The sequence below is a fragment of the Paenibacillus sp. Marseille-P2973 genome, from assembly GCF_018101095.1.
In the GTDB taxonomy this organism is placed as follows: domain Bacteria; phylum Bacillota; class Bacilli; order Paenibacillales; family Paenibacillaceae; genus Fontibacillus; species Fontibacillus vini.
Window position 1 is genome coordinate 115,343 of record NZ_JAGQEH010000007.1, and the last position, 57,671, is coordinate 173,013.

A 57,671-nucleotide genomic window follows, 5' to 3' on the forward strand; every position below is an offset into this window, starting at 1 on the left:
ATTTTGTAGCCTCGGTGTTATACCATTCGTTGACCTCGTCGATAATTTGATTACCGCCGAGCGCCTTCCAGCTGTCTACGAACTTATCGAATTCATCCAGAGAACCACCCATGATGATCTTGGTGAAGGACTCCTGCATCAACTTATCCAACTGGCCGCCTTTTTCAACGATAGTTGGGGTAGGCAGACCGTAGAACTCGTTATATACGAATTGATCACTTTCCTTGATTTGTTTAGTCAAGCCCCAGCCGCCGTCTTTAGCAGTCCGGCTATAATACAGTCCCCAGTTGATTCCTTTGGTTGCATTTGTTGTGTCGCCTGCCATGTAGTCTTTGGTCGCTTTGAACGTATCGGCAACGGTCTTATAGTTAGCATCGTTGATCGTGATCTCTTCCTGATTTGCTTCGAGCGCCTTGTTCACTTCCGTGTAAATCGTATCGATATCGGCCGGATTGGCAATTCTCGGGTTGAACCAATTGTATACATAGCCATCTGCCGCTTTGTTCTTATCCTTGTATTCCTTCTTGCCGACTTCGATGTAGAAATTCAGCATTTTGATCGCCGCTTCCGGGTTCTTCGCTTTCTTGTTTACGACGAAGATTTTGTTGCTGCGGATTTTCGGAACGAGCGATTTCGCCGGTCCATCCACCCCTGGAAGCTGGAGCGCGATCCAATCGGCTTTCGGGTCCTTGTCGACGCTGGAGTTCAGCGGCCAGTTCGGATACCACCATTCACCATAAGAAATCCCTACTTTGCCTGCGATCAGATCCTCGACCGCTTTATTCTCGTCTTTCAGCGCAAACTCTTTGTCGAGAATTCCGTCTTTATACCATTGCTGAAGCTTCCCGAGCGCCGTCTTCACTTCCGGCTGAATGAGCCCTGGGATCAGTTTGTCGTCGCTGCCTTTAATCCAGGCGGATTGGTTGTCACCTACAGAAGGGTAGGCGCCGAATCCGTTGAAGAAGCCTCTAAGATCAAAACCCCAGAAGAACAGGTTCTTTTGCAGGGCGATTCCGTAAGTATCATTCTTGCCGTTTTGATCCGGGTCGTTGTGCGTAAAGGCTTGAGCGACTTTCTCAAGCTCATCCATGGTCTTCGGTGCATCCAATCCCAGATTCTTCAGCCAATCCTGACGAACCCACAAAATCTGAGTGGAAAGGAACGGATCTTCGAAGGCAGGAATGCCTAACTGCTTGCCGTCAAATCGCCGTCAAACACGACAAGGTCCGGCTGTTCCAGCGAAATAATCCGCTCCATCGTCTCCTTAGTCACAGCATCGAGCAGCGGCGTCTCCGGGTCCTGATCCTCTTCGTCGATAAATTCCATATCCGAAAACTGCACAATGACAAACGTTCCATCCTCACGAAATTTCAGCTTTTTCTCCATGATGCATTCGCCTCTTTACCACAGATTTCTTCCAAATCCCCGCCGGGTCACAGGTCCACGATCAGGCTGTCATAAGCTACCTTAATACCGTGTGGCTCGAAAACGCTTTCGAAATCCTCATGCAGAAAACCGGAATTATGCGTAATATGAGTTACATAAACAAGGGAGTTGCTCTGAAGTATACTTTGTTCCCGCAATACGCGCTGAACCTCCAGGACGGTCTCGATCCCCATATGGTTTGGATTCCGGTCATTCTTCGTGTAGCTGTGCGTACAATCCAGGATCGCCATATCGATGTCCTTGCCTTCAAGCCATTTCCAGGTATCGTCAGGCAGCCACCCGGTATCATGACCGTAAAACAGCGTCTTGCCCCCTTTTTCAATAAAGAACAGCAGACAAGTTTCCATAGGGTCATGGTTTGCAAGCAAAGGAGTAACCCGCATATCGCCCAATGTGATGCTCTCGAACGGGCGCAAAAGGTGAAAAGCCAATCTGTCTCCTGCGGCCGGCCCCAGCGTAATCAAGCTCTGGTTAATGGCCGCATCATTGCCGTAAATATGTAAAGGATGATCAATGCCGAGCGCATATCCCTCAGTCCGGTTGTAAAGTTCCCAAGGCTGAAAATGATCATAATGCGTATGCGTGAACAAAAGATGCTCGATTGCCGCCATATCGATCTGGTCGCGAAGCGCCTGCATGTGGGAATCCGCGGAATAATCCACCTTGGTCACGCCGTCGATTAGTATGGAGCTTCTCGTTCGAATATTTTTCCCTCCGGCCGATCTCGCCTTGCGGCAGGTTTCACAACGGCAGAAAGGGTTGGGGAATCCTTCCGCGGCCGCCGTTCCAAGAAAATGGATCTTCATTGGTTCTTCCTCCTCTTGGGACTTTTCCCCGTTAAGACTTCCACGTCCAGGCGCTGCAGCGTATCCAGCCATTCCTGCGGACAAGACGCGTCCGTAATGATCATCGAAATGTCCTCGATGGAACATATTTTCGCAAATGTGGTAACGCCAAACTTGGAATGGTCTGCGACTAAAATAGCTTCTTCCGCTCGCTGCATCATTTTTCTGGATACCCCGGCTTCCTCCGGATGAAAATCAGTGATCCCGTCGGACATCGATATCCCTCCCGCCGAAATAAAGGCCTTGTTCACTTTGAACTGATCCAGCAACTCATATACCATTGGCCCCGTGGCTGCCTGAAACTTTGCATTGACTTCTCCACCGGTAAAGATAATCTTGCCCTTAAATTCTTTTAACGCCAAATTGAGAATCGGGACGGAATTCGTGATCACCGTAACATCGGAACGATCCTTCAACTGTTTCATGATTTCAATCGTGGTTGTCCCGTTATCCAGAAGAATCGTCTCCCCGTCATGAATCAGCGACGCCGCGAGCTTGCCGATCATCTGTTTTTCCCCGGAGTGCATACGAGAACGCTTTATAAAAGCGGGCTCGGTTTGTTCGGAACGGGCCAGCACGGCGCCTCCGTATACTTTGCGCAGCTTCCCTTCCTTTTCGAGCCTATCCAGGTCCCTGCGAATCGTCTCTGTAGATACATTGAACGACACGGCCAACGCGTGTACTTGAACCTTTCCTTCCGTGCCCAGTTGGGCAAGGATCGTCTCCCTGCGTTCTTCATGAGATAAAGACATTTCAAACCCTCCGAGCCCTAAAAAGAAATGTGTTATTCGTGTGTTTTTATGTGGTTTTATATATTTAAGGCCAGTGTATATTTTGGAAGTTCTCTTGTCAACCAAATTAATTTTACCGGCGCTGCTTGTCCTCAACACCTCTATTGACGGAATGAAGAGCCAGAGATACAATCACTTAAAACAACACAAAACAACACGAAAACACAACTCAACATGATCTTGAAAGGGGATACGAAGATGAGCCGAAGCTTGGCATTTCGGGAGGATGGGACCTTTACCATCGTTCAGTTTACGGACCTGCACTGGAAAGACGGGCAAGAAGAGGATCAGCGCACCAGGGCACTGATGGAACAAGTACTGGATACGGAGCGGCCGGATCTTGCCGTGTTTACAGGAGATGTCATTTATACCGGAGAGGTCGCCCCCGGAGAGCCGGAGTGTGAGTCTCCGGAGCAAGCCTTCCGCGAAGCCGTCGCGAGTGTAGAAGAACGCGGAATCCCCTGGGCTTTCGTCTTCGGCAATCACGACACGGAACAGCGGATTACGCGCGAAGAATTGATGCAGGTTGTTCTGCAGCATCGGCATACGGTGAGCGAGTCGGGTCCCAACCATCTGCAGGGAAGCAACTATGCCCTTCAGGTCGCCGACCGGGAAGGAAATTCGGCCGTCAATCTTTATTTTCTCGATTCCGGCAGCTACTCGACCAACCCTAATGTTGGAGGGTATGACTGGATAAGACGTGAACAAATACACTGGCTCGCCGCCGAATCGGACCGCCTCAATGACGGTAAAGACGGGAGCAAGCTGCCTGCGCTTGCCTTTTTCCATATTCCGCTTCCCGAATACAAGGAAGTTTGGGATACCCGAATCTGCTATGGACATAAACAGGAGCAGGTGTGCAGTCCTGTCCTCAATTCCGGCATGTTTGCGGCATTGCTGGAAATGGGTGATGTCATCGGAACGTTTTGCGGACACGACCATATCAACGACTATATGGGGAATCTGTACGGTATCTCGCTCTGTTACGGACGGGCTAGCGGCCATAATACCTACGGCAAGGAAGGCTTTCCCCGCGGCGCCCGCTTGATCAGGCTCACGGAAGGCCGGCCCGGCTTCGAAACCTGGCTTCGCCTCGAGGACGGAACGCCTATTATGGAACAACCTGCCCATCACCCGGAGAACGGTCAATAAACAATCCTTCACGAATGGAATGAAAACATAATGCTAATTCCCATAATGCTTGTCCTCGCTTCCGGCATGGCCCATGCCGTCTGGAATCTGTTCACCAAAAAAAGCCGGAACAAAAGCGTCTTCCTTTGGTCAATCATGATGCTCCCCACCCTATTGCTCCTGCCTTCTTTGATTCAGGAACTGGGGCTTCAATCCTTGTCACCCGAAGCTTACGCCCTATTGGCTCTATCCGCGGTCCTGCAAGCTCTATACTCTTGGATGCTGTCCAAGACTTATGAGCTTGGCGACCTTTCGCAAATCTATCCGATCATGCGCGGTACCAGCACTTTGCTGGTGCCGCTGGTCGGAGTCATTTTCCTGAAAGAATCGCTGTCCGGAGCCGGCTGGCTCGGAATCGGTCTTATGCTTGCCGGATTCTTTGTCCTGACAGGGATGGGAACCCGGAAATCGAAGGTATCGGTCCGGATGCAAGAGATGAAGCCGCTGCTGATGGCTCTCGGAATCGGCGCTTGCATCACCTGCTATGTATTCGTCGACAAGTTGAATTTGCAGCAGATCTCGCCTTTGGCCCTCCTCGAGATCACCAATATCGGCTTCGTAGCGGGTCTTACTCCGCAGGTCCTGCTCTCCGGCGAGCTTCGCGCGGAGTGGAAGGTCAACTGGCGGACGATGCTCCTCGGTGCCGTGCTCAACCCCGGCTCTTATTTACTATTTCTATTCGCCATGCAGCAAGCGCCCATGGCCCATATCGGCCCTTTACGGGAAACCGGGACCATCTTCGCCACATTGTTAGGGGTGCTCTTGCTTAAAGAAAAGCAGGGAACGCAGCGAATTCTAGGCTCCGTGGTCATTGCCTCCGGAATATTACTGGTGGGAATGTGGGGCTGAAATTCCCTCTTTAAACTGGAGTTACTCCATGGTTTACAATGAATACGGAGGCTGATCGACAGCCCTCTTGTGTTCATTTGCAAGCGGTTCCAATACTGCTGAATCAGAAGGAGGAAGGCCAGTGCGATTCGTGAAAAAAGCAGCTCGCTCCGTTCGAAATGCTTTTCGGTTTACCACTTCCGGTCTGACCTTGGGAGAGAAATGGCGTCTCGCGCTGCCGGGGCCGATCCTGTCGGTCGGGGGAGTTCTCATTCATAACGTGTTCATCAAGTATTACACGGATATGATTGGCCTTAGCCCAAAATATGTTGCCTGGGTGTACGTGATCTATAACATCTGGAATGCGATCAACGATCCGATGATCGGCGTCTGGATCGACAAGCTGAGGCATCGTCCGAATCGCGGCAAATACGTCTATATCATGAGGGTAACCGTGCCTTTCATGATTATATCCTCCTTCCTCATGATGCTGTCCAGTCCCTCTTGGGACCAGTGGCTGATTTTCCTTCTTTATACGGCGGAGTTGTTTATTTATGATACCGCCGCAACCGCCTACGGTATCGCCTATCAATCTTATATGTTGATCGCCGCCCCCACCAAGGAAGAACGCATCGATGTCGGGATTGTTCAGAACTACATCTCCCAAGCGATGTCCTTTCTCATCACCTTGATCCCGACCTTGCTTCTCGTCGGAGACGGGAAGCGCGAGGTGATTATCCCCGTCTTCTCTGCAGTCATTCTGGTGGAGACGGTGTTCTTCACCCTGGCGCTCCGGGGACTGAAGGACGATGCGAAGATGTACGAGTCGCTGGAAGGTCAGCAATTCGCGATGAATGAGCTATGGAGCCAGTCTTGGGAGATCATCAAATCCCGCCAGTTCATTACGTTTGTTCTGTATTCCATCATCACCGCCGGCCCGATCGGGTTTTATTTCACCCCCTACCTGTACTATATGGACGGTGTAGTCAATGCGGGCGGAGCCGTTACGACGACGATCGACGTCGGCACGCATGTCATTGCACTCATGTTCTTGCCGGTGATGGGATACATCATAAAGAAATACGGCACAAAAACAAGCGTCTACTGGGGAACCGTTCCCGCTATACTCGGCTACGGAGGGATTTTCTTCGCGAGCAACATATGGGCGGTCGCCGCTTCCTACGTTTTGGTCGTTATTACCGTTAATTACATTCGCACCGCGGTCTCGCCGGTGGGAGCGCTGATCATCGACGAGAACGAGCGCACGAGCGGAGTACGCAAGACCGGTTTGTTCAACGGTCTGTTCGCGATCTTCACTGTCGCCTTCTCCAGCCTCCAAACCGTCATCTTCATGAGCGTCATCGGAGCATTCGGTTACGACGGGCTTGCAACATCCCAGTCCGAAACAGCTGTACTCGGCATTCGCATCGCCACAAGCCTGATCCCGCTAGCTTCTATACTGCTCGGTCTTATCCCCATGGCATTCTATCCTTTCGACAAGAAAAAAGAAGAAGAAATATCGGCATTCAGTAACCAGGCCAGAAGAGGAGGCTTGACTTAATGTGAATGAACCCCCACTGAAACTGAAATTTACAATCGGCGAAGCCTCCAAGATTCTTGATATCCCGGTCGACACTCTGCGCTATTACGACAAGATCGGACTGCTGCTTCCACGCAATCGGGATACCAACAAGTATCGCTATTATGATCTTGAGCAGTTCGACCTGCTCATCACGATCCGCATGCTGAGAGCGATGGACATATCAATCGAGCAGATTACGACCCTCCTGGCGGCCGATAGTCTGATCAACATTCGCGAGCTCATTTCCGGCAAACAAAAGGAGATCGACCGGCAGATCGACTATCTGAAGCATCTATCCAACAAGCTGAGGGTGCTGGGGCAACAGTTCGATCAGTTTAAGAACGAGGAAACGATTGAGCTTGTACAAACGCCCTCTTACTGGGTGCTGCTTACCGATTCGATCATGGAAAGCGGCGACCCCAAACTCGGAAGCAAGGTGCAGCAGCAAATGCGCAACGTCAACTGCCATCAGGAATGGCTGCCGTTCTGCCATATCATCTCCATCGTGTCGGCGGATAACTTGATCGCTGGTAATTATCACACTTACTTGAACAACGGGATCCTGTCAACCTTCCCGATGGAAGGTGATTCAGGCATATTCCGGAAGTTAGAGCCTCAATATTGCGCCAGAAAATATTTGGTCATCCACCGCGACGGATACGACGAGATGGATGACCATTACGAGAAAATGAAGGCGTTCATTTCCAAGCGAGGGCTGAAAATCGCCGGGAATTCCCTTGAAATCAATCTTTTTAACCAGTACGACAAGCACTATATCGAGATCAACATTCCAGTGGAAGAACAAGATTAGAAAGGAAGCTGATGACGATGAAAAAACTTACGACGGACGGCATGCGCTTGATTAACGAAGACGGGGCACATGTCATACTAAGCGGCATCAATCTCGTTTGCAAGGAGAAGAAGAAAGGGTACGTCGAGCCTTGCGAAGAGGACCTGTTCGCCTGGTTCCGGGAACAGGGGATGAACGTTATTCGCCTGGGGCTCATCTGGGATGGCGTGGAGCCGCAGCCGGGTGTCTATGATGACGTCTATCTTGGCCGGATCAAGCAGCAAGCCAAATGGGCGGAGAGTCACGGTCTTTATGTTTTTCTGGATATGCACCAGGATTTATACAGCTCTCTCTATGGTGACGGCGCGCCTGATTGGGCAACGCTCGCCGACGATCTCCCCCACGTTACCGGCCAAATGTGGAGTGATGCTTATCTGGAAAGCCCCGCGGTCAACCGCGCCTTGGATCATTTTTGGCGTAATACACCGGCTGCAGGCGGCATCGGATTGCAGGATCATTACGCAGCCATGTGGAAGCATGTTGCGGCTTACTTCGCCGATTGCCCGAATCTGATCGGATACGACATGATGAATGAGCCATATCCCGGAACGAGCGGCCAGGAAGTATTCGGCGCAATCATTGCCGCCTATGCCCATCAAGTATTGGGGATGACAGACTTCAACATGGAAGAGCTTTCCGCGCTTTGGTTCGACGATGAGAAGAAGCAGGAAGTACTTGCCGGCATGGCAAATATGGAGACGTACCGTGTGCTGGTCGAGCATGCCAAAGAAGCCTCGCAAAGTTTTGAGAAGGAAGTACTGGCCCCTTTCTTTAACAAAACAGCGGCTGCGATCCGTTCGATCGACCCCGAAAGGTTCCTGATGCTGGAAACCTCTTATTTTTCAAACATGGCTGTGGAGTCGGGGTTACAGCTTATCCGAAATGATACCGGAGAGACCGATTCCTCACAGGTATTCGTACCTCATGGCTACGATTTGGTGGTGGATACGGAGCATTACGAGATTTACAATCAGGAACGTGTAGATTTGATCTTTGCCACCCACCGCAGGGTACAGGAGAGACTTCAAATCCCCGTCCTGATCGGGGAATGGGGAGCTTTTACGCATCACCCTGCGACACTCGATCTTACCAAGGAGCTTGTTGCGATCTTCGAGCGTTATTTATGGAGCAATACGTATTGGTGTTATGTCGACAATATGAAAGAGACGCCATATGCTAAAGCATTGAACCGTGCCTATCCGCAAACGACGAGTGGCGTGCTGAAAGGATACCGCTTCGATTACGAGCGCGGTGTTATCAGCGTCAAATACATTCCATCCGGCGGCGAGACGCTGATCTATCACCCTCATGCTGCGCGCCTGTCTGCAGATGATATCGCGATTCACGGCACAAGCGATTATAAAGTTGAGATTCGCGAGTATCCCGGATCGGAGGCCGGCGTTATAGCGGTTGTTGTACCGCAAAGCAGCAAGACGATTACGATTACGGCGGGATAGTCCGCCTTATAAAACCATCTACGGCAATTGGTTGATCATCTTGTAAATTATTGGTTATATAATGAATATGAAGTATATAACAATAATTCCAGGATAAGTCGAGGTGTGTGCATGAGTAATAAGAAATGGAGAGCCGTTAAACTGATCGTTTTGGCAACCGTATTGACCCTTGCGCTGGGAGCTTGCTCCAGCAAGGATTCCGCTAATTCGGCACCGGATAACCGAAACGCCGTAACCGCCGGGGCTGAAGGAACAGACAGCTCAGGTCAGAGACCGGAGCATTTGCCGAAGGATTTTCCGCTGCCCGAGGATGCTATAATTACCACTTCCCATTCTGAACAGAACGACGGCAAAAAGTCGGCTCTTCTGATTTTTACGTCCCAAGAAAAGCTCGATAAGCTGGCCGACATGTATAAAGATTACTTCCGGGAACAAGGAATCGAGGATGCGGCTGAAACGATCGACGAGAAAAATTTGATTATTCAGGGCGATACCACTGACGAGAGCTGGTCGCTCATCGGCGGCGCTTTGTCCGCACAGGAAGGCACGAACGAGCTGACGCTAACTTGGTCCGAACTATAAATACAGCAAAACAGGCCGAAGGCATGATTGATTCATGCACTTCGGCCTGTTTATTTATCCGCTTGGACATCAAAATACGATTGCGTACAGTGTTTCATCAAAAACTGTCTTTCAGTTCTCTTGCAGAAGCAAGCGAACCTCCGCCACCTCTATAGGATATTTCTTGCTGAGGCGCGCTTTACTGAGATTGGCACTCAATATGCGATCCATTTGCTTGTCATTCATGGCGGCTACCCTTCGCATGACAGCGAATCCTTCCTCTGGCTCTTTCTCAACCAGCACACTCAGGCTGTATTCCAGTCCCTTGTTCAGTACCCTCGCTTCTTCTTTTTCGGAAATCGGCAACCCCATGGCCCAATCCTGTAAAATCCGTTCAGCCAAACGCAGCCCAAACCGTGCATGTTCTCGGATTCCGAGCAGCGGGGGATGTGCCAGCGCTGCCACAAAGGCACGACGCTCAAGGGCATTCGCTTGTTCCAACCAATCCCCCAACCATTGTTCCAATAGGCCAAAATCCTGCTCCCCGATCCGTTGTAAGGCGATGGCTACCGCTTCGCGCACTCTCCAGCGGGGATCGCTCATCGCTTCTTTCAGCACGGGGAGTGCTTCCTTCTTCCGTTCTGCCGTGAGGGCAGGATAGCAGGCCCCAATCGCTTGAATGGCACAGAAGGGCAGAAATTCTCCAGGGTCATTGGCCGGAGCTTCCACCTCCGACCGACGGCTCCATTCCAGCAAGAGCTTCCAGGCCGGTTCATCCGGCAGCCGCTCCATGACTTCCTCTGCAAATTGTTCCGCCAGCTTCAGATTTGCCCTTGGGCCCGGGAGCCCGGAGTTATTTTTCAGGAATGCTTCTAAAGCTTCAAAGCCAGCATGACCATCACTCCATTTATGCCATGTTTCCACTTGCGAATTCACCTCTTTCGCAAAATACAGAACAAGTTCAATAATTCCTCATCGGAAATAACTAGACGGTCAAACTCTGTTACACGATGCTTCATAATAATCCATGGTCGAGGTTTCCTGAAAGCCGCAGGATTTGTAAAGCTGGAGAGCCTTCGCATTTTCGGCGGCTACCTGGAGGAATATTTCCTTCATATCAGCTTCCTGCAGCTTCTCGATGGCCTGCTGCAAAATAGCTCGTCCAAAGCCTTGTCCGCGATGCTCCGGCAGTACGCCCAACCCGAAGATCCCCCCTGCCTCCGCAGTCATTTGCAAATGAAACTTTCCGATACTTTGCCCGTTTAGTTCCGCAAGGTAGATGCGCATCCCTCGCTGCTCTTCCGTTTCCGGCAGGGACAAGCCGTCATTGTCATTGTCTACACTCTCATGCTCCGAAGTTATCTCCGAGTCCGCGTCCTTTGAAGCATCCTCCGCATCATAAGTCTCATCGTCAAAATAAATGGCGTTCTGTCTCGCGATCTCGCGTCCATCTGCATTGGTCGCCTTGCGAAAGGAGAGTCCGCCGCTCAGCAATTCATTTTGCGGCTTCTGATGATTCTGACGCAGATACATTTCATATTCCGAATGTCTGTAAACCGCATCGATTTTCGCTATGTATTTCTGCCCGGACACCGAGGCTCTGTCACATAACAGAAGCATGCCTCCGGAATTTCTTCGCTTCCATTCAGCTACTGCCATTTCATACAGCCGGGTAAAAATCCCCTGCCGCCGGTATGCGGGATGCACCATTCCCGTAACCTCGAGCGGTGAGCGCGTCCCTCCGAAATGGCTTATTCCCAAGTATCCGACCAATTGTTGCTCGTCGAAATACATGAATTCATTGATATGCTGAAGGCCTGCACCATCACCGGTTTCCTGAGACGCCTCCAGTTTATAATCGAGCTCGAGCTTTAGCGTAATTCGATCCTCACGGACGCATTGCTCCTGCAGACGGTTAATCAGGGTGTAATCCTCCCGGTCAATGCCTGCCTTGAGTTTAAGCCAGGGAGCGCTTATTTTCCCCATACAACTACCTCTCTTCTGTTTCATGCCTTGATCACATTATAACTCCGATCATCTCTTCTTCCTTAAGAAAACTTAACTATAGTTGAAATCTGCTTCCTGGTTCACAAAAAACCAGCCTGACCGGATAAATCCGGATCAGACTGGTCCAAAAATTCTTACTTCGAATTTCTTGCTTCAATCTTCTTACTTGGCAGGGCCCATATTTTTCAAACTGACATTGGAAATGGTGATCTTGTTGAAGCCGTCGTCCGTGCCTCCAAAGTTCCCCATATTAAAGGAGATGCGGGAGTTCGAATAGCCGGGCTTCGTAATCTCAAAATCAAAGGAGAAGTCAGCATCCGTGGTAGTCAGCGCTACCGAATTTCCATAGTAGTCTGTAAAAGCGTAGTCCGGAGCGCCGCCAAGCCAACCTGCGCCAATCCCCAGATTTCGTGCCTTTTCAGCCTTTGCTGTGAAGCTCAATGTATATTTATAGCCCTGCTGGATGGCGAATCCTTCGTAAATGAGCTGGCGGCTCCAATCCTGATCCCCCGCCGTGCCGATGGTTGCTTCCAGCACTCCGTTCTTGATATCTAACGTAAGCTCACCGGCCTCAGGAGCATAGCTGAACCACTTGCTCTCGTTAGAAATCAGGTTTACATTCTGCGGCTGACCGCCTTGCTCTGCCGCCGGATTCACCTCATAAAGTCTCACATTTCCGATCGTAACGGCATGCGCCATATCCCCTTCTACAGGAATACCAAGTCCGAACGCCAATTGCGAATCGAAATCCGATTCCTCCGACATTTCGAACGTATAGGAGTAGTGCTGCATGACCGTCGTCAATTCGGCAGGCTGTTCCATATACTTTGTATAGGGATTAACATTGAGTCCTACTGCCGCTTGCAATGTTTTAGGGTCCGTGGAGGAAGCATCAAACTCCAGCCGGTAATGCTTACCCTTTTCCAGTGAAATGCCGTTTTGCTGCAGTTGGGAATCCCACCAATTCTGCGTACCGCCATCCACTTGTAGGGTCAGTTCCCCGTTCGAGTACGTAGTATCCGTCACAGACACCGTCTGCCAGCTGCTCAGGTCCGGCGTAAACTTGTTGTTCTTGATCTTGTTTTCCGAAATATCCACCCAAAGCGTATTGTACTCGCGGCCTTCAAAATCGAGATAATAGCTTTGCGATGAATTTAACTGAACCGGCTCAAAATAAACCGTCTTGTACGTCTGCCATCCTCCGGTTTCGCCAAGGTTATACGTTGATTGAATGACGGTCCTTCCGTCCTCGTCCTTGACGCTGAGTCGGATCTGCGAGTTCGGATCGCCGCTCGCTACCCTGGCGGACAGCACATATTCCGCGCTATGGGCAACGTTCGCCTTAAATTGCAGCAGATCTCCTTCGCCCATGTAGGCCACATGCTTGCCGCCTTCTTCCGAATCCTCCAACTGTAATCCGTTCATGACCCAGGCATCGCTCGCCTGAATATGGGCATATCCGTTTACGGTGACCGGATTGCCGCGCTTCACCAGACGGACATTGTCCACATACGCCGTTCCCGTATCGCCTCCGAACAGCAATTGCAGTTCGGACTCGGCTACCGCAATGCCATCGTCAATCACGATCTCATAAGCATAGTTCTTCATTTCGCCGGTAAGCTGTGCCATCTTGCCAAGCGGGAACTGAACCGCATGTCCGTCCTTGCTGGTAAGGCCAATCTCCATGGCTCTAGGCACATCCGCTTTGGCCTCAAAATACAGGCCATACGTTGCATTCGCCTCCAGCTTCATCCCCGGCTGCGCAACGACCACCTCTTCGGCTGCGCCGGCGCTCGCCACATTCACGACAAGCTGGCGTTCCATGATATGCGACTTGCGGAAATTATTCACGGACACGTCAGCATTTGCTCCGGACGCTACATGAGCTTCCCAGAACGCTAACCGGTTCGTGCCCTGATCAAACGTGCCGTTATAAATCAGGTTCAGGTCCGGCAGCGGCTTCCGCTCCACAACTTCCGGCAGTGGGGCTGCATTTCCGATTTCTTTGACCTGAACATTGGCAAAGTAAACTGTTGCATCATTCAAGCCTGCATTAAATTCAAATCTCGCATTATTGTCGGTTTCGGAACGCATATCAAATTCATATTCAAAGGACTTCCACGCTGTCGTCAGGTCAAAGTTTACTTCACCCGAATAAGCCTTCCAACTGCCTCCGAATTGGGTAACCTTGGACATGATCGTACGGTTTGCGGATGCCTTGGCATCGAACGTAACCTTGTACTTCTTGTCTTTTTCCACAAAGAGCGGCATTTGCGTAAGCTGCAGGGAATAATTCTTTGTTCCGGCATTGTCGATCTTAATTTCCGCCGCCTTGCCCTTTTCGGCATCTTCGACCACCGATATGCTGCCTGCTCCGCCTTCGTTCTTAATGAACTCCCACATTTCCGGCACACCCTGCTCGTTTACGGCACCCGCATATTTCTCGTTATACAGAAGGTTCCCGTCCTGCTGCGGATTGCGCTGCGGCTCAATCGCCGGCGGGTTACCCGTCACATCCGGCCAGTTGGCCAGATCCTTGTAATTATAAACGCGTACGAAGTCGACTTTCATCGTATCGGACACAAAATCGTTGTCCGGCGCTCCCGGCCAATCTCCCCCGATCGCCGTATTCAGGATCAGGTAGAAGTCGCGGTCAAACGGAGCGGGATAAGTATAGTATTCCGGTTGTCCCGGCGCCTTGGTTCTCCAGCGCTCCACTTCCTGTACCAGGTGTCCGTCCACATAGAAACGGAGCACGCCCGGCAGCCATTCTAACTGAAAATCATGATAGTCATCGGCAAATTTCGCTCCGCCAGGAAGCGTGTAGGTTCCCTGATCATGTCCATGGGATCCGTCCGGCTGTACACTGTCGTAGTGGATCGTGCTGTAGGACAGACTTGTATTTCCTGTGCCTTTGCTTCCTCCGAGCATCTCCATAATGTCGATTTCTCCGGAAGCCGGCCAGCCGCCGTAATGGGCTTCATCGGTCGGCATCATCCAGATCGCCGGCCACATGCCTTGCTGCTCAGGCAGCTTGGCGCGAACGACTACCTTGCCGTAGGTCCAATCCTGCTTGTTTTTGGTGGTCAGCTTGCCCGAGCTGTACTCTTTGGTACCGTAACCGCCTTTTTTCGCTTCAATTTGCAGGACGCTGCGGTCTCCTTCTTTAACAATGCTTACATTGTTCGGGCTATAGTATTGCAGCTCGTTATTGTATACCAAGCCGGTATTCTCTACGTTCCAATTGGACGCATTGATCTCTGTCCCGTTGAAATCGTCTTGCCAGGCCAGCTCCCATTTGCTGTCCGGTATGGTAGTAGGCGCTACCGGTTTCTCCTGGTTTGGCTGCGTCACCGGAGGCGTTGTTGTCGATCCGCCCGATGAGCCACCCGACGATCCGCCCGAAGCCGGCGGTGTCGTTGTTCCTGAACCGGACGACGGCTTGTCGGCTGGTCTCGACCCGCTGAACCCGGGCTCCACCTTCTCGCCATTGAGTGTGACGCCGCCAGCAGCTACCGTCATTTGACCGACTGCTCCCTGCAGCATAAGGCTGGTTCCTTGCGCCTTCGCATCAACCTTCAACGTGCCGAGCGTACTGTCCGAAGACTGCTCGATGTCAGCCTTTTTCAACACAAGAAGTTCCTGAACCTTGCTGCCCTCCAGAAATTTTAAACCTGCCGTCTCTCCAGCTTTATCGACAACAACCCGGCCTAGTTCTGAATGTGAAATCTGGATGGAGCCACCGCCTTTGATGATAACACTTCCGGTCACCTTGACCCCGTCCAGATTGATATCCCCCTCACCGATACCTTCAGCCAGAATCAGATTTCCATCAATGACGATGTCCTTCAAGGTTACACCGGCGGAGCGAATAACCAGATTGCCGTTCACCTTTGAAGCATCATATACGCCGGGAGTCTGAACTACATCGGCTACCATTCCGGATAACAGTGACGCGAATTCCGCCCTCGTCATACGCGCTTTTGGATCAAGCTTGCCTTGATAGCCCTTCATCACGCCTGCTTCCGTCATATAGGATAGCGCTTTCATCGCATAACCGGAAATATCCTGCGCATCCCGGAACTGCTGCAGGGCACTCCCGAGCTCCATACCTGTCGATAATTGAAGCGCCCGGTCGATGATGACGGCGGCTTCCTCTCTCGTTATTATCGCGGTCGGAGACAGATGATTCGCATCGATACCGAGTATAATCCCCGACCCGTTAGCACGCATCATTGCCTCATAATACCAATCCCCTGGACGGACATCCTCAAACTGAGCGGAACTCTGACCCGTAAAACCGAGCATCCGGTGCAGCACCGTCACGAACTCTGCCCGGCTGATTCCTGCGCCCGGTCTGAAGCTCCCGCTCTCGTCCCCTTGCATCAATCCCAATTCACGCATATGTACTGCTGCGGACTGCGCCCAATGTCCCGATAAATCCTTAAATACGGGCGCGGCTTGATGGTTGCTTCCTTCCTGGCCGTATGCCGCAGGACTTGCGGATAGCGTCAGGCTGCAAGCCATGAATATAGCCAGCCATTTTTTCATCGTGTAATCCTCCCCATTGTGTTAAACTCCTTAGCAGCCTCGTTAAGCGGAACTCTTCCAAATCGGAAAATGGTCTTTCACAGGCCGTCCGGACCTTGTATAGTACGATTATAGCAACGTCGATTTGCGATCTATATCCTAATATTCCAACAACGATATTGATATTTTAACTAGATAAGCCGAACTATCGATGGAGCATTAACGAACGTCAACGAAACCATTCCTTAGTTCAGCTTGTATGGATAGGGGGCCTACTAACTTTGCTCGCACGCATGAATGTATTTACCAAAATGACCTTGCTGATCCTGCTCTTTCTCATTCCGGTTCTTATCCTCTACACTTATTCCAACCGGGAGAGCGTAGCCGTCATTGAGAACGAAATCCAGAGCGCGACGACGAACAGGCTGTCTACCTTCGCCTCCTCGATAGAGTCGAACATCTATCAGTTGTCGCTGTACGGCATATCGATCGGACAGGACTCCAGCATTCAGGAGTTTCAGCTGCCCGACAACCGGATCCCCTACGAACGTGTTCGGCTCAGCGGCGCCATTTTGGAGAAGATGAACTTGTACAATGCCGCCAGCAAATGGCATTCTACGATTACGCTGTATTTCCCGCGCATCCGGCAGGTAATCTCGACGGAGTATTATGACTCCCCTGCCTATGACGAAAAAGAGTTCAGCGAGCCCTTCCCGCAAACCTGGGTGTATAAAGACAACAGCTTCATCTGGCATACGACCGAGCCGACAACGGAAATGTCCGAGCCGGGCAAGGCCCGGCTGATTACCAAGATCAGCTTCCCGGCCAATCAACTGGCCGCCTTGCTGGATCAGAACAAGCAGAACAACCGCGGCGATCCGTTCCTGTTCCATGCGGGGCTGGGCGTAATCAGCAACAGTTCGGCGAATACAACCCTGATGACAACGCTGGCCGATCAGCTTAAGTCACTGCCGCTCCAGGAAGAGAGCGGCTTTCGAACCAAGCTGGATGATACGGAATACTACGTGTCCTATATTAGGTCCAAGAGTCTGGATTGGTATTATGTGGACTACGTGCCGATGCAGCAAATATTAAGCCCGGTCACTAGCAGCAGAAATCTGTTCTACATGTCGATCAGCGTTCTTCTGGTCATGAGCATTGTAGTGATATTCACCCTGTACCGGAGCGTCCAACTTCCGCTGCTCCAACTCGTCAAGGGCACCAGACGGTTGTCTGACGGAGATTTCTCCGTTCGGCTGGACAACCCGAAGCACAATGAATTCAGTCAGTTATTCATCCGGTTCAATATTATGGCCCAGCGGATTCAGGCGCTCATAGAGAACGTCTACGAGGAGAGACTGCGGCGGAGGGAGGCGACACTAAAGCAGCTTCAGTCCCAGATCAATCCGCACTTCCTTTATAACTGCCTTTTCTACATCAAGAATATGGCGCGAATGAAAGACGAGGAAGCGGTTGTGGCCATGGCGCTCAATCTTGGGGAATACTACCGGTACATAACCAGGTCCGAGAAAGATCTTGCCACGATTTCCGAAGAATTGAAAATGGCGACCAATTACTTGAAGATTCAAGCTCTGCGCTTGGAGCGGATGAGTTTTACAATCGATGTTCCCTGTGATATTTTAGACAAAACCGTCCCGAGACTGACGCTTCAGCCCATTATTGAAAACGCAATCATTCATGGTCTTGAGCCCAAGGGCGAGCATGGCGAAATCCGGATACGGGGCGTGTCCGAGAACGGGATCAACATCATTACGGTGGAAGACAGCGGAATGGGGATGACCGAAGAGCAATTTGTGAAAATGAGGCATGACTTAGTGAAGCCGCTGGATGAGCATATGGGGTGCGGGACATGGAATGTTCATCAGCGACTGACCTTTCAATTTGGTGATGAATCCGGCCTATTCTACCGTCGTTCTCCGCTAGGCGGCGTCCGGGTTGATATCACTTGGCGGGATAATATGGACAAGTAGGTGAATACAGCATGTTGCAACTATTATTGGTGGACGATGAACGCTCCGTTGTTGAAGCATTGGCCGAGACGATCCCTTGGGATAAGTGCGGAATCGGAACCGTCCATGAGGCGTTGTCAGGCGCTATGGCACTCGACATATTGGAGAACCATCCGATCGACATCGTCATTACGGACATCCGGATGCCCGGCATGTCCGGCATGGAGCTGATTTCGGCCATCCGCAGCCGTTGGCCGCTGGTGAACACGATCTTGCTGTCGGGTCATGCCGACTTTGAATATGCCCAGCAAGCCCTCGTTCAAGGAAGCTTCGACTATTTGCTTAAACCCGTCAGCGACGAAGATCTGATCCACTCCGTCACACGACTCGTAGAGCGCATCAAGACCAAGTGGGAACAAGCCGCATCTTATCAGAAGGCGCTCTATACATTTCGGGAGAATAAGCCCTTGCTTCGCTCTACGATGCTCAATGAGCTGCTGACCGGCCGGACCTATTCGGAGGAAGCTCTGGCGGATAAACTGAAGCTCCTCGAGCTTCCCTTTACAGCCGGCGATGAACTCGGGATGCTGGTGATCCGGATGGAGGAGCATCTGTCCGAAATGGCCCAGCGGGAACTCGCGCTCATGGAATATGCCATATGCAATATCGTAAACGAAGTGATGCAGAAACAATTCCATATCTGGCATACGAGAGATGCTCATGATTACATTGTTATTCTGGCCGTCAGCCGACAAAGCCCCCTATCCTCAGGCAGAGGCGATCAAAATAAAACGCTGCTGGAGCAATATGCCGCTCAAATTCAGTCCAATGTGCAGCTCTACCTGAAGGGTGCCATTTCGATCCTCGTTGGCAACCGGGGGTTATTTCCTTATCAAGTCCGTGAGATCTACGAGCATTCGGTCATGTCCATGCGGAAGCGGATGGGACAAGGCCAAGGCTTGTTCGCCAGTGCGTCGGATGAGCCCGATACGAAACCGATTCATTCGATCCGGTCACTGTATGAACCTCCTACCCTGCTCAGTTTGCTGGAAGCGGGACGATTCGAGGATGTGGAGCGGAAGATCCGGCAAATCTTCGAGGAATTGCTGGAGTCGGCGGGGGAGCAGGCTGTAGCCGAGCACCTTATCGAAGCCTATCACGTTTTGGCCGGGGCCTTCGCTTATATTATTCATAAGAACGGCAAGCAATTGTCCGCAGTGCTGCCGGAGGATTCTTATCGATATTTTGAGTCTCCCGGCTTTTCTACCGTCCAGCAATTGCTGGATTGGTCCATCCGTGTACTTCATTGCATCCGGGAAGACTCCGAACAGGATTTAAAAGACAATCACAGCACGATCGTCCGCAGCGTGAAGAGCTTTATCGACCGCAATCTGGCCGGGGATGTATCTTTACCGGCGATTGCAGATGAGGTGCACTTACATCCGGTATATCTGTCCAAGGTCTATAAAGCCGAGACAGGGGAAGCGCTGACAGCCTACGCCTACAGAATCAGAATGGAAAAAGCGGCTTTCTATTTGCGCACCTCGACGGCCAAGGTGTTCGAAATCGCCGAGCTTGTCGGATATAACAATACTGCCTACTTCATTAGGGTGTTCAAAAAATATTACGATGTCACACCTCAGGAGTACCGCGATCGTTTGCCTGTCTAGACCATATACCCAGACAAAAAACAGGCGTTGCAGATGATTTATGCAGCGCCTGTTTTCTTTGCAATGCGGCGAGCCCATGACCCTATGAACCTCATTGCCCCTCATTGACGGTCCGGTACCACTCGTTCACTTCCCGGGTAATTTGATCGCCTCCGGCGGCCTTCCATTTCTCGAGAAAGGTATCGAAGTAATCAATCGATATCTTGCCATAGATGATCTGGGAGAAGGTATCCTTTTCCATCCTGGAAAGAATATCATTGTTCATGTTCATCGTCTCCGTCGGAGGCCCGGTAAACATCTGATTCATGGCAATATTCCTCTGAACCATTACGATCTCCGCCGCTTCGAGCATTTCCCGGGAAGCGCCCGATTTCACCTTTTTCTCAAATGGGGTCACGGCTTTCCCTCCGTACGCAAGCTTTAGCAAGGTCGCCATATTCAGGCTTGGAATGCGGGCGCCGTCAAAAGTGACCGTATACTTCTCGGAATCATAGCCCTCGGTATGCACGGCATCGTTCGTTAGTTGATCTCCTTCGTCGGCTATGGCCTCCTCGTTTTCCCCCGCCAGTCCGTTCTCGAACTCACTGCCGACTTCCGGATTGGCGAAGTGATCGAACAAATAATTCTGATACGTAAAAAATGCCTCCGGATGCTCCATGTCCTTGTTGATCAGGATCACCCCGTTGGCAATAGACGTCCCGTGCCTGCCTGCTCGTCCATCCTCCCCGGAAGGAATGGGGTAGGCTCTAATCCTCGCCCCTTTAACTTTCTGCTTCACGTCCGCCAGCGGCCATGCAGGCATCCAATGAGGCCCGACCACAATTCCCGCTCTGCCTGCGGTGAATTCCTCTACCGCTTTGGCCTCGTCATACCATCCCGCCATTTCCGAAAGGTAACCTTTACCCATCCAGCTCTGCAGCTTCTCCAGTGCTTGCTTGGCTCCAGGCGATATGGAACCGTATTCCAGCTTGCCGTCCTGCGTCAAATTCCACTGATTCGGCATGGTACCGTAAGCACCGAACACCCAACCGGCATCGGACATCCAGGTATTGACCCAGTTCTTGAAGCCGAACGTCAGGCCGTAAGTATCCTTTTCCCCGTTTCCATCCGGATCCTGGTTCGTAAAAGCTTCCATGATGATCTCCAGGTCGCTTAACGTCTTCGGCGCTTGGAAGCCGAATTTCATCATCCAGTCCTCGCGAATCCACATGACCGGATCGCTGTTATAAGCGTAATCGAGAATCGGAATTCCGATTCTTTTGCCATCCTGCATGTACGGATACCAGACAGTAGGGTCCTCCTCCACGGCATCCTTCCAGGTATCGCTGGCATATTTGTCGAACAATTCGCCTGCATCGAGGAACTTGCCGGATTCTATCAGCTCCCTGACGAGGTTGAAGTCGCCGCGGTATGAAATAATGTCGGGCATTTCCGCATCGGATGCAAGAGACAGGCGGAGCTTGGTCTCGAAGGCGTTATTTGTGGAAGGAGATACCCATAGATTCTTCATCTGGATCCCCAGCTTGTCTTTGGCCCACCTCGTATGGCCATTGTTATCCTGATCTTCCCCCTCCTGGAACTTCACGTCCGGCCCCCATGGCCGAAGGTAGGTCAACGTTATCACCGGGTCGTATTTCCCGTCCTTCGGCAGTTGGCCGGCAGTGACTTCGTCCATCATCCCACCGGCCGGTCGGTGGCCGGAATCCCTGGAATCGACGCCGTCCCGACAGCCTCCCGCAACCACGGCGAGGATCAAAATGCCTATCATGAGCAAGCTGCTCCTGGATTTCTTACCGTTTCTGTTCAACCGCAGCCCCCCGCTTATCCTCAATTTCTATATTACTATCAGACTAACACAAAACAGCCGCTCCGGCGGCTGCTTTGCGTTGCATGCGATCTAATTGCTCGTATATTTTAACCAATCGTATTCCGCATACAGCGGATTGGCGCCGTTATACGAACCTAACCAGGCGTCAACGCCCGTTCCGTTCCAAATGTTCATCATGATTTTACCGGGCGTGCTTGGAATATTCGTCGTAGCCGTATGCTTCAGCACACCGTCAACATACCACTTGATGTACCCGGGCTGCCAATCAAAGGCATAGGTATGGAAGCCGGTCGACGCATCAAAACCAAGATTAACGACCTTCTCATGGCCGCCTACCCCGTTAGTAAAGTAGTTAAATTGCACCTTTGTCGTGTCTTTTCCCAAAAACTCGATATCAATCTCATCCCATTGCGTACCGTAAGAAGGGCCGGTGTAAGTGAAGAAGGAGGACACGATGCCCGTATTCTTGGCCGGCTTCATGCTAACCTCGTATAATCCGTATCCATACGTGTATTTGGACTGATATTCACCGCAGTCAAATCGATTGTAAGCTGAACTCGTTAATCCCAGCTTCAACTTTCCATCGTTGGTGAAGCCGGCATTATTGGCGCGCCACGTACAATTGAACATCCCTCCGTTGGAATAACCGTCCGCCTTATGCCAGGTCTCCGAATTGAAGTAGGTGAGCGGCTCCCAGAACACGTACCCCGCAAATGCGTTGACACTAAGAACCAGGGAGATTACTCCGGCAGCCGCTACAGTGATCCAAGACTTCTTTTTCACTTTCATCTGACACCTCCATCGGATATTTACCGGTTTCGAAGCGCTTCCATCTCCGGCGTTTCCATTGTATATCGGGGCGGTGTCGCTCTCTATAGTAAGATTGAAAGTGAGATAGCACTATTTCAAGATCCTCGGCTACATGAGTTCGATCTTAACTCTTCATAACGCGTTTTCCTGGTTCTTCTCCTCCCTTTCAAGCTTCCTTCGCATCCGTTGCCGGTACTCTGTAGGCTGCATGCCCATCACTTCCCGAAAGGTCCGTGTAAAGCTTTTGTAGCTTTCATAGCCCACCATGGCCGCCACCTCAATGACCTTATATTCGGTTTCCGCCAGCAGGCGCCGGGCTTTATCCAGCCGCACATCCCGCAGATATTCCGCAAAGCCCTTCCCGACATTTTTCTTGAACAGGTTGGAGAAATAGGCATAATTCAGGGACACGTGGTTTGATACCATCGCCAGATCCAGCGGCTTATGATAATTTTCGTGGATGTAACGGATCGCTTCGTTCAAATCCTGCGTGTTGCGGTAACTGCATTTGAATTCATAATAGAACTGGTTCAACCGGAGCAACTGCTGTTGCAACGCCTGGATATAATCACGAATGCCCGGATGATCAAAAATATTACGCAGGCACTCCATATCCAGCGTCTCTTCCCCCATGTACGGACGGATGACCCGCTCATATTCCTCCAGCATCTGCACCATGGCCCGGCATAGCTGCTCCGTATAGCGGATGTGATACCGCCGCAGCACATTTTTATGGAATAGTCTTGAAATTTCCTCGGTAATTTTGCCGCTATTTTTGGTGCCGATAAATTGGAACAGGTGATATAACTCATCATACGGTAGCTGCCATTGCTGTTCGAGACCGGCAATATCCGTTGGCAAAATACAGCGTTTCTCCGGAAAAAGGTAGCTGTGGCGGTATAGCTCCATCACTTGGGCGTAGCTGTCCGGCAAGTTCTTTAATCCTTGCTGCGGATTCGTCATGGCCGTGATGGCCCCCATCTGCTCCTCCTTGAGTGCGGCAGGCAGAGCTCCGGGGTCGACCGACGCATCAACCGCAAAAATCAAGTGCGGGCGGCGCTGAAGGCAAATACATCCCCTTTTGCCATAAACGCGGTAAGCAATGGATTCCATGCCATGGGATCTGCTGGCTCCCGGCTGGTTGATCCATACCTCTTCCCTCAGCAGGCACAGGCGGAAATTTTGCCAAAGCTCCGGATTTTGCTGCTGGGTCCGGTGAATCCACTCCTCGTCACTTACCGCTCCTTGCATGAACATGCGCAGCTCTTTTCGGTCCGTCTCCTTGGCGCGGCGGGAAACATGCTTCATATTGCGCGAGAGGGCCTGCCGGGTTCTTACCTCTTGCAATACGTGCTCGACCGAGGCTTGCAGATCCTCCCGCTTCACGGGCTTGAGCAGGTAGCCCTTCGCCCCGAGGCTTATCGCTTTCTGGGCATAGGCGAAATCGCTGTAGCCGCTGATGATCAGGTAATCTACCTTAATGTGCTCCTCCTTGGTATGGGCCATTAACGTCAATCCGTCCATATCCGGCATACGGATATCGGTAATCACCAGCTGGATGCTGTGCTGACGCAATATTTGCAAAGCCTCGATCCCGTTCGCAGCGCAGTAAATCTGGTCAAGCTGCAGTGGGAACTGGCCCAGCATGGCCTGCAGGCCGTCGCGGATGTGCTTTTGGTCGTCCACAATCAGTATATTCATCATCCCTTACCACCCTCCAAGATTCACATTTTCCCAAGGCAAGCGTATGGTTACGCAGGTATAGGATCCCTGCACGCTGTCGATCCAAAGACCGAAGCCTTTGCCATAGTGGAGCTGCAGGCGTTTATGTACGTTTTCAAGACCTAGCCCATTTTTTCCGGCAATAATAGGCGTGTCCGAGTCCCCTTGCAGCACGGCTTGCAGGTCGGCCAGCGTCTCCGGATCGACGCCCGTGCCGTCATCGAAGATTTCGATGATCAATGTGCTGTTATTGTCCACCCATACGGTAATTTGAATATGCAGCTTGCCGCCCGGAGGAGCCGCATGATGAACGGCATTTTCAACGATCGGCTGCATGCACATCTTAGGAATAGCATAGCTATGCACCTCCTGAGGGAGATCCGCCGTCAACCGGACGTTGCCGCCTTCCATGAAATTGATGAATTTAACATAGCTCCCGATGTTCGCAAGCTCTTCTCCGAGGGCCACGGTATCGCCGTTCCATTTCATGCTATACCGCAGCAGCGAGCCTAACGACACCAGCGCATCGGCGATAACGGGCTGCCGCTGTACCTCCGCCTGCATCCGGATCGCTTCCAGCGCGTTATACAAAAAATGCGAATTGATTTGCGAATGGAGCGAGTGCAGCTGCGCATTTTTGGCGATCAGCTGTTTATCCACCACTTGGGTCATCAATTGCTTGATCTCATCCAGCATTTTGTTGTAAGTGACGGCTACCTCATCGATTTCATCGCCGGTTTCGTCTTCGTCCAGCCCGGTATCGATCTTCTCGTCGAGCTGGCCTTTCCGTACCTTGCGCATGGAGGACAGTACGCTGTCCAATCGGCGGAACAAGCGTCTTGTCGTATGCGAAACCAGGAGCATCATCAACAGCATTACGCTCAAGGTAATCACAACGACCAACGCATACCAACTGCGAGGGCCTTTCATTAACGCCTGGTGGGAGGCGACATCCACGACATAGGCGTCGAGCGGGGCAATATATCGGTACACCGCATAATAGGTTTTATCGTCAATTTTGACCTTCACCGGACGGTCCTGCTCAAGCGCATTCAGTTGCCCGTGAATATGAATCAGGATTTCATCCAGCTTATCCCCCGCCGCTTGCGAAAAGGTATGCCGGGGATTGTAAATATAGCGGTAAGGCGCGCTTCCCTCCATCACGACAGAAAAGAAATCGCCCCCTGTCTCCTCCAGAAGATCGCCAAAAAACACGCTGTGTGAGGCGCGAATCTCCATAATGCTGGGGAGTTGCTGCTGTTGGCCTTGAAGGCGAACCAGCCGGTAGTAGGACAGCGTATCCTCCCCCTCCCGAAAAGCGAATATGCGGTATGCCGAACCGCCCTCTTCCCGAAGCGTCTTCCAGTAATCCTGCGGGGAAAACCTGTCGTAATGATAGATTTCGGGCCAGATCTCATACAAGTTCGGATTGTCGACATAAAAACTGAGCTCGCTGATCATCTCGTTGCTCTGGATAATGTTGTGCATCTGCTCAAATTGATTCTGCCTGAATTTCACCAGGCGCAGGCCGTCTCCGAGCATATTGGAATGAATGAAATCCACGAAGGACTTTTGCGTCAGCGCCGTGGAGGAAGCGTTTTCAATGATATCCATTTTGCTGCGCAGCTTCTCATTAATCCGCGAGACATGGCTACTTCCGGTCGCCATCGCATCCTTGTACAGCTGAGTTTCCTGAATCCGGATAAATAAAAAGGATACGACAATAGCAGGGATGGCAATCAGCAGGCTAAATGCCAGAAATAACTTTTGAGAGATACGGGAATTGCGGTAGATCTTTCTCATTTTCGTCAGTAGAATCTTCATTACAAATGCCCCTCCCTACCTCTGTAATATACTATATATTACAAACCGGCCGGCAGGTAACCCACTTTATCGCTCGCATAAGAGTCGACAACTGCAAAAGCAGGGATACCGGTCACCCTTTTGGGTGACCGGCAGCCATTTACTCCGCCATTTTGGACTTTCTAGCGTCCAGCTCGGCCTGACGGTATTCCATCACCTGGTCAAAACCATAGCTCGCGCGACGGGCAAGGAAGTTCTCGAAAATTTTATCAAAAGCGGCTTCATCCTTGGCGGTAATCAGCTCCGGCAGCACCTCTTCCCAGTTCTGGGAGATACGCGACCAGGTTACGGCTACTTCGGAATCGCCGAGAGGATCAAGGCCCTTATAGATGCCGCCGTCAATATCGGCCTGCGCGTTGGCGAAGTCCTCCATCTGCTTGATGACAGGCGCTTTCTCCGGTCTCCATTGATTGACAATAACCGGGTTGCGCATCATCCAGTAGGTATCCATGATGCCCACTTCTTTTTCAAGCTTCTCAATATCGGTTTCGAGCAATTGCACCATATCCGCTTTCAACTGCGGTTTGCCATCTACGTTCTCCCACGTTTCGCCTTCTTTGCCAAGGAACAAATCCCGTTGGCCTTCTTCGCTGGCCAAATAGGTTAAGAAGCGGATCGCACGCTCAGGGTTTTCGCAGGATTTGCTGATCATCGTCACCATCCAGCCGTCCATGTTGCCCGGGAACAGTTTCGCCGTGTCCCCTTTGCTGTTTTGCGGACCGTCTACGGCGATGTAGTAAGAATCCGGGTTCTCGCTCGCGGCCAGCATCGGGTTGACGGCCGTCATCCCGGTCCATTCGCGGACCATCATGAAGTAGCGGGCATTGTTCGTTTTTTCCTCTACCTGGGTATCGGAATCCACCAGGAAGTCCACGTTAATCAGGCCGCGCTCGTAGGCGGTGCGGAATGTTTTCAACCAAGTGACATAATCCGGGTCTGTCGTACGGTCGTACACTTTGCCGTCTTTTTCAAACGGAATCGCCAGCAGGTTCTGCAGGTACTCGCTCATCCCGTAAGGCACGTTCCCTTGGGCAAAGAAGGGACTGATCGGTTGTCCTTTGTATTTGGAATACTTATCCTTTACCGTTTGCAGGGCGTTCAGGAAGCCTTCCGGCGTGGTCAGATCCGGGCTGCCCATTTCCTCGTAGAGGTCCTTCCGTACCAGGAAGGTTTGGTTGGCGGCGGTCATACCGGTTTCATGCATCAGGTTCGGGCTATAGGAATCGTTCGGAATGCCGTAGGTATTGCCGTTCTCTTGTTTATACCACTTCAGCGTACCGTCGCCGGCCACTTTGAAGAAGTAGGGATCATATTGGTCCGCCAGTTCATTCAAGGCATACACATGATCTCCTTCCCACAGCTTTTTGACAGCGGTTTCCCAAGAGCCCATCGTAATCAAGTCCGGCAGCTTACCGGAAGTCATCATCAGGGTAATGTGCTCATTAGCTTCGCCGGATGGAACTTCAATTTTGACGTTCACGCCTGTCTTTTCGGAGATATACTTAGAGTTCAGACTCTCTCCCCAAGTACGGCCGTACCAAGAAGCGCCTACGAACCAGGATAAATCTACAGGGCTGGTATCCAGCTTCCAGGCAGGTTCCTCCGGATTAAGCTTGGCTTCGACCGCGGTATTCTCGGGTTTGGCATTGTTGTCCGCTGGCTCGGAATTAGACGTACTTGCGTTGTTCTTGGACCCCGAGCAAGCCGCCAAGCTCAGCATCAGGATTACAGCCAACATGACCGCCATGCTTTTCTTCATACGTTTGTGTTTCATTGCATGATCATCCTTTCTTTATTTCCAATGGATTTTGTATATGAATCATCCGCCCCTCCAAGCCTTGGCTTAGTCAGGCCGATGACGCTTACCCTTTAATTGCGCCGATCATAACGCCTTTGACCAGATAGCGCTGGATAAAGGGATAGAACGCCAGAATCGGCAGCGTGGCCACCATCATGGAGGCAAACTTGATCGAGTTGCCTGGCAGCTTGGCCCCGAACTGAGCCATGGCCTGCTGCTGCATGAACGACATGGAATTCTCAGCAATGATTTTGTACAGCATCGTTTGCAGCGGCAATATTTCCTGCGAGCGGATGTACAGTACGCCCTGATAGTAATCGTTCCAGTGATATACGGCTGCAAAAAGCGCTATGGTCGCAATTACCGCCATGCTATTGGGAAGTACAATTTTGAACAATACCCCATAATCCGACGCGCCGTCTACCTTGGCTGACTCCTCCAGGCTTTCCGGGATCGTGCGATAAAAGCTGATGAAAATGACCATATCGAAAAACGTGTACATCGCAGGAATAATGAAGACCAAAAAGTTATCGTACAAGCCCAGCTTGGTCATAAGGATAAACGTAGGAATCAAACCGCCCGAGAACAGCATCGTAATCAAGGCGATTTTCATATAAATCTTGCGGCCAATCAGGTTGGATTTGCTCATGCCGTAAGCCACAATGGCGGTAAACAGCACGTGTACCACGGTCCCGATCACGGTACGCAAAGTGGTGACCAGAAATCCGTTCATCATGTTTTCGTCATTGAATACAACGCGATAACTGTCCAGCGACACCGCTTTGGGAAACCAGTTGACCGTGCCCAACAAGGCCTGCTCCGGAGCGTTAAACGAATTAATAAGCACAAAATACATCGGGTACAGCGTTATAAAACAAACCGCCAGCATCAGCAAGGTATTGCATATCGTAAACACGCTGATGCGCCGGAATCTTCTCCGCATTTCCATGGATCATTCTCCCCCTTCTTAAAAAATGCCTTCGCCATTGAGTTTTTTGGAGGAAAAGTTGGCCAGGAACAACAGTCCTAATGCCACAATGGAGCGGGCAAACAGAACGGCCGTGGAGAAGGAGTGACGTCCGGATACCAAGCCCATGTTGTAGATATAGAGATCCAGGCTTTCCGCCATCTTCATGTTCATGTTGTTCTTCAACATAAAGATCTGATCGAAGTTGCTGCCGAGCAGCCCGCTTACCGCGAGAATGAACAAGATGGAAATGGTAGGACGGATGCTTTGAATGGTGATATGCCACATTCGCTGCCAACGGCCCGCGCCATCCAGTTCCGCCGCTTCGTACAAACCGGGATCAATGCCGGAGATGGCGGCGATATAGATGATAGCGCTCCAGCCCATTTCTTTGAGCGTATCGGAAAAAAAGGCAATCCACCAGAAGTACTTAGGCTCGCTGTTAAACAAAATTTCTCGATCTTGAACTCCTATCGCTATCAGCAATTGATTGATCACGCCGCCCTCACCCAGCCAGTTGAGCATGATCCCGCCAAAGATCGTCCAGGCGATGAAATGCGGTAAATACGAAATCGTCTGCACCGTACGCTTAAAGCGAAGACTCCGGATTTCATTCAGCAGCAGAGCGAACAAAATCGGGATCGGAAAGCCCAGGATCAGCTTAATGCTGCTCATTCCCAGGGTATTGCGGATCGAACGCCAGAAACGGTCATCCGTCACAAAGTCCTGGAAGTGCTTCCACCCTACGAAGGGCGAGTCCATCATGGGCTTTGCGATGTTGTAGTCCATAAATGCAATAATCAGCCAAAACATGGGGATGTAGCAGAAGATAAACATCCAGACAATCCCGGGGATAACCATGCTTTGCAGTTGCCACTGTCTTAAAAAGGTTTTTATCTGTCCAGTTTTATGTTGGAACATATGCCTTGCCTCCTTCCCTTTCATCGTATGAGAACGGACATAGGAAAAAAAGGCCAGGATTTTTGACCCTATCCCATTATTTTGGATTCGTTTGACCCGCCGTTAAATTTCAATATGCTAAGGGTAGATGAAAGGAGTGTTCAAAGGATGAACAAGCTGATTTGGCAACAGGATTTCTTACATAGCGGGGCTGATTTGAGCACATGGAACATTCGCCTTGGCAACGATTTGCTGGACGATGAAGGCCATATTCTGGCCCCCGGCTGGGGAAACGGAGAACAGCAGTTTTATACGGGAAATTCCGGCAACTTGTATATTGATGAAAATGGTTTGAACCTGTGTGCGCACCGCGAGACGACCGAAACGGGCGGACGGAGCTTCGCCTACACTTCCGCCCGTATAGACACCCGGGACCGCTTCTCCTTTTGTTATGGCAAGCTGGTCGTCCGGGCCAAACTGCCCGTCGGGCAAGGCCTCTGGCCGGCGATCTGGCTGCTCCCTCAAGATAAGATTCATGGCTTCTGGCCCGCCTCTGGCGAGATCGACATGCTTGAAGCCAAAGGCCGCCTGCCGCAGGAAGTATTCAGCACGCTTCATTACGGAAAGGATTGGGATCATAAGGTCACCGAGGAATTCTCCCATCGGTTTGAATCGGGATCCATTAACGAGTTTCACGATTATGCGCTGGAGTGGGATGCCAGCTCCATGCGCTGGCTGGTGGACGGTCACTGCTACGCCGAGCGCAGTCTACTGCCAGGCCTGATGCCGTTCGACGTCCCTTTCTACTTGGTACTTAATTTGGCTGTAGGCGGCTGGTATGACAATGTGCCGGTGGATGAAGAAGCGCTGCCGGCGAAAATGACGGTTGCGGGGATTTGGGTGTATGAGTAGGTTCCTATCCTTTTCGCGAACGGCCTAAAGTCCGGTGCTGCCTCCGGGTCCTTAGGCTAAGCAAGTCAGTTAAACAGGTAAGATAGAAAGATTAACTGTATTTTCTCCAGCTAATTGGACCGTCTGCCCCCGTTTTTCAAAAACAGCTGTAAAACCAACAGCTATTTTCACTTTATTTGCTCAATTAGAGCCGATAACGACGGATTAGCTGCAGGTTTTACAGTTAATGTCCGAAAAGGCTTATACTGCAGAAAATTAACTGTAGGTTTTACAGTTATCACGTCCTTGAATCGCGCTGGAGATAACAGCTATGTTAAAAAGAGCAAGACAATATCAGGAGAACGTGATCCTCTAAAGGGCCGAGGATGTCTTGGCTTAAGGTAAGAACCCAGACCGATTCTTCATTTTCGTATTCTCAACAATAGAATAAGCCCACCAGCTTAACCAAAACTGGTGGGCTTGTATTATCGTTGCAAACCGTAGGTGCCATACCTGACAGTTCTCTGATTTCTCGCGTCATACATTTGGGAAGAGCAAATTAATAAACGTCACCGCGATTAAAGACACCTCCATCATGGAGTTTTCTAATGATTTCATTACACAGGAGTTGGAACTGATGCTCTAGGCATCAGTCCTTATACGGATCAAACTCATCCGCCCCGGCCATACAAACCCCGGTCGGCTTCAAAACATGCATAACCTCGATCGTTTCGGCGTGCGCATCCAGCACTTCTTGAAGCTTCCGATATACAAAAGGACTCTCGTCCGTTCCCGCTCCGCGCAATTCTACCCCGAAGCTTCGAACCGCCTCCATCATTTGCTCCGTGCTGATTTGACCGCCGCTGCGGGTTCGGGTTTTCCAGTTCATTTTCCCGGCAGCCTGGGTCCGGCTCATGGTTCGCCCGGCTCCGTGCACCGTGCTGTAATAAGCCTCCCGGTTCTCTATGCTGTCTTTCCCTTTTACGATCACGGAAATATCCCCCATGCTGCCGCCGATAAAGCCAACCTGGCCGGGCGCGGATGGAGTCGCCCCTTTACGGACAACGACGACTTCTTTGCCGTCATGCGTTTCCTTCCATGCATAGTTATGGTGGTTATGCACTTCAAGGTCCGCTTCCGCTCCCAAAATAGCCAGCACCTGCTGAATCACATAGTCCCTTCCGGCATACGCGTACCGTCCCGCCAGCTTCATCGCCCGGTAATACATATCGCCCAGCTCGCTGTTCAGATCAAGCAGCACAGGCGGCTGATCCATCTTTTCACCGGGAGCGCTCGCAAGGAATGTTCTGCCGGCAGCCAGATTAAGAAAACCGCTTGCCGTTTTATGCCCAAATCCCCGGCTTCCAAAATGATTCGCGATCCACAAACGTCCGGTTCCCGCTTCTTCAAACAAATCTACAAAGTGATTGCCGCTGCCGACGGTGCCCAGCTGACTTTGCGCCAATGCCTTCAACTTGTCGTGTTCCTGGCTGCCTACCGCCTTATAAACTGCCCAATCCGGATCATCGAAAAGATCATGGTCGACCTGTTCATGATTGACCCGGCCGATCCCGAAGGAGACTTTACGGGCAATCTGATCCATCACCCGCGCCAAGTCAGGCTTCATATCCGACGCGAATAAGTTGGTTCTCACCGCTTTATTTCCGCATGCAATATCATAACCGACCCCGGAAGGAGAGATTTGCCCGTCATAAACGACAACTCCGCCGATCGGCTGACTGTATCCTTTATGATGATCCGCCATCAGCAAAGTTTGAACTACATTGCCGGTTTCCGCGCACGTTTTCGCTTGAGCCAGCGCTCCATCATCGGGCTTTCCCCAAACCCGCACTCCGTCTATATTTTGATAAGTCATTAGTTTCTCCAATCCTTTCCCCATACTTCCTCTAACACGGTCCGGAACAGATCGTCCAGCCGCTGACTTTGGTCCCCGCCAGACGGGGGCATGCTCGCCGCCATCTCTTCGTAATACTGTATTCTATCCTCCAAAAATACGTTGATCGGCTCGATTCTCGGTTCGTAATCCATCTCGTCACCTGCCTTTTTACGAACAAGCAATCCGTCGATCATCGTTTTTAGCTGGCTGTCCTTTGGAACTAGGTCATCGACCAGCCGGTCAAATTCTACCGGGGGCATGGTATCATGTCTTTCGATCCATTCGCAAGCCAATAGCGGACGAAGGACATAGAAGTATTTTTTGATTTTTACCCGTTCACCCTGGAGGTACTCCCGATAGTTTCCTTTTGCCATGTGCAGATAGTGGTAAATACATGACTTCGGGGAAAAGGTGAGCGGCACAATGCGACGGATTTGATCCGCAATCACATGGTTCTCCTTATATACAATCGGGGATTGAAGCCACTCGAGCAGCGGCGGATTCGATTTACGGAACAGGTTCAAGGCTTTGCGCAGATCCCATCCGTTGATATCCAGCATATCGCTGATCGGGCGCTCGATAACATCCCGTTTTTCAAATATCGAAAGGTACCAATCTAAAGGCCTGACATAAATAAATCTGACGTCGTAGTCGCTATCCTTTGAAGGGAAACCCCACGCCCGGCTGCCTGATTCGCATGCATACAGGATCCGGACGTTTTCCTCGTGCTCAATCCGCTCCAGTGAAGCCAATATTTGTTGATGGTAACTACTGCTCATATAAAACCCTCCTCACCAAACCCCTGTGATGTTCATTATTTGCTTGCCGCCTTATTCTCACCAATAAGTGAACTTAACCGTTCCAACAGATCCCCGCCGCCCGTTAAAGAGATCGAACCGATCTTTTCGCATATCTTCTCTAAAAACTCCAGCTCTTTCAACCGGAACAACGTCTGGTTCTCATCCATCAACTTCGCCGTATTCAGCAAGCTTCGGGTCGATGCCGTTTCTTCCCGGCGAGTGATCAAATTCGCTTGGGCCTTCTTCTCCGCAAGCAGGACGGTATTTAGGATATCTTTCATTTCTCCCGGTAAAATAACATCCTTAACTCCCGCACCCAGAAATTGCACCCCATACTCCTCACTCTTCTCATGTAAACGGGACAGGATGAACGATGCGACGTCCTCTTTCCGTTTCAAAAGATCATCCAATCTAAGAGTTCCGACATATTCCCGGAGCATCAGTTGAAGCTGGATATGAATTTGCTCTTCGAACGATTTGATCTCCAAGGCGCGCAGCGGCTTTGTGATTCTGTATTGGCAAACGAAATTCAAGCGCAACGACACTTTGTCTTCCGTCATGATCTCCTGGCCGATAAGATCCATTTGCTGCTGCCTCATATCCATCGTTTTGACCACGACCGAAACGGGACCTCTCCAGAAGTAGTATTTTCCAGGTGTGAGCTCTCGTTGCAGAACATGATCATAAAATAAAAACCCGGTTTCATAATTCGCAATTTCGCAGGATTGCACATAAGCCGTAAGCTTCGTCAGAACCGAACGGTCGATCTCGGCAGGCAACTCGGGCTGTCTAATATCCGTGTGCAAGAAGGCATTCTTTTTCAGTATATTCCAAAAAGCATAGACGCCAGGCTTCAACAGTTGCACGAATTGACCGTCTTCATAATGCAGGACATACTCATGATCTTGTACCCGTACGATATCAAGTTCTTGCACAAGAGCTTCGTCATGGAGAAACAGCTGCAAGTCTCTCCCTTCAACAACGAACGGTTCCGTGATATTCATGATCACAACCGTAGTTTGCGACCAGGCCGAAAAGTGATAAGTCCCCGGATTAAGCTTTTTTGTATAACTTCCTTTATGAAAAAGCAAACCGCGCTCATCAGCTTGAATGATAACTTTTATAAACATATGAATTACTCCCTTCATGTTTTGACCAATGGATTTGGAATCCCACTGAGGTACAGGCGGAACCTCGTTTTAGCTGGGCGATCTGCGGGTGATTTGTAAGGATATGAGATTCAGAAGGATGATCCGACTTCAATCGTCCTGCTTACTCCTCCATCCGACTAAAGTTCCCCGGAGCTGCGCGCCACCGGTATCCACGGGTTGCAAAGCCTTTCCTGCAGTGCGCTCCTGCTAGCCGCTAGGGATTCCTTCCTTTGGTCTTTGTTCAATTTTCGCTCGATTGGAAGTCGAGTGCTCTACCAGAATCGCTCCCTAGGCGATTGGGGAATCGAACCCCAAATGGAGTTCTTACCGATTGGGTTCGTACAGGATACCGCGACATAATATGTACGGCACTGCGGGATAAACCGATATCCTCGCCTCGTTACGACCGCCCGCATAAGAACTGTTTATATAATCGCTCATTTCTAACTGACCGAACATGGCGAAAGTATTACGACCGGGATAATAATTTTCCATCTCACCCAAATCTCTCCCCTCTGCTACAATGGAAGAAGATGATTTATTCGAACGGGGGATATCTTTTTGGCTAAGGAAAGCTTTGATAAAGAAATCCAATTTCTGCGTATGTTAGTGCTGACAAGCGGTGCTTTTAGCAGACAACAGTTCGCGGAGAGATTGGGTATTTCCGTCCACACTTTTGATAAAACAATCCGAAGGCTCAAAGAAGTCGTAAACTCCATGCATCCGCATTTGCCGCAGGAACAGAACAAGGATTTTTCCGAGTCCCTTCGCTTCAGTTATTATGACTCCACCGACCCTTTGCTCTTGTTCCTGTTTCGCGCTAAATCCGTTAAGGAGTCCGAGAGTCAAAGAATCTCGCTGCTGTTAGCTGCGATGAATGATCAGGCCTTGACTGCAATGGAACTCTTGGATACCTGCTGCAGCAGCTTACCTTCAGGACTTCCTATGCCTGACGAGAAGACCATTCGGTCGGATCTCAAGTACTTGGAAGAGGTCGGCGTCATCAAAAGAGATCCGGGGCCCCGTCCGTACCGTTACCGTATTAAAGACGACTTGGTACGGACTTTATCCGATGAAGAGCTTATCGACTTGTATGATTTTGTGGATGTGATGGCGAACACACAGGTTCCTTCCGTGCAAGGGTATCTGCTGCGTGACGGGCTCAAGAAGCAGCTTTCGCGCAATCAGTTTGAACAGCATGCCGTAGAGCCATTTCTATACAAGTACCACTATTACTCACGAATCTTGGATGAGGCGCATCTGTTCACGCTCCTTCATGCCATCCGTCACCGCCGCAAAGTCCGTTTTCTTTACTTTTCGCCCAAATCCGAAAAAAGCTACGCCTCCAAGAACACCAATCCTCTCTTTGAGCGGGACACAAATGGCAAAACCCAAAAGACGCTTCCGCTTAAACTGGTGTACGACCATCAATATGGAAGATGGTATTTGCTTTCTTACGGACGGGAAGGGATCCGGAAATACCGTATGGAGGGAATCACACAAATCGAAGAGGATGAATCCGTAGATGAGACTTGGTATGCGGAAAAGCAACATGAACTCGCCGAGAAAATCAGATATAGCTGGTTGATCGATACCGGACGGCCTGTGAAGGTACGCGTTCGTTTCTATAATCCGGGAGGCTCTGAACCGAACTTCGTCAAAGAGAGGGTCATTCTGCAGGGACAATGGGGACAGATTGTGTATGAAGATGAGCATTGCTTTATTTATGAAATCACCGTAAACGGGACTACCGAGATCAAGCCGTGGTTGCGCAGTTTCGGCTCCAGCTGCGAGGTTTTGGAACCCGTTTCGCTGCGCCGCCAAATGATAGACGAATGGAAGGAGATTCAGGCATACTATGAATCTGTTTGAGAAAATATTCAATCACCAGATCATTTCCCGCTTGGAGGACTCCGGCACCTTCATGGTCACCTCGCATGAACGGGCCTGGCTGAAGACGATGCTCGAGCATCCCGCGGCGGCGGAAGCTTTCACGGCGGACACGTTGGATAAGCTGCGCTCCGCTCTTGAGCCGGATCAGGTTATGGACATATCCCACCATTTGATCGAAAAAGCCCGCACCATGGAAAAACAGGTCTACCATCCACTCCTGAGGCCTTTACGCCGTCTCATCATGAATAAAACAGGCATCCGCATCACGTATGAAATCAAGGGGGGCCGGGTGAAGACCGACCATTCCGGGTTTCCTTATAAACTGGAGTACTCGATGGTCAAACGGGAGTGGTACTTGCTCTGGTATCATACACGGCATCGCTCCCTCATGAGCACCAGGCTGAATAAAATTCATTCTGTCCTGCCAGAACCTATCGAGCCGTCAGCAGCGGAGAACATTCTGAAAACAATCGGAAACACGCTGGATTCGCGCAAATGCGAAGCAACCATCGAAATTGTCCGTGTTTATAACGAAGAGCTGTCCCGCATTCTTTACGCCTTCTCCAGCTTCGAAAAAAGCGTGGCGTACGATGAAGAAAAAGATACCTATCAAATCAGGGTTTCTTTACTTGGGGATGAAATGGAGTATTTGCTCTCCAAGATTCGTTTTCTCGGGAAACGGGTCCGGGTAGTGGAGGGTGATTATTTAAAGAAGCGGATGCTGGAATCATCGACGAAGGCATTGGAGCGGTATCAGCACATTATGTCGGATGAAGAGCTGACTTCGTAAGATCCTGAATTAAAAAAGCTCAGGCGTCGGACTTAAAAGTCCGTCACCTGAACCTTTTTTCAATATTTATAACCGTGGATCAATCTCACGCTCTTGGGCCACCTCAAATAGTAGATTAGCGGCTATCTCTTGATATCCCTTATGTTCAGGGGTGATTTCCTCAAATGGCACCGCCAGCATGGTCATCCCAAGCCGGTACTCGTTTAGCGAGGTCCGAAGCTTTTGATTCACATTTTTCTGTTTGAGCAGTTTACGGTATTTATGACGGAACTTGTAGTCATACCCGTAAATGATGGACAAATAGTCTGGATTTCTCACCTTCATATAAGGCACGGTTTTTCCGTTCCATAGTTCCGGCTTGATCACGATTCCCTCCATATGGTTCTCCGTCGTAAGTTTAGAGAAGAAGCGTTCTGCCGCCTCCAGGCAATCGGGATCGGACAGATCCAACATAACGGCCTCATCCTCTGACAAAAAAGTGTACATCTCGGAGGTCTTCCATCCTGGTAGCTCTTCTTTTCCGTCTTCATACACGACTTTCAACAGGGAAAACGGCTTATATTCCATGGATTCGTCATCCGCATACAGTTCCAACTGTCTTTTATATGTTTGATAAGCCTCCATATGTTGCGACAAAGAAACATAGGTTTCCCGAATCTCATGGACATGTTTATAGCTTTGATATACACTCGCGCCGTACTTTTCACTTAACGCGGACTTTGTGGTATGCTGCTGATCCTTTTCAAACCCGCTTCCTGCATATTCGGCAATAAGCTTGTTGAAGGCTTCCTCAAAGCCGTTTTGCCGCAAATATTCAAGCTCCGTTTCCAGCGCTTTTTCAATGGGCTTGAACTGCTTTTCGATAAGTCCTTCGCCCAGTGCCTTCCACGGAAGCAGCTCCCCGTCCAGAATCAGCATCTGAATGTTCCGTTCTTCCATGTAAGCGCCGAATTTAGACTGCAGCTTCCCGTAAATTTCCGATAAATCTACATGATTGATCTTATAGCCGTTACGGCTGACAGCAAAACACTGCCCCAGCTCCTTATGCAAATAAACATTGCATCTTGAACCCATATATTTGGGTTGCAGAACAACTTGCCCAACTCCGCGATCCCTGAAATATTCGAGGCCACGCTTTAAGGACTCAAGTTCATTCGTCTCGTTATTCTTGTCCGCCGGGGACATGGTACCCGAAATAAAGTTGATTCTATTACGCGAGCAGTAACGGAGTCTGCGAATGTCATCCTCTCCGAGGTCTTGAATAGATACTTTCCGCTCTCCCTTGAATAGAATTTGCAATTCCTCGGAAGCAACCGCCTGGCGGGATTTCCGCGACTTTATAAACGGTTTATACGAGATGCTTACGGAAGTTAGCTGATTGCCATGCACACTGCCCGTATCAATATGGACTTTATTCCCGATCCGGAAAGGTTGCTTGGCCGCGATATGCCCGAATATGTGGAATGGATGATTTTTGACGGCTTCCTCCTGCAGAAAAGCAAGCTGCTCCTCAAACGGAGCTTCCCGGTCAATCCGGAAATTTCTTTGGTGCCTGGCGGAATTCGTATCCAGCTTCCCGATGTACTTGTTCCTGCACGGGGCGTGAGTAACATAGAATGACGGCCCCTTAGCCCCTATATAACGGTAAAATGGCTTCGACATCGTTACGAGGTGCTGAAATTCCCCCATTAGTTGGGCATCGTTCTTTAAGACCTGCGTTGAATCAAAGTACGTGTGCAGCAGCTCCTGGTCAACACCCTTAATTTCACCCTTCATATATTTGTCGACGAAATTCTCATGGTTCCCAAGTACGAAGTAAAAATACTCCCGGTTGTCATAGAGAAAAGTGATAATTTCCTTCGTTTGTTTGCCTTTGTCAATCCAGTCCCCAACCAAAATCAGCTTAGTTTGCTTCAGCCTGTCTGTCGCAATCAGTCTGCCCGCCTCAATTTTATATCCGTGATCAAGCAGCAACCCTTTCAAATCGTCTACACATTCATGGACATCGCCGATGATGATATACTGCTGTTCCTGAGGAAGAATGGTCGCCAAGTAAGCATTCATATCCTCAACAATGATTTTGTATTCAGGATTCGCTTTCCCCTCTTCTCCAACATAAAAGTCTTTTGCACGCACTCTATGGATTTTGCTGTAGCCCTCGCGGGGTAACGCTCCCAGGACTTCCTTCCTCAGCCGGTTAATGTGATTCGTGATCAGCTTCTTTGAGCGCTCCGATGCATAATAATCGTCCCGTTTACGATAATCAAAGACAATGACCTCGAGGTTATAGTTGTTTTGAATGGTAATCTCCTTCACCTTTGCCCGAAAATCCTCGGATAACCCTGTTGTATCTACAATTACAAACTCCGCATTAATCGGAAAAGACGTCGCCATCTTCAGTCTTTCAAACAACAAATGGAAAGCTTGTTCACTTGCTTCAAGCATGACTTGTTCATATTTATCGTATTCATATCCAAGGACCTCTTGCCGAATTTGATCGGAAGACAAGTATTGGATGTTCGTCCTGAAGTTCCGACTATTCTCCTCAAAACACAGCCCGGGAATCAGTACATTTTTGGCAAACGTCGTTTTCCCACATTCCGTCGACCCAACCAGCATAAAAACCGTATGAATCTTACTTTGGATGTCCATCGCTCAGCCCCTCCTTTTGGTAAGAATGACGCCTTGCGTCGTCTTTATATCGTTGACTCCGTCTCCGACAGCCACAAATTCGGCCTGCAGATCCGTTTCCTTAATCACATCACGCATCCAGCGTTGGAACATCTCTTCGCCCATCTCCCATTTGTGGTCGTCATGCCGGAAGCCGCTCAGCTCATAGTAGCGGTTAAAGTCGGCGTTCGGCGTTGTAATAATGAATTTGTCAAAATCGACCTGCGTACAAATTTGCCGAATAAGTTGCCCAGCCTCCTCCTGGCTCATATGTTCGACGACCTCTGTCAAAATCACATCCGCCAGCTCTCCGTTATAGCTTTCCAGGAACTGATCGATCGAGCCGAAGGTGACAATGTTATCGATCTCCTTGGCCTCCGCTTTACGCTTTACCTTCTCCAGCAGCTCCTCATTGATATCAACCGCGTAGTAGCTGTTCTCTATTTTCGCTGCAAAAGAGATCGCATAAAATCCCTCCCCGCAGCCCACATCCAAAATTGATTTGTCAAAAGCGAGCAAGCTGCCGATATAATTTCTCCTCTGGAGAGCAGTACCCCCATAGGCGAATTGAATCTTATAGCGTTCCGTTTTTTCAAGCTCCCCTTTGTACTTCTGAAACCGGTCCCTGCTGGACAGGAAATTCCGCACAAAGAGGCTTCGAATATAAAATGGCGCATCCATTACATTTATACTTCTGATGTACTTATCCAGAATGCTGTCCGAGATATCGATATACTCGTTTCCGAACATCGAGAGAAATAAGCATAATACACTGACGGTATGCAGCAGCTGATACAGGCTCTTCTGTGTCGTAACGGTGAGGGAGTAGCTCTTATGTGCCTGATGCGTGATTTCAAAAGTGAAATCATGGAGGTGCTTTTCAAAAAACTCGATGTACCGGACCAGCTCGATATGTATCATATTAATGAAAAACGTATGCTCGTAACCTTCTACGTCCCTTTCATCCTGCGCCTTTAGAGGCGCAGAGAAAAATTCATTAATTGCATTCAGCGGGAACAAAGGCGTGTTGTACCTCGAGACATTCAGATATTCGAAGTCCTCCTGTTCATGCTGCTTATAGGAGACCTCATTGTCTGCATCCTTAAAATAAACGTTGTACGATTGCTCATCCGTATACCAACCATACGCCATGCCCTTTCGGATCGAACGAAGCATCATGCCGGTGTTCGGATTCTTCTTTATCAGAAACGAAAACTGCGGATTGGTGGATCTGAATTGCACAATAGCCATCTCAATCTACTCCTCATAACAAATTAAAAACGAAATTCACTTGATCACATTTTCGCTTACATATATGCAAACGAACAGGGCGGAAGTATTACGAGTAAGGAAATTTATCCAAACTCAGCTCTATAAATGGAAAAAGCCGCCCTTGCTTAAGCAAGGAACGGCTTTGAGTGGTTATGTTCAAACATGCACTATAATGCACACAATTAATTACAAATAACACAAAATCGATTTTTCGATCCAATACGTAAATACCGTATCAGGACAGCTTTGCTTCTCAATCTCTTTCATCTTCAAATACATTTCCATGCCGTCGGAAACGTCATGCCATAAATCGGTGAACACGAAATCATATTTCTCCTTAGACAGATGTTCCTGGGCGAACTCAAAAGCTTCTGCCTGGATGACATTAATCTTATGTGCATGCTTGAATTGCGGGAGCACATGTGTTTGAAACAGCTCGATCACATCTTTATTCAGATCCACAATCGTAACGCTCTCCACGTTCTCTTTTTCGGAAACCATATAGGCATAATAGCCGAGCCCGAGTCCAAAAGTAAGTACATGACCGAACGCTTGATCGATCGGCTCCCTCATCGTTTCGATTTCATTCGGCGTAATCGTCATCCAGATTCGATCATTTTCAAGCACTGCCGGGAATCTGAATTCCGTATCAAAAAATCCGATTTGAGGGATTTGCCGCCCCTCTTCCGTTCGGAGGATATCATTGCACACAAAGCCTTCAAAAGGCTTGTATTGTTCATATTTCAATTCGCTCTTGCCGATTTTGATACTCGGGATCTTGATGTTCTTATAATAGGCGTTCTCGTAATATTCGTTAGCATCCAGTTTATGAATCATCCGGTCAAAATACTTGTTGAACAATTCCTTATCGCCCGCATTGTCAACCACATCCAGCCCAAACGCGGCAGCCAAGATCAGCTTAAACGCATATTCCGAAGATACGCCGCTGTTTATGACCTCATCCATTTCTTCTTTATCTATATAGTCTGGTGCGTTATTTAAATAGTGGCTAAGCAAAGCAAATACTTTGTAATTGTCCTGTTTGATTTTATCCGATACGATCTCATGATTCTCCATGTCCTCACCCAGCGCCCCCCTTATTACTATAAAGTCTCTGTGGTGAGCGTAAATCCTTCGACCATAACATCTTCGTCGACCTCAATCATGAGGCATCGTCTGCCTTGAAAATTCACTTGTTTCACATACTTTAAATCTTGCGGGCTGATCGAAATCGTGGCCACCTTCGTATCGATCTTGATCGATTTCGAAGTGAATTTCGGCATAACACTGCTAGCCTTCATTTCATAGTATTTATCGTCGATGATATTTTGAAACGCCCGTTCCACTTTTTCCGGTGTCACGTTCTCTACTCCGCTTACCGACAGCACGCGTTCCACATCTTTATAATCCAACGTCGGCGGTTCTTCCTCCTCGTGGGTTTCGATCACCTGGTAGATTTCCTCATACACATTGGAGAGAGTAGCCGCATCCAGTTCCTCGCCTGCCACTTCCTTCACGATATCTTCGAAGTAGACTCTCTCTTCCTGCGCAGTTATGGACTTTTCGGCATTCAGAACCTGCTCGATGAAATGCAGATCCGGATCATTCGCTCTCCCCGTGCAATAGAGAATACGATTCACATCGGAACTGTTGTCCGTCACGCTAGGGTAAAAGAATCCCTGCTCCGGCGAGCTTAGCTTGATAATCGGATCTACCATGACATTGTACTTAAACTCCCTCTCCACATAGTCAAACAGGAGAGTTTTACGTTGCTGCTCCGTGGAATTCACGCTGCATAAAATAAACGGATGCGCAAACATCTCGTCCTTACCGGTTTCCTCGGCTTCTTCATTTCGGGCCTTGGTCGGACGATAGTACTGTCCGCGAACGAAAGTGATTACCGTATCCTTTTCATAGCGGGTGTCAGCCAGCATTTTATCCACCAAATGCAGCATCAGATCCTGCCATTCGTCCGGGTCCCCTGTCACTAAGCCTTGGTGAAGAAGCACTCGCGTCGGATCTTCTGCTTCCTCTTGAAATTTTAATTCAAACAGCTTTTGATCCAATTCCCCGGTCAGCAGCTTCTTGAAATTGCCCATATGCAATTCCTGCTTCTCCCTGTCAACCAGGCCAAACGGCAGGCGTTCCCAATGATAGATCTCGTTGCTGTCCTTCATAATATACACATTGAGAATGTCGAAAATATTCATTAAATCGTGATCCAGCTTAAATTGCTTCCGTATATGTGCGACTTCTTTCTTCATCATGGTTCGTCAGACATCTCCTACGAGTAAATTGGCGGTTCCTATCGATCCTATTTTGTCATTAAAAAAGCAAGCGTCCATCGGCCTCCGCCAGGATCTAGACCCTTAGCAATCCGCGAAACCCTCTGGCAGCATAATAAGATTCTGCTCCATTGTGGTACACAAAGACCGTATCATAGCGACGATCACAAAAGATGGCGCCGCCAAGTTTTCTAATATTATCGGGTGTCTTCACCCAGCTCGAGCTTTTCAAATCAAAGCTTCCAAGCTTCTGCAGCTCCCGGTATTGTTCTTCGGATAAAAGCTCGATACCCATCGCAGCCGCCATGTCTATCGCGCTATCTTGTGGCTTATGCTCTTTCCGCGATTCCAGCGCTTCACGGTCGTAACACACGCTTCTACGACCCTTGGGGCTTTCCGCCGAACAATCGCAAAAAACGTACTCGTCCGTCTGCTTGTCATGATCAACGACATCCGGCTCGCCGCCGGTTCGCTCCATTTCATGAAGGGACCATAACTTTTCCGGTTGAGCTTCGAGCTTGGCTTGTACACCAGCCCATTCAAGTTCTTGATGGCGGTCCATATTTTTATCAAACCGTGTCTTCAGTGTTTGAAGCAGTCCATCATGCTGTTCAGGAGACAACGCTTTTTCGTTGCCGTTGGAACTCGTCGCCATGTTCATTTCCCCCTTCAAAAATGTCTGTCCAAAATCCATACTACCAGATTTATCGGCGGTTTGCTTCTTGTGATCGAGAGCCAAGCAAGATAGAAAAATCAAAAGTGATTTCTCCCTTAATCCGACTCCATGCATGCTCTTTTAACTCTTCAGTCGCCCCCCATGACAATGGAGTCATATGAACCAATTGTTTAATATCTTCACGGTCCATATTCACACCATATCGAACACGCTGAATATCAACCAGATCAAAATGATGTTTGAACAGCTCCATCGTTTTTTGATTGGAGTAGATATCCCTATCCGTGCTTTTATAGAATATCCCTCTCAACTCTTGGAGGTAGCGGGCTTCGGGAATCACCTTTATTACCATTCCCTGATCCTGAAGGATTCTCTGGAAGCCGGAATAGTTAGATGGCGATAAAATATTTAGAATAAAGTTGAATTGTTTATCCGCAAACGTCGGCTTTGCTAGATCGGCAACGCACCAGATGGTTTTGGAAGACAAATTCGAGGCCATATGGATGCCTTCTTTAGAAATATCCATGCCTATCCCTAACAGATTACATTCGGATTGAGCCATTATCTTGTGTTGAATATCGGATAAATGCGAGCCCTCGCCGCATCCGGCATCCAGTATTGTTATCCTTTGACCGGATGGTTTCAACTCTCTTAGGATGTTATCGCAAATCCGGGTCATCAGAGGCTCAAAAAAGCCTTTGTCACTAATTGTCTTTCGGGCTTCAAACAGTTTTTTATCATATTTAGTCTTTAAAGCGTGGGTTGTTAAGTTTACATATCCCTTCTTTGACAGATCAAAGCAATGACGGTTGGAACAAATTAAACTCTTTAAATCTACAACCTGCATGGAATGTAAACAGATAGGGCAAATAAAAATATGTTCATATTCTGAGAGAAGACGTGCGGCGGTAAACTTCCCTTTTTTGGACAACACAAAGAACACCTCATTCATTCGTATTAGTAAATGAAAAAGGCACAGTTAAATAAACCCAAGCATCCTTGTTCAAAAAATGCCGAGCTTACAATACTGTACCTATCATTAACGTAAACGAATGAATTTGATGATCATCGATAACAACTCCTATAGAAGAATCCGGGAGATGCGGTAGCGCACCTCTTAACATTATATCTAGAAGGATACGGCTTGTGTAAGATTAAGAATTCCCATTTTAAAATATTTGGTTTCCCATTGTGCAACATTGCCCATTGGGCAATAATATATTATAGTAAATAAAGTTCAGATTTAATATATCGAATTCAAGAAAGGAGGGCGCATGGATCTTGGACTCCAAGCCAACCAATTTGCGCGACAAAAAAAAGGAAGCCACCGCCTATGCTTTGGCTGAGGCCTCCTTTAGGCTTGCGCTTGAACGAGGCATGGACGGATTCATCGTCGAAGACGTCGTTCGGCAGGCCGGCTACTCCCGCAGAACCTTTGCCAACTACTTTTCGTGTAAAGAGGAAGCGGTAGCGGCCTATTTTATAGGCAGTTCCTCCAATGAAGATGCGAAGTTGCAGTTTGCGGGCTTGCCTCCGGATGCGACCCCGCTCGATGCGCTGTACAGCTTGCTGAAGCTGCAGTTTACTTCCGAGTTTCTATTCAAACTGAGACAGTTTGTATCGTTAGCGAATCAGTATCCGACGCTTGAGCCCTATATTCTCAACGTGTTGCGACGCCTGCAGACCGCTGCCCAGGAAGTGCTTGAACAGTTCTCCCAAGGTCGTTATGCCGACGGGTATACCCATCTTCTTGCCGGTGCCGTCTACGGAGCGTTCGTGCCTATTCTGGACGGGCGATTGAACGTCCTTCTGCCGGGCGAATCACAAGATGTTCGCCCCGATGCGATATCGTTCGATCAGTATTTGAATTCCATGTTTGCTTATTTACGCAACGGCTTCTAACTCAGAGAGATAAAGGAGAAATCATATGTCAACATTTCTTTACCGATTAGGAAAATCGGCTTATTCCAAACCATGGTATTTCCTCATGGCCTGGATCGTCATTCTCGGTGTTGTGGGCACTCTACTCGGCGTCAATGGCATCCAATCCAGCTCCGAAATGAAAATCGAAGGCACGGAATCGCAAAAAGTGCTGGATATGTTGGCTGAGGAGCTTCCTGCCGCTGCCGGCGGCCAGGCGAGCGTCGCTTTTACCGCTCCGGACGGAGAACGTCTGGATACGCCGGAACGTGTAGCCTTGATCATGAAGGCTATCAATGATGTCTACAACATGGACTACATCATTAACCCTATGGAACTCGCCGCTCAAGCTGCAGCCGCAGGTCAAGCTGGCGCAGCAGGCCAAGCAGACGCGGCCGGTCAAGGCGCGGCTGCATCAACGGACGCAGCAGATCAGGCAAACGCGGCAGACCCGTCAGCCGCAGCTGCCGATCAAGCCGCCACAGCAGGCCAAGCAGACGCGGCGGGTCAAGCAGCTGCAGCCGGACAAGCGGCTCCTTACGGCCCGCTCATGGCGGATGGCGTCCCTGTTCCAGGCGTCATGCTGTCCGCAGACGGCAATATCGCCCTGTTCCAGTTCCAGTTTACCGTTCAGCAAACATCGCTGCCTGCTTCCGTACCGGATAACGTCATCAAGGCCGTTACTGAAGTTGAGCAAGCAGGCTCCGGAATCACAGCCATTCCAAGTGATTCGCTGAAGAGTACGCCATCCATCGGATCCACGGAAGCGATCGGCGTAGCCGTAGCCGCAGTTGTGCTGTTTATTACGCTCGGTTCGATTGTTGCCGCCGGGCTGCCGCTGATCACCGCGCTCCTCGGCGTTGCGATCAGCGTGGGAGGCGCGTTTGCCCTCTCCAGCGTCATCCAGATGAATGATATAACTCCGATTCTTGCCGTGATGATCGGCCTGGCGGTCGGCATCGACTACTCGCTGTTTATCGTGAATAGACAGCGCCGTTTAATTCTCGATGAGAAATTAAGCGCTCGCGAAGCGGCAAGCCGGGCGGTTGGTACTGCCGGCAGCGCTGTATTTTTCGCCGGACTGACCGTCATTATCGCACTTTGCGGCATGCTGGTTATCGGCATCGGCTTCTTGTCGACCATGGCTCTGGTTGCCGCTGTCAGCGTTCTGATCACCGTCCTGTTGGCGCTAACCTTGCTGCCTGCCCTACTGGGACTGGTCGGCGAACGGATCTGCACAACCAAAGCCCGCAACAAGAGCGCGGCCGCCGGAAACAAAGCCCGTCACGGGTTCTCGCACCGCTGGGCAAACGCTACGGTGAAATACCGCTGGATCATTATTGTTCTGGTGGTCCTGGTGCTTGGAACAGCAGCGATTCCGGTAACGAAAATGGAGCTTGGTATTCCGTCCGGGGCCTCGGCCAACTTGGATACCCCGGCACGCCAAAGCTATGACGTCATCTCCAAAGGATTCGGGGAAGGCTTTAACGGTCCGTTACTGCTGGTAGCCGAGCCGAAAAATGAGTCCGATAAAATTTCGATGGAAAGTCTGGGCAAATTGATTCAGGAACTGCAAATGCATGATAACGTCACGCTTGTGACTCCAATGGGAGTCAACGAGACTGGTGATATCGCCATTATCAGCCTGATCCCGAAAACCGGCCCAACCGATACGGAAACGAGAGATCTGGTTCATGATCTGCGCGATCCCGATTCCAGCTTCGCATCGGCAAGCAATGTTAAGCTTGGTGTGACCGGCTTCACGGCCATCAACATCGATATGTCATCCAAGCTTTCCGAAGCATTCCCTGTATATATTGGCATCATCGTGATTCTGTCGCTGATCATCCTGCTTCTCGTTTTCCGATCGATCATCGTTCCGATCAAAGCGACGGTCGGCTTTATCCTCAGCGTCCTCGCCACTTTCGGCCTGACTACGGCCGTCTACCAGTGGGGATGGCTGCACTCCCTCTTCGGCTTTGACACGGGAGGACCGCTGCTCAGCTTTATGCCAATTCTGGTCACCGGTATTCTGTACGGACTGGCCATGGATTATCAAGTATTCCTGGTCAGTTCCATGCGCGAGGCTTATGTGCACGGACGTCATGGCAACGAAAGCGTTGTTCACGGCTATGATCTTGCCAGCCGTGTCGTGCTGGCCGCAGGCATTATCATGGTTTCCGTGTTTGCCGGCTTTATTTTCGCACCTGACGCTATGATCAAGCAGATCGGGTTCGCCCTGGCATTCGGTATCCTGATCGATGCTTTCATCATCCGCATGACGCTCGTTCCAGCCGTAATGTCAGTCTTTGGCGACAAAGCCTGGTGGCTTCCGAAATGGCTGGACCGGTTGCTTCCGAATCTGGATGTCGAAGGCGACAAGCTGATTGCCAAGCTGCATGCCGTGGACTCCCAAAGCAACGGCAAGAAATAATACCACCATTGATCGTTACTAGAATACAGCAGAAGGGTTCAAGAATCTGATACGATTCTTGAACCCTTCTTTCTTTTCCAAGCCGCATACTATTGAGAAATCATTCTCTCTTTAACTCCCTTTGCGGTTAAATGCTTTGGCGATAAAGCCTACGAGCAAGCCCCATATCGCATTTGTTACAAAGACGCTGACGAGGGCAAGCGGGTTCGTCAACGGCCCTTGCAGTTTCCCATCGATAATGGGAGATGCGATTCCGCTCAGAAGAATAGCGAACAACGCGTAACTCAAGCCCGCACCAACCAGGATGGCAACGGGGTGGGTAACCCGCTTCGCCCATACGATAACCAGCCAAGCTAAGGAAATCAGAATGGTCATCAGAATGCTGCCGAATTGCTGACCAATCAAGTCCATGACACCGGTCATTTTCATCACAGGCCTGACAAGCGCCAACGCACCTAACCCTATTATCAGAAGCTTGTTTTCTTTCAAAATATCTTTAGTACTCATTTCTACCACTCCGTTTCAGTGAATTGGGATCGGGGTTGAACTCACTATAACGAAGAAATGTTGTAATCTTGTTGCGAACTTATTCGATTGTTTTAACTTTTGAGAAGTTCCAAAATCCCAGGTTATACTAACATTAGAGCCCTACTGGAGGGAGTTGAGATTATGGCTGAAACTATTTTATTGGTGGATGATGAGGAAAAGGTCCTTGATTTCATGAGTTCCTTTTTACAGAGGGAAGGCTTCCTTATTGCAACGGCACATACAGGAATCGAGGCGCTTGCCAAAGCGAAGCAAATAAAGCCGGCAGTGGTCGTACTGGATTGGATGATGCCCGGGATGAACGGTCTTGATGTATGCCGCGAATTGCGCAAGAACAGCAAGGTCGGCATTATTATGGTTACGGCCAAATCGGATGAAGTTGACAAGATCATCGGTCTCGAATCGGGGGCGGATGATTATATCGTCAAACCGTTTTCCCTAAGAGAACTTTTAGCACGTATTCGTGCAGTTCTTCGCAGATTGAATGACAGTCCGTTAGCGGAGGAACATTGGGTCAGAGGGGATTTAGTTATATCAGGCTCACAGTATCGAGTGTGGAAGCAAGGGGTAGAAGTAGAAATGACACCCACGGAATTCAAGCTTTTGCTTACACTGGCCGCCAAACCCGGTATTGTATACAGCCGGTTGCAATTATTGAATGCTGCGTTGGACGATGACTTCATCAATGTGGAGCGGACTGTGGACGCTCATATTAGCCGATTGCGGAAAAAGATCGAGGATGATGCAGCCAATCCTAAATACATCCAAACCGTTTATGGATTCGGTTACCGATTTGGAGGCGAATCGTGAGATTTCATCTAAAAATATTTGTGACAATGGCTTCGGCTATTGTTGGGATTAGCGTCATATTTGTGCTGCTGACACACTTGATTGTGTCCCGCTCAATTGAAGCCGTCATCCAGGAAGCAAGAGGAAGTGAGGTGTCTCATCTTGCCTCGGGGTTAGCGGATTATTATTTTAGCCACAATCAATCATGGGAAGAAATCGGACCTGCTGATTTGCCTCTATCCGATAATCAGGATAGCTCCTCCATCCTCGTAATGAACAATCAGAATCAGGTGATCCTGAAGCAAGGTGATTTGCCGATGAAATTGGTAACCAGCCTTGGGGTCAAGAAAAGTATTCTTGTTCAGGGGAAATCCGCGGGTTATTTTTATTACTACGACTCGGAAATCGCAAATTTCAATAAAATCTTGATCGGCATTCCGATATCCGTTGTTATTGTCATAAGTGTCAGCGGTTTGTTGCTTCTGTTGATTGCACTTATTATTGCTTATCAATTATCGAAATGGCTTGCATCCCCGTTAAGGGAGCTTCTCCCATCCATTGAACGGTTAGGCCAGGGAGAGCTTGGCGTACAGGCCGATGTAAAAGCGCAGGATGAATATGGCCGAATTGCCAGTGCATTCAATCAGATGTCGACGGAACTGCAAAAGGCGGAAAAGCTGCGCAGCAATATGAGTGCGGATATCGCCCACGAGCTTAGAACGCCTCTCACCATCATTGGTGGAACGCTGGATGAGTTGCAGCAGCGCAATGAGCCGGTTCCCCCTGAAATGCTGCTGCCGCTTCAAGATGAACTCATTCGGCTGAACCGGTTAGTCGAGGAATTAAGAACGTTATCCATTGCGGAAGCAGGACAGCTGCAATTGAACAAAGTGCTGACGGACATGGGAGATTTGGCAAAACAACTGTGTACAGCCCTAGAGCCTATTGCGGATGAAAAAGATATTGAGATTCATCTAGAGGTTTTAACACAACAAACAAACCTGCTTGTAGATCCAAACCGTATCCGACAGGTTTTGTTGAATATGCTTACCAACGCCATTCGCTATACCCCCAATCAAGGAGATGTATGGTTTCGAATGCTGAACAGGGACGATCAAATGCTGACCATGATCGTGGAGGATAACGGAATCGGCATTGCCGCCGAACATTTGCCGCATCTATTTGACCGCTTTTACCGTACCGATGAGGCTCGTTCAAGAGAGCGTGGAGGGAGCGGACTGGGTCTTGCCATTGCCAAACAATATATTGTATCCCATCAAGGAACAATTAAGGTTGAGAGTCTGGAAAATCAAGGGACACGGTTTACGATTCAACTGCCTTATGCATAACAGAGTAAAAGTAATGCTCCCCTCCAAGTAGTCGGTTTATTTTAAACCCGTCTACTCAAAGGGGAGCATCCTATCATCTAGCGAAGCAGATTAAACAAGATCTGTGCCGTTTCTCCTCTTGTAGAGGTGGCTTTTGGAGCCAGGTTTGTTCCGTCTCCTGTAATAACTCCGGTCTCGACGAACAGCTTGATAGCATCTCTGGCATAATCTGCCGCATCCCCGGCATCCTTATAGCCTTCCAGACTCTTTCCATTCCTATCCGTTGGCAGTTTACCGAGAGTCTTTAACGCCTGATATAAAATCACAAACATATCCTGCCGGCTGATCGCGGCTTCCGGCTCAAAGTGGTTATTCCCCACTCCGGATACAAGGCCAAGGTGTTTTGCCGTCCCAAGGTATTCCGTATAGTATTTGCTACCCGCATCGGCAAAGTTGTTCTGGATACTGCTATCTAACTCGATACCATACGTATTCATTAGCATGATAAGGAAGTCGGCACGAGTCACACTGCTGTTAGGAGCAAATCGGTCCCCGCCTATACCGGATACAATATTTCGTGCAGCCATGAAACCAACGGCCTCATTGTACCAGTCCTTCGCTGCCACATCGCTGAAATGCACTTCATTATATCCTACCGCAAACTGTGAAAGACTCGGAACCGCAAAACTCATTGTTCTTGTTACCGGGTCAAACTTACCCATAGCGGTGGTTAGGTTTCCTTTACTCCCGATACTGTAAACCACAATAGAGTTATGCTCTTCTCCAGATGCAGGCGTATACGGAATGCCAATCTGTGCGCTTCCTCCGCCAAGGCTTAATACTTGAGTACTTCCACCCTGAATCGCAAAATTGAAGGCGGGCCTGTTCCCTAGCTTTGCCCGTACTGCCGCGCTCAAGGAAGATGTATCCACCTTTTTAGCGAGAATGCTGATATGGTCTGCTGACACCGTATTACTGATGGAATCAACTGCTTTTTTATCAAAAAGAAGGGTCCAAATTCCGGCGTCGATTTTCACCTCGGCCTTTGCGGCTTCAGCAATCTTCTTGAAGGCATCTGTAGGAATTTGCATTTCAACCGCTGTGACATCTCCCGCCAGCTTTACCTTGAATTCCAAAACCGGTTTTTGTCCGGTGGCTTCAGCGTTTTTCAATTTTTCAATCAAAGATGTAATTGTGGTGGCCCCTACCTTTGCTATGGCTGATCCGGTTGCCGAATCGGTCGATGCCTGTACTTCAACCGTTACAGTTGTGGTACTGCCGTCATTCGTAACAGAAGGCACGGGCGCCGGTGCTGGCGTTGGTGACGTTGGACCCGGCTTTGGTGCTGGTGATGTTGGGGATGTTGGCGTTGTCGGTGTTGTCGGCGTTGTTGGCGTCGTAACATCCGGGATGTAATCAGCAACAAGCTCAGTAAGCGCAATACAGTCCCACGTCAAGTTTGCACCCGTAATCTTCAGTCGAAGCTGTTGTGCAGTAACCGTTGGGAAAGTGACTGATTGCGGCTCTCTGGTGCTGTCGCTGAGTTTCCATTCGATTTTGGCGTCAGATAGAGCCGTCTTCCAGGCACTGCCGTCGTAATACTCCACATCAAAGTTTGTAATCCCTTGATCTTTGCCAAAATGCGTATACAAAGTGAGCTTGTTGAGCGTAATCGGATTATTGCTGTAGTTAATTGTGATATAACCTGGGAAGTCGCGGTCTTTATCCAAGGTACCAGGTGTTCCCCATGCTGAGTTGATGTTGCCGTCGATAATATTCGCAATGGGGTTATCTCCTGAAGGGAAGGTCGTGGTGACCATGTCCGTATTTAATTCAGCTTTGTTATATAACTCAAGCTCATTTACTGCTATTGCCCCTGACGGTACGGCCCCTTCATTAACTTTCAAACGGATTTTGGTAAACCTGGTGAGCGGAAATTCTACGGATTTCATCTCATCAAGACCCTGGTCCGAATTCCAATTCAGATGAATGTCTTTCTTGATTGGAACCCAATCAAGGCCATTTTCATATTCCAGATCAAAGCTCGTAATTCCATATGTTTTACCGGACCTTGTATTTAACTTTAGCTGATTGGCTGATATCGCTTTGCCGCCAAAATCCAGGGTTATATAGTTCGGAAAACCTGGAGAAGCCTCCGAAGACCATGCAGTATCGTAATATTTGTCATTCAAGCTCGCCACAGACTGTGAAGACGAGGTTGTGAAGCTCGTACTTGCAACCGCCTGAGGAGCCAGATTATCATTAGGGCTGTCGATAGGCCGGAGTTCACCCACTTCAATCGGATCAGGCATCTCGCCGGCTGGTGGGACGATTCCTTCATATTCGTAAGCACCGATATCAGGAGCTTCGTTATATAGCGGATTGCCGAAATAATCCCGTCCCCCCGCATCGCTTATGCGGATGCCTGCGCCAATCAAAGGAGAATCTTCTTGCAGCTTATATCCGTCAACGGTATCCATACCATCTCCCCCTGTTCCGGGAGCGATGAATTTCGGTTCGGCAGTTACCTTATGCGCATCGGACTCTACGGTCGTGTTTCCCCCGAAATAGGCGTTATAATCGAAGGTTTGACCGGTTAAATTCCAGCCTTTATCCCCGGCACTGTAATACGCATTATTATAGTTATAAATGTTGCGCGGTTCGCCGGAAGCCTTTACATAGTAATCGCTCATAACCGGATTGCCGGAGGATTCTCCCACATAGACCGTATTGTTGTAGTTATATACATTATCAATCGATCCGCTATATCGGAATATGCTGCCTTGGTCGTTTTGACTGATGTTGTATCTGACGATCGTGTTGAGCGTCCAGTACGTATCGTTTACATACAGCATAAACCCGCCGGCGTTATCGTGGCTGTAATTATACTGAACCAGAGAACCGATATTACCGGCGTCTACATCAAATCCATGCCCATCCTCTTCTCCGTGTACAGATCCAAAAGACTCGTTGAACTGAACGAGATTATTGTCCGCATAGGCCCACCAGATCGAAGCATTCGTTGCCAGATAGGTGGCTTCTTGTACCGTGTTGTGCTCGACAACCGCCCCATCCGTTACATTCCATGCGATCCCTCCCGTTGCCGCTCTGACCACGGAATTGTTGGAAACCCTTACATTTGTGGACGGCGTCCATGGTCCATAAGGCTTTGGAACCCAAGGCCACAAATCCCCCATACCATATCGCAATATACAATTGGAACCGATATAAATGCCATAAGCGTCTACGTCCGTCAGCGTGTTGCCGTCAATGAGGATGTCATCAAAAGCGCTTGGTGTATTCGATCCGACGGAGTCGAAAATAATCCCCCCGGAACGTGTCGTATAGGACCCGTCGACATCGTGAATATTCATGTTTCTAATATAAATATGATGCAGGATACCTGCTTCCTCATTCAAAATATATACGCCGCGGCGCTGACCGCGCTCGTTCTCCCAGTTTCTATCAAAAGGAAGCGGCGAACTGTTGGTTACCTCCAGGTTGTTTATTTCCCAGTACTCCTGATTGCTCAAATAAACGGCTTCCATTACGGAGGTAACCCCCGCTATTAACGGCTTGTTCTCGGGGTCTTCGGAGCCGTACTTATCAATTACGATCGGGTTGCCTTCTGCTCCTGAACCTTTGGGCCATAGTCTGCCGTCCCATTTTTCCCCGGACTTGAACAAAATTTTGTCACCCGGGCCGAAGGTGGTCTCATTCACCTTATCCAGCGATCTCCAGGGGGTAGCTTCGCTCAAACCATCATTATTATCATCCCCCCCAGCGCTGTCGACATAATAGGTGTTCCCCGTATCCATTGCACTTGTTGGGGAAACGGTAAACCATGAACAAAACATCGATAATACCAGGATCATACAAGCCATCTTCTTGAAGCGTTTTCTCAATGAAATCGTTCCCTTCATTTTTTATTATGTAATGCCTTGTAGGCTTTACATTTCAAATTTCCGGTACTTTTCTTCATTTAAGACAATCTCCGCATCGGATATGCGTTTAAGAACATACTCCTTATACTTCTGATCCATATAGTCATTTACAACTCTGTCCTTCACCCGATCGAATGGCAGATCCCTTGAGCCAGACTTTTCATTTTCAAGGCATTGGATGATATAAAAAGAGCCGTTTTCTTCAATCACTCCCCGAATTTCTCCCTGTTTGAGATTCTGAGCGGCTTGAATGACAGGGCTTCTGGAGACATGGACATAGTTGTCCATTTTATATTCCTGCTCCGTAACTTGTACACTTTGTCCCATTTCCCTTGCTGCCTGTTCGAATGAAATTCCGGAAGAAATATGGGTTAAAGCCGCCTCCATCGCTTGCTTCGCCCCGGCTTTGAGTTCTTCATCGATATTCCGGTTTGAATCCAGAAAGGAAATCGATACTTGCTTCACTTTAACCGACGCAGGCGCTTGATATAGCTGGCTTTTGTTCGCTTCATAAAACTGTTTCGACTGCTGCTCATCGGGACTCCAGCCATTCTTAGCCAGATTTCTTGTAACGCTCAACATCGCATTGCTCATCACATATTCAAAATAAGCATTCTCTGTATATCGGACAGGCCCAAAAATGACCTTCTGCTCACGGAGTGCTTTCTGCCTTCTGTCATTTTCAATTTTTAAGCTTTTCAAAAAACCTTCGTAGCTAATATCCGTCAGAACTCCCTGCTCTTTTGCAATCATCTGCTGAACCTTAATTCGAATACAATCTTCCAACGCTTTTTTCTTTAATAGCTCCAGCGGGATTTCTCCGGTGATTTGGACTTTGTTGGCTTGAATGGCTCTACGGAATTCGTTGACATGAATCGGAGTACCGTCCACCGTGGCCATACTATGGTTTTGGCGGTTCGATTCAGGCAAGACGGAACCCATAATAACAATGATAATAATGACGGATAAAACGGTTGCTCCAACAACGTACTCCCACTTATAACCTTTGATTTTACGTGCCGCTATTCTCATCTCCCCCTCTGATAAAAATAGACCTCGCCCTTTGCCTGACCAGATAATAGCACCCCCATATTAGGCAAAACAATTTAACACTTTTTACTTTCCTTTTCTTTTATTTACTTATTGAGAATTTGAGATAAAAACTTTTTAGTTACTCATAGAAAAAAAGCGTAAGAGCAAAATTGCTCCCACGCTCCAAAATTTATAAATTTAAAATGCAATTTACTAAAATTTATGATTGTTATATATTTTTATAGTATTTTAAATACTCATCAGGAGAGGAACAGCATATGAAAAGTAAAGTGTTAGCCTCCATATCCGTGGCTCTTTTATTGATCGCAGGATGTGGGCAGAAGGAAGAGGTTGTACAAAATCCAGTAAGCGAGGTAAGTCATGTAGAAACCGGAGAACCGGCAAACGAAGAAACAGCCAAAATGCGGCTTGTTGAACAAGGTTTCGAAATCGAGCAACTCCATACATATCGAAATGAAGACGTTATCCTATTTGAATTAAGTCGTGAAGGCGATGTTTATTATGCAATGATGGACAGCAACTATGCCTGGGTGCTGCAACCGACAAATGAAATCAAGGGCATTCAGTACGATCCTTCGTTCTCCCAAACGGAGTATGATCTTGTCATTTACGAAGGTGAACATGCGCCGATCATTCAAGACGGGTTAATTGCATTATCCGTTCAGGACGACCGTCCCCGAGAAGACGATGGTTTGCTATGGGGGTATATGAATACCAAGGGTGAATGGGTCATTAAGCCGCAGTACCGCTCCGTAAACCAATTCTCCGATGGAGTTGCCATTGTAGAAACCATCGAGGAAGATCGCGACGATTTGCAAAATTCACGCACGATCGCTATTGATAAAGAAGGAAACGAGCTATTTGAAATTTCTAAACATACGGAAGGACAAGATTCTGAGGATGATTCTGTCTACATCGATAGCTTCAAGAACGGGTACTTGAAAACGAGCAAAGGTATTTATAACAAAGACGGTCAATTATTCGCTATAGATTTCATTCTTGCTCTTAATGAAGTGTCCGACGACTTTTATAAATATTATGAAGTTATTGGTGATCAAGTTGTCATCATCATCGACAATAAAATTAAGGTGTTTACATTACAAGGCGAGTTAGTCAGAGAATTCCCTTATCCGATCTCAGAAGATGAATTAGAGGAAGAAGCCGGTGAGCTATCCTCAACTGACTTGAAGTTGTACACACCTAAAGTTTTAGCCGATTCCAATCAATTTATTGTTAATCATAAAATTATGAATTTGAATGGAGAAGTTATTTTTGATGGCGGGAATTTCCTCATCCAGGATGACATTATTGTTTCAAGAAGCTCTAGCGGTGAAGAAAGTGCTTGGAACTTCTATGATTTAAAAGGAACCCCTATTACGGATAAGAATGTAGTCGGTATTCAATTAGAAGAAGCATTGTATTACAACGAACCCCATTGGGAAAAGGGGAACGAATACTACAAGTTGATTTCTACAAAAGGAGAAGAGCTGATCGGCGAAGACCGTAAAATAAGCTCTGTATCCAGATTGGGAGACCGGATTGTTCGGGCGAGAGTAACGGATCCAAGTACCTTGGATGAAACTGACGTGTTAATAAATACTGAAACTTTAGAATTTATCAAAGAGGTAGACTTATAAGTCAGGTCGGCAAGAAGTAGTTCCCAATAAGGAACTGCTTCTTTTTTTATTTAGGAGATAGGCGCCAAATATAATAAAG

42 protein-coding genes (1 of these 42 cut by a window edge) are annotated in these 57,671 nt (G+C 49.1%); 16 read left to right on the forward strand and 26 right to left on the reverse strand.

What is annotated here, in order from left to right; all coding sequences use genetic code 11:
- The 4 genes in view from KB559_RS15565 to KB559_RS15580 are tightly spaced (at most 47 nt apart) and all read right to left on the reverse strand, a layout consistent with a single transcriptional unit that may run on beyond the window.
- Positions 1-1,144, reverse strand: the 5' portion of a protein-coding gene (locus KB559_RS15565; protein WP_247681864.1) for a type 2 periplasmic-binding domain-containing protein. The gene continues 2 nt to the left of window position 1, outside the view; the window shows 1,144 of its 1,146 coding nt (coding positions 1-1,144); its start codon is at positions 1,142-1,144; only part of the stop codon is in view: it crosses the left edge, with 1 base visible at position 1.
- A 41-nt stretch (positions 1,145-1,185) separates the two neighbouring features.
- Positions 1,186-1,386, reverse strand: a complete 201-nt coding sequence (locus KB559_RS15570; protein ID WP_211022859.1) for a metallophosphoesterase family protein — start codon at positions 1,384-1,386, stop codon at positions 1,186-1,188.
- Between the two features lie 47 nt (positions 1,387-1,433).
- Positions 1,434-2,252 (reverse strand): MBL fold metallo-hydrolase, encoded by an 819-nt coding sequence (locus KB559_RS15575; protein ID WP_211022860.1) that lies wholly within the window; start codon positions 2,250-2,252, stop codon positions 1,434-1,436.
- Positions 2,249-3,043, reverse strand: coding sequence for a DeoR/GlpR family DNA-binding transcription regulator (locus tag KB559_RS15580; protein ID WP_211022861.1), 795 nt, complete (start codon positions 3,041-3,043; stop codon positions 2,249-2,251). Before KB559_RS15580 ends, KB559_RS15575 begins: the two co-directional genes overlap by 4 nt.
- A 237-nt stretch (positions 3,044-3,280) precedes the next feature.
- Here KB559_RS15580 and KB559_RS15585 point away from each other — a divergent pair, with 237 nt between their 5' ends.
- The 6 genes from KB559_RS15585 (at position 3,281) to KB559_RS15610 (ending at position 9,572) form a co-directional block, all read left to right on the forward strand.
- Complete coding sequence (locus KB559_RS15585; RefSeq protein WP_211022862.1) at positions 3,281-4,234, forward strand: metallophosphoesterase family protein; 954 nt, start codon at positions 3,281-3,283, stop codon at positions 4,232-4,234.
- Positions 4,235-4,264: 30 nt separating this feature from the next.
- Entirely contained in the window at positions 4,265-5,122 is an 858-nt protein-coding gene (locus tag KB559_RS15590) for a DMT family transporter (RefSeq protein WP_247681865.1), read from the forward strand.
- Between the two features lie 121 nt (positions 5,123-5,243).
- A complete protein-coding gene (locus KB559_RS15595; RefSeq protein ID WP_244861475.1) occupies positions 5,244-6,662 on the forward strand; it encodes an MFS transporter in 1,419 nt (472 codons plus the stop codon).
- Between the two features lies 1 nt (position 6,663).
- Complete coding sequence (locus KB559_RS15600; RefSeq protein WP_211022864.1) at positions 6,664-7,494, forward strand: MerR family transcriptional regulator; 831 nt, start codon at positions 6,664-6,666, stop codon at positions 7,492-7,494.
- 17 nt (positions 7,495-7,511) lie between these two features.
- The gene (locus KB559_RS15605; RefSeq protein ID WP_211022865.1) at positions 7,512-8,990 is read left to right on the forward strand and encodes a cellulase family glycosylhydrolase; all 1,479 of its coding nucleotides are present in this window, start codon (positions 7,512-7,514) and stop codon (positions 8,988-8,990) included.
- Between the two features lie 111 nt (positions 8,991-9,101).
- The gene (locus tag KB559_RS15610; RefSeq protein ID WP_211022866.1) at positions 9,102-9,572 is read left to right on the forward strand and encodes a hypothetical protein; all 471 of its coding nucleotides are present in this window, start codon (positions 9,102-9,104) and stop codon (positions 9,570-9,572) included.
- Between the two features lie 111 nt (positions 9,573-9,683).
- Here KB559_RS15610 and KB559_RS25190 read toward each other — a convergent pair whose 3' ends face one another.
- The 3 genes from KB559_RS25190 to KB559_RS15625 all read right to left on the reverse strand — a co-directional run bounded on the left by KB559_RS25190 (position 9,684) and on the right by KB559_RS15625 (position 16,109).
- Positions 9,684-10,475, reverse strand: coding sequence for a HEAT repeat domain-containing protein (locus KB559_RS25190; protein WP_211022867.1), 792 nt, complete (start codon positions 10,473-10,475; stop codon positions 9,684-9,686).
- 69 nt (positions 10,476-10,544) lie between these two features.
- Positions 10,545-11,537 carry a GNAT family N-acetyltransferase gene (locus tag KB559_RS15620; protein WP_211022868.1) on the reverse strand — a complete coding sequence of 331 codons (993 nt, stop codon included), beginning with the start codon at positions 11,535-11,537 and terminating at the stop codon, positions 10,545-10,547.
- Between the two features lie 183 nt (positions 11,538-11,720).
- Positions 11,721-16,109, reverse strand: a complete 4,389-nt coding sequence (locus tag KB559_RS15625; protein ID WP_211022869.1) for a carbohydrate binding domain-containing protein — start codon at positions 16,107-16,109, stop codon at positions 11,721-11,723.
- Between the two features lie 260 nt (positions 16,110-16,369).
- Here KB559_RS15625 and KB559_RS15630 point away from each other — a divergent pair, with 260 nt between their 5' ends.
- Complete coding sequence (locus KB559_RS15630) at positions 16,370-18,079, forward strand: cache domain-containing sensor histidine kinase (RefSeq protein WP_211022870.1); 1,710 nt, start codon at positions 16,370-16,372, stop codon at positions 18,077-18,079.
- 11 nt (positions 18,080-18,090) lie between these two features.
- A complete protein-coding gene (locus tag KB559_RS15635; RefSeq protein WP_211022871.1) occupies positions 18,091-19,728 on the forward strand; it encodes a response regulator in 1,638 nt (545 codons plus the stop codon).
- 91 nt (positions 19,729-19,819) lie between these two features.
- On the opposite strand, the gene KB559_RS15640 is transcribed toward KB559_RS15635, so the two are convergent.
- The 7 genes from KB559_RS15640 to KB559_RS15670 form a co-directional block, all read right to left on the reverse strand.
- Positions 19,820-21,535 carry an extracellular solute-binding protein gene (locus KB559_RS15640; RefSeq protein WP_211022872.1) on the reverse strand — a complete coding sequence of 572 codons (1,716 nt, stop codon included), beginning with the start codon at positions 21,533-21,535 and terminating at the stop codon, positions 19,820-19,822.
- Between the two features lie 90 nt (positions 21,536-21,625).
- Positions 21,626-22,339 carry a beta-glucanase gene (bglS, locus tag KB559_RS15645; protein WP_348772930.1) on the reverse strand — a complete coding sequence of 238 codons (714 nt, stop codon included), beginning with the start codon at positions 22,337-22,339 and terminating at the stop codon, positions 21,626-21,628.
- A 159-nt stretch (positions 22,340-22,498) separates the two neighbouring features.
- Positions 22,499-24,070, reverse strand: coding sequence for a response regulator transcription factor (locus KB559_RS15650; protein ID WP_211022874.1), 1,572 nt, complete (start codon positions 24,068-24,070; stop codon positions 22,499-22,501).
- Positions 24,071-24,073: 3 nt separating this feature from the next.
- On the reverse strand, positions 24,074-25,912 hold the full coding sequence (locus tag KB559_RS15655) for a sensor histidine kinase (RefSeq protein WP_211022875.1): 1,839 nt from the start codon (positions 25,910-25,912) through the stop codon (positions 24,074-24,076).
- 139 nt (positions 25,913-26,051) lie between these two features.
- Complete coding sequence (locus KB559_RS15660; RefSeq protein WP_211022876.1) at positions 26,052-27,725, reverse strand: extracellular solute-binding protein; 1,674 nt, start codon at positions 27,723-27,725, stop codon at positions 26,052-26,054.
- 88 nt (positions 27,726-27,813) lie between these two features.
- Positions 27,814-28,698: a carbohydrate ABC transporter permease gene (locus KB559_RS15665; protein WP_247681866.1), complete on the reverse strand. Its 885-nt coding sequence runs from the start codon at positions 28,696-28,698 to the stop codon at positions 27,814-27,816.
- Between the two features lie 18 nt (positions 28,699-28,716).
- The gene (locus tag KB559_RS15670) at positions 28,717-29,637 is read right to left on the reverse strand and encodes an ABC transporter permease (RefSeq protein WP_211022877.1); all 921 of its coding nucleotides are present in this window, start codon (positions 29,635-29,637) and stop codon (positions 28,717-28,719) included.
- 147 nt (positions 29,638-29,784) lie between these two features.
- Here KB559_RS15670 and KB559_RS15675 point away from each other — a divergent pair, with 147 nt between their 5' ends.
- Positions 29,785-30,528 carry a glycoside hydrolase family 16 protein gene (locus KB559_RS15675; RefSeq protein WP_211022878.1) on the forward strand — a complete coding sequence of 248 codons (744 nt, stop codon included), beginning with the start codon at positions 29,785-29,787 and terminating at the stop codon, positions 30,526-30,528.
- A gap of 628 nt (positions 30,529-31,156) precedes the next feature.
- On the opposite strand, the gene KB559_RS15680 is transcribed toward KB559_RS15675, so the two are convergent.
- Genes KB559_RS15680 through KB559_RS15690 form a run of 3 tightly spaced genes read right to left on the reverse strand, consistent with a single transcriptional unit; the run spans position 31,157 to position 34,334 of the window.
- On the reverse strand, positions 31,157-32,383 hold the full coding sequence (locus KB559_RS15680; RefSeq protein ID WP_211022879.1) for an RtcB family protein: 1,227 nt from the start codon (positions 32,381-32,383) through the stop codon (positions 31,157-31,159).
- A complete protein-coding gene (locus KB559_RS15685) occupies positions 32,383-33,183 on the reverse strand; it encodes a nucleotidyltransferase domain-containing protein (protein ID WP_211022880.1) in 801 nt (266 codons plus the stop codon). The genes KB559_RS15680 and KB559_RS15685 overlap by 1 nt, the downstream gene beginning before the upstream one ends.
- 35 nt (positions 33,184-33,218) lie before the next feature.
- Complete coding sequence (locus tag KB559_RS15690) at positions 33,219-34,334, reverse strand: slipin family protein (protein WP_211022881.1); 1,116 nt, start codon at positions 34,332-34,334, stop codon at positions 33,219-33,221.
- Positions 34,335-34,916: 582 nt separating this feature from the next.
- Between KB559_RS15690 and KB559_RS15695 the strand changes: the two genes are divergently transcribed.
- Positions 34,917-36,227, forward strand: a complete 1,311-nt coding sequence (locus KB559_RS15695) for a helix-turn-helix transcriptional regulator (protein WP_211022882.1) — start codon at positions 34,917-34,919, stop codon at positions 36,225-36,227.
- Positions 36,214-37,038 (forward strand): WYL domain-containing protein, encoded by an 825-nt coding sequence (locus KB559_RS15700; protein WP_211022883.1) that lies wholly within the window; start codon positions 36,214-36,216, stop codon positions 37,036-37,038. The genes KB559_RS15695 and KB559_RS15700 overlap by 14 nt, the downstream gene beginning before the upstream one ends.
- Positions 37,039-37,104: 66 nt before the next feature.
- Here the strand turns inward: KB559_RS15700 and KB559_RS15705 are convergent, their stop codons facing one another.
- The 6 genes from KB559_RS15705 to KB559_RS15730 form a co-directional block, all read right to left on the reverse strand.
- On the reverse strand, positions 37,105-39,690 hold the full coding sequence (locus tag KB559_RS15705; protein WP_211022884.1) for a metallophosphoesterase: 2,586 nt from the start codon (positions 39,688-39,690) through the stop codon (positions 37,105-37,107).
- A 3-nt stretch (positions 39,691-39,693) separates the two neighbouring features.
- Positions 39,694-40,959 (reverse strand): class I SAM-dependent methyltransferase, encoded by a 1,266-nt coding sequence (locus KB559_RS15710; protein ID WP_211022885.1) that lies wholly within the window; start codon positions 40,957-40,959, stop codon positions 39,694-39,696.
- A 207-nt stretch (positions 40,960-41,166) separates the two neighbouring features.
- Positions 41,167-42,057 (reverse strand): spermine/spermidine synthase domain-containing protein, encoded by an 891-nt coding sequence (locus tag KB559_RS15715; protein WP_211022886.1) that lies wholly within the window; start codon positions 42,055-42,057, stop codon positions 41,167-41,169.
- Positions 42,058-42,083: 26 nt separating this feature from the next.
- Positions 42,084-43,247: a DUF4317 domain-containing protein gene (locus KB559_RS15720; RefSeq protein WP_211022887.1), complete on the reverse strand. Its 1,164-nt coding sequence runs from the start codon at positions 43,245-43,247 to the stop codon at positions 42,084-42,086.
- A 94-nt stretch (positions 43,248-43,341) separates the two neighbouring features.
- A complete protein-coding gene (locus KB559_RS15725) occupies positions 43,342-43,920 on the reverse strand; it encodes a DUF4256 domain-containing protein (protein ID WP_211022888.1) in 579 nt (192 codons plus the stop codon).
- 49 nt (positions 43,921-43,969) lie between these two features.
- Positions 43,970-44,875: a putative RNA methyltransferase gene (locus KB559_RS15730; RefSeq protein WP_348772929.1), complete on the reverse strand. Its 906-nt coding sequence runs from the start codon at positions 44,873-44,875 to the stop codon at positions 43,970-43,972.
- Between the two features lie 347 nt (positions 44,876-45,222).
- Here KB559_RS15730 and KB559_RS15735 point away from each other — a divergent pair, with 347 nt between their 5' ends.
- Both KB559_RS15735 and KB559_RS15740 read left to right on the forward strand, forming a co-directional pair.
- Complete coding sequence (locus KB559_RS15735) at positions 45,223-45,843, forward strand: TetR/AcrR family transcriptional regulator (RefSeq protein WP_247681867.1); 621 nt, start codon at positions 45,223-45,225, stop codon at positions 45,841-45,843.
- Positions 45,844-45,868: 25 nt separating this feature from the next.
- A complete protein-coding gene (locus KB559_RS15740) occupies positions 45,869-48,295 on the forward strand; it encodes an MMPL family transporter (RefSeq protein WP_211022890.1) in 2,427 nt (808 codons plus the stop codon).
- 111 nt (positions 48,296-48,406) lie between these two features.
- On the opposite strand, the gene KB559_RS15745 is transcribed toward KB559_RS15740, so the two are convergent.
- The gene (locus tag KB559_RS15745) at positions 48,407-48,802 is read right to left on the reverse strand and encodes a hypothetical protein (RefSeq protein WP_211022891.1); all 396 of its coding nucleotides are present in this window, start codon (positions 48,800-48,802) and stop codon (positions 48,407-48,409) included.
- A gap of 162 nt (positions 48,803-48,964) precedes the next feature.
- Between KB559_RS15745 and KB559_RS15750 the strand changes: the two genes are divergently transcribed.
- Both KB559_RS15750 and KB559_RS15755 read left to right on the forward strand, forming a co-directional pair.
- On the forward strand, positions 48,965-49,651 hold the full coding sequence (locus tag KB559_RS15750) for a response regulator transcription factor (protein WP_211022892.1): 687 nt from the start codon (positions 48,965-48,967) through the stop codon (positions 49,649-49,651).
- On the forward strand, positions 49,648-50,979 hold the full coding sequence (locus KB559_RS15755) for a sensor histidine kinase (RefSeq protein WP_211022893.1): 1,332 nt from the start codon (positions 49,648-49,650) through the stop codon (positions 50,977-50,979). The genes KB559_RS15750 and KB559_RS15755 overlap by 4 nt, the downstream gene beginning before the upstream one ends.
- Before the next feature lie 77 nt (positions 50,980-51,056).
- Here the strand turns inward: KB559_RS15755 and KB559_RS15760 are convergent, their stop codons facing one another.
- Both KB559_RS15760 and KB559_RS15765 read right to left on the reverse strand, forming a co-directional pair.
- Positions 51,057-54,716: an S-layer homology domain-containing protein gene (locus KB559_RS15760; RefSeq protein ID WP_247681868.1), complete on the reverse strand. Its 3,660-nt coding sequence runs from the start codon at positions 54,714-54,716 to the stop codon at positions 51,057-51,059.
- 192 nt (positions 54,717-54,908) lie between these two features.
- Positions 54,909-55,934 carry a peptidyl-prolyl cis-trans isomerase gene (locus KB559_RS15765; protein WP_211022895.1) on the reverse strand — a complete coding sequence of 342 codons (1,026 nt, stop codon included), beginning with the start codon at positions 55,932-55,934 and terminating at the stop codon, positions 54,909-54,911.
- A gap of 278 nt (positions 55,935-56,212) precedes the next feature.
- On the opposite strand from KB559_RS15765, the gene KB559_RS15770 reads away from it, so the two are divergent.
- The gene (locus tag KB559_RS15770) at positions 56,213-57,592 is read left to right on the forward strand and encodes a WG repeat-containing protein (protein WP_211022896.1); all 1,380 of its coding nucleotides are present in this window, start codon (positions 56,213-56,215) and stop codon (positions 57,590-57,592) included.
- Positions 57,593-57,671: the final 79 nt, after the last annotated feature.

Excerpts from the sequence above, each read along its gene's own strand:
- KB559_RS15570 (WP_211022859.1), bottom strand. The coding sequence starts at position 1,386 with ATGGAGAAAAAGCTGAAATTTCGTGAGGATGGAACGTTTGTCATTGTG.
- KB559_RS15575 (WP_211022860.1), bottom strand. The coding sequence starts at position 2,252 with ATGAAGATCCATTTTCTTGGAACGGCGGCCGCGGAAGGATTCCCCAAC.
- KB559_RS15580 (WP_211022861.1), bottom strand. The coding sequence starts at position 3,043 with ATGTCTTTATCTCATGAAGAACGCAGGGAGACGATCCTTGCCCAACTG.
- KB559_RS15585 (WP_211022862.1), top strand. The coding sequence starts at position 3,281 with ATGAGCCGAAGCTTGGCATTTCGGGAGGATGGGACCTTTACCATCGTT.
- KB559_RS15590 (WP_247681865.1), top strand. The coding sequence starts at position 4,265 with ATGCTAATTCCCATAATGCTTGTCCTCGCTTCCGGCATGGCCCATGCC.
- KB559_RS15605 (WP_211022865.1), top strand. The coding sequence starts at position 7,512 with ATGAAAAAACTTACGACGGACGGCATGCGCTTGATTAACGAAGACGGG.
- KB559_RS15610 (WP_211022866.1), top strand. The coding sequence starts at position 9,102 with ATGAGTAATAAGAAATGGAGAGCCGTTAAACTGATCGTTTTGGCAACC.
- KB559_RS15620 (WP_211022868.1), bottom strand. The coding sequence starts at position 11,537 with ATGGGGAAAATAAGCGCTCCCTGGCTTAAACTCAAGGCAGGCATTGAC.
- KB559_RS15625 (WP_211022869.1), bottom strand. The coding sequence starts at position 16,109 with ATGAAAAAATGGCTGGCTATATTCATGGCTTGCAGCCTGACGCTATCC.
- KB559_RS15635 (WP_211022871.1), top strand. The coding sequence starts at position 18,091 with ATGTTGCAACTATTATTGGTGGACGATGAACGCTCCGTTGTTGAAGCA.
- KB559_RS15650 (WP_211022874.1), bottom strand. The coding sequence starts at position 24,070 with ATGATGAATATACTGATTGTGGACGACCAAAAGCACATCCGCGACGGC.
- KB559_RS15655 (WP_211022875.1), bottom strand. The coding sequence starts at position 25,912 with ATGAAGATTCTACTGACGAAAATGAGAAAGATCTACCGCAATTCCCGT.
- KB559_RS15660 (WP_211022876.1), bottom strand. The coding sequence starts at position 27,725 with ATGAAACACAAACGTATGAAGAAAAGCATGGCGGTCATGTTGGCTGTA.
- KB559_RS15665 (WP_247681866.1), bottom strand. The coding sequence starts at position 28,698 with ATGGAAATGCGGAGAAGATTCCGGCGCATCAGCGTGTTTACGATATGC.
- KB559_RS15670 (WP_211022877.1), bottom strand. The coding sequence starts at position 29,637 with ATGTTCCAACATAAAACTGGACAGATAAAAACCTTTTTAAGACAGTGG.
- KB559_RS15675 (WP_211022878.1), top strand. The coding sequence starts at position 29,785 with ATGAACAAGCTGATTTGGCAACAGGATTTCTTACATAGCGGGGCTGAT.
- KB559_RS15680 (WP_211022879.1), bottom strand. The coding sequence starts at position 32,383 with ATGACTTATCAAAATATAGACGGAGTGCGGGTTTGGGGAAAGCCCGAT.
- KB559_RS15685 (WP_211022880.1), bottom strand. The coding sequence starts at position 33,183 with ATGAGCAGTAGTTACCATCAACAAATATTGGCTTCACTGGAGCGGATT.
- KB559_RS15690 (WP_211022881.1), bottom strand. The coding sequence starts at position 34,334 with ATGTTTATAAAAGTTATCATTCAAGCTGATGAGCGCGGTTTGCTTTTT.
- KB559_RS15700 (WP_211022883.1), top strand. The coding sequence starts at position 36,214 with ATGAATCTGTTTGAGAAAATATTCAATCACCAGATCATTTCCCGCTTG.
- KB559_RS15705 (WP_211022884.1), bottom strand. The coding sequence starts at position 39,690 with ATGGACATCCAAAGTAAGATTCATACGGTTTTTATGCTGGTTGGGTCG.
- KB559_RS15710 (WP_211022885.1), bottom strand. The coding sequence starts at position 40,959 with ATGGCTATTGTGCAATTCAGATCCACCAATCCGCAGTTTTCGTTTCTG.
- KB559_RS15715 (WP_211022886.1), bottom strand. The coding sequence starts at position 42,057 with ATGGAGAATCATGAGATCGTATCGGATAAAATCAAACAGGACAATTAC.
- KB559_RS15720 (WP_211022887.1), bottom strand. The coding sequence starts at position 43,247 with ATGATGAAGAAAGAAGTCGCACATATACGGAAGCAATTTAAGCTGGAT.
- KB559_RS15725 (WP_211022888.1), bottom strand. The coding sequence starts at position 43,920 with ATGGCGACGAGTTCCAACGGCAACGAAAAAGCGTTGTCTCCTGAACAG.
- KB559_RS15740 (WP_211022890.1), top strand. The coding sequence starts at position 45,869 with ATGTCAACATTTCTTTACCGATTAGGAAAATCGGCTTATTCCAAACCA.
- KB559_RS15745 (WP_211022891.1), bottom strand. The coding sequence starts at position 48,802 with ATGAGTACTAAAGATATTTTGAAAGAAAACAAGCTTCTGATAATAGGG.
- KB559_RS15750 (WP_211022892.1), top strand. The coding sequence starts at position 48,965 with ATGGCTGAAACTATTTTATTGGTGGATGATGAGGAAAAGGTCCTTGAT.
- KB559_RS15765 (WP_211022895.1), bottom strand. The coding sequence starts at position 55,934 with ATGAGAATAGCGGCACGTAAAATCAAAGGTTATAAGTGGGAGTACGTT.
- KB559_RS15770 (WP_211022896.1), top strand. The coding sequence starts at position 56,213 with ATGAAAAGTAAAGTGTTAGCCTCCATATCCGTGGCTCTTTTATTGATC.